Source organism: Planomonospora sp. ID91781, from assembly GCF_015711595.1.
GTDB lineage: Bacteria > Actinomycetota > Actinomycetes > Streptosporangiales > Streptosporangiaceae > Planomonospora > Planomonospora parontospora.
Genome location: NZ_JABTEY010000002.1, coordinates 1,272,501 through 1,329,531, shown reverse-complemented (window position 1 = coordinate 1,329,531; position 57,031 = coordinate 1,272,501). Strand labels below are relative to the sequence as shown.

The 57,031-nt window shown below is 72.2% G+C and carries 52 protein-coding genes (1 of these 52 running past the window's edge); 44 read left to right on the top strand and 8 right to left on the bottom strand.

From position 1 onward, the window contains the following. The 15 genes from HS048_RS25260 to HS048_RS25190 all read left to right on the top strand — a co-directional run. Positions 1-64, top strand: the 3' end of a protein-coding gene (locus HS048_RS25260; protein WP_068895412.1) for a hypothetical protein. The gene continues 476 nt to the left of window position 1, outside the view; only the last 64 of its 540 coding nucleotides appear in the window; its start codon lies off the left edge, out of view; its stop codon occupies positions 62-64. A 141-nt stretch (positions 65-205) separates the two neighbouring features. Next, positions 206-1,225, top strand: coding sequence for a DUF3048 domain-containing protein (locus HS048_RS25255; RefSeq protein WP_374058793.1), 1,020 nt, complete (start codon positions 206-208; stop codon positions 1,223-1,225). Between the two features lie 186 nt (positions 1,226-1,411). Continuing rightward, entirely contained in the window at positions 1,412-2,326 is a 915-nt protein-coding gene (pdxS, locus tag HS048_RS25250; RefSeq protein WP_189239364.1) for a pyridoxal 5'-phosphate synthase lyase subunit PdxS, read from the top strand. Positions 2,327-2,468: 142 nt separating this feature from the next. Beyond that, a complete protein-coding gene (locus HS048_RS25245; protein ID WP_196468860.1) occupies positions 2,469-4,148 on the top strand; it encodes an alkaline phosphatase in 1,680 nt (559 codons plus the stop codon). A 185-nt stretch (positions 4,149-4,333) separates the two neighbouring features. Further along, complete coding sequence (pdxT, locus tag HS048_RS25240) at positions 4,334-4,921, top strand: pyridoxal 5'-phosphate synthase glutaminase subunit PdxT (RefSeq protein ID WP_068895407.1); 588 nt, start codon at positions 4,334-4,336, stop codon at positions 4,919-4,921. A 3-nt stretch (positions 4,922-4,924) separates the two neighbouring features. Continuing rightward, entirely contained in the window at positions 4,925-5,677 is a 753-nt protein-coding gene (locus HS048_RS25235; protein WP_068895406.1) for a YebC/PmpR family DNA-binding transcriptional regulator, read from the top strand. A gap of 57 nt (positions 5,678-5,734) precedes the next feature. Beyond that, positions 5,735-7,063 carry a cation:proton antiporter gene (locus tag HS048_RS25230; protein ID WP_307832625.1) on the top strand — a complete coding sequence of 443 codons (1,329 nt, stop codon included), beginning with the start codon at positions 5,735-5,737 and terminating at the stop codon, positions 7,061-7,063. Between the two features lie 203 nt (positions 7,064-7,266). Further along, complete coding sequence (gene ruvC, locus HS048_RS25225; protein WP_068896094.1) at positions 7,267-7,854, top strand: crossover junction endodeoxyribonuclease RuvC; 588 nt, start codon at positions 7,267-7,269, stop codon at positions 7,852-7,854. Further along, on the top strand, positions 7,851-8,471 hold the full coding sequence (gene ruvA / locus HS048_RS25220) for a Holliday junction branch migration protein RuvA (protein ID WP_068895404.1): 621 nt from the start codon (positions 7,851-7,853) through the stop codon (positions 8,469-8,471). The genes ruvC and ruvA overlap by 4 nt, the downstream gene beginning before the upstream one ends. A gap of 16 nt (positions 8,472-8,487) precedes the next feature. Beyond that, complete coding sequence (gene ruvB, locus HS048_RS25215) at positions 8,488-9,507, top strand: Holliday junction branch migration DNA helicase RuvB (protein ID WP_068895403.1); 1,020 nt, start codon at positions 8,488-8,490, stop codon at positions 9,505-9,507. Between the two features lie 353 nt (positions 9,508-9,860). Then, positions 9,861-10,229, top strand: coding sequence for a preprotein translocase subunit YajC (yajC, locus tag HS048_RS25210; protein ID WP_068895402.1), 369 nt, complete (start codon positions 9,861-9,863; stop codon positions 10,227-10,229). A gap of 87 nt (positions 10,230-10,316) precedes the next feature. Continuing rightward, positions 10,317-12,077 (top strand): protein translocase subunit SecD, encoded by a 1,761-nt coding sequence (gene secD / locus HS048_RS25205; protein WP_196468858.1) that lies wholly within the window; start codon positions 10,317-10,319, stop codon positions 12,075-12,077. Further along, a complete protein-coding gene (gene secF / locus HS048_RS25200) occupies positions 12,077-13,105 on the top strand; it encodes a protein translocase subunit SecF (protein WP_068895399.1) in 1,029 nt (342 codons plus the stop codon). Before secD ends, secF begins: the two co-directional genes overlap by 1 nt. Positions 13,106-13,227: 122 nt before the next feature. Beyond that, positions 13,228-13,746, top strand: coding sequence for an adenine phosphoribosyltransferase (locus HS048_RS25195; RefSeq protein WP_068895397.1), 519 nt, complete (start codon positions 13,228-13,230; stop codon positions 13,744-13,746). Positions 13,747-13,983: 237 nt separating this feature from the next. Continuing rightward, a complete protein-coding gene (locus tag HS048_RS25190) occupies positions 13,984-16,182 on the top strand; it encodes a bifunctional (p)ppGpp synthetase/guanosine-3',5'-bis(diphosphate) 3'-pyrophosphohydrolase (protein ID WP_191897659.1) in 2,199 nt (732 codons plus the stop codon). A 183-nt stretch (positions 16,183-16,365) separates the two neighbouring features. Here the strand turns inward: HS048_RS25190 and HS048_RS25185 are convergent, their stop codons facing one another. Continuing rightward, entirely contained in the window at positions 16,366-17,616 is a 1,251-nt protein-coding gene (locus HS048_RS25185; protein ID WP_196468857.1) for a DUF349 domain-containing protein, read from the bottom strand. A gap of 48 nt (positions 17,617-17,664) precedes the next feature. Further along, on the bottom strand, positions 17,665-18,510 hold the full coding sequence (locus HS048_RS25180; RefSeq protein ID WP_196468856.1) for a peptidylprolyl isomerase: 846 nt from the start codon (positions 18,508-18,510) through the stop codon (positions 17,665-17,667). A 148-nt stretch (positions 18,511-18,658) separates the two neighbouring features. On the opposite strand from HS048_RS25180, the gene HS048_RS25175 reads away from it, so the two are divergent. From HS048_RS25175 to aspS, 3 genes are read left to right on the top strand one after another with little or no spacing between them, the layout of a single operon-like run. Beyond that, the gene (locus HS048_RS25175; RefSeq protein ID WP_068895393.1) at positions 18,659-19,354 is read left to right on the top strand and encodes an MBL fold metallo-hydrolase; all 696 of its coding nucleotides are present in this window, start codon (positions 18,659-18,661) and stop codon (positions 19,352-19,354) included. A gap of 5 nt (positions 19,355-19,359) precedes the next feature. After that, positions 19,360-20,622 carry a histidine--tRNA ligase gene (hisS, locus tag HS048_RS25170; protein ID WP_068895391.1) on the top strand — a complete coding sequence of 421 codons (1,263 nt, stop codon included), beginning with the start codon at positions 19,360-19,362 and terminating at the stop codon, positions 20,620-20,622. After that, complete coding sequence (gene aspS / locus HS048_RS25165) at positions 20,619-22,376, top strand: aspartate--tRNA ligase (RefSeq protein WP_068895389.1); 1,758 nt, start codon at positions 20,619-20,621, stop codon at positions 22,374-22,376. The genes hisS and aspS overlap by 4 nt, the downstream gene beginning before the upstream one ends. Before the next feature lie 148 nt (positions 22,377-22,524). Here the strand turns inward: aspS and HS048_RS25160 are convergent, their stop codons facing one another. Next, complete coding sequence (locus HS048_RS25160; RefSeq protein WP_196468855.1) at positions 22,525-23,745, bottom strand: cytochrome P450; 1,221 nt, start codon at positions 23,743-23,745, stop codon at positions 22,525-22,527. A gap of 181 nt (positions 23,746-23,926) precedes the next feature. Continuing rightward, a complete protein-coding gene (locus HS048_RS25155; RefSeq protein WP_230881872.1) occupies positions 23,927-24,835 on the bottom strand; it encodes a peptidylprolyl isomerase in 909 nt (302 codons plus the stop codon). 128 nt (positions 24,836-24,963) lie between these two features. Here HS048_RS25155 and HS048_RS25150 point away from each other — a divergent pair, with 128 nt between their 5' ends. The 8 genes from HS048_RS25150 (at position 24,964) to HS048_RS25115 (ending at position 33,228) form a co-directional block, all read left to right on the top strand. After that, on the top strand, positions 24,964-25,482 hold the full coding sequence (locus HS048_RS25150) for a DUF2231 domain-containing protein (protein WP_153054119.1): 519 nt from the start codon (positions 24,964-24,966) through the stop codon (positions 25,480-25,482). Positions 25,483-25,510: 28 nt separating this feature from the next. Continuing rightward, on the top strand, positions 25,511-26,830 hold the full coding sequence (locus HS048_RS25145; protein WP_068895383.1) for a replication-associated recombination protein A: 1,320 nt from the start codon (positions 25,511-25,513) through the stop codon (positions 26,828-26,830). 94 nt (positions 26,831-26,924) lie between these two features. Continuing rightward, positions 26,925-27,317 carry a DUF948 domain-containing protein gene (locus tag HS048_RS25140; protein ID WP_068895381.1) on the top strand — a complete coding sequence of 131 codons (393 nt, stop codon included), beginning with the start codon at positions 26,925-26,927 and terminating at the stop codon, positions 27,315-27,317. Continuing rightward, on the top strand, positions 27,314-27,568 hold the full coding sequence (locus HS048_RS25135; protein WP_068895379.1) for a hypothetical protein: 255 nt from the start codon (positions 27,314-27,316) through the stop codon (positions 27,566-27,568). Before HS048_RS25140 ends, HS048_RS25135 begins: the two co-directional genes overlap by 4 nt. 1 nt (position 27,569) lies before the next feature. Then, positions 27,570-30,242, top strand: coding sequence for an alanine--tRNA ligase (alaS, locus tag HS048_RS25130; RefSeq protein ID WP_068895377.1), 2,673 nt, complete (start codon positions 27,570-27,572; stop codon positions 30,240-30,242). A 78-nt stretch (positions 30,243-30,320) separates the two neighbouring features. After that, entirely contained in the window at positions 30,321-30,818 is a 498-nt protein-coding gene (gene ruvX / locus HS048_RS25125) for a Holliday junction resolvase RuvX (protein WP_068895375.1), read from the top strand. A 392-nt stretch (positions 30,819-31,210) separates the two neighbouring features. After that, complete coding sequence (gene mltG, locus HS048_RS25120) at positions 31,211-32,377, top strand: endolytic transglycosylase MltG (protein ID WP_196468854.1); 1,167 nt, start codon at positions 31,211-31,213, stop codon at positions 32,375-32,377. Further along, positions 32,377-33,228, top strand: coding sequence for a shikimate dehydrogenase (locus HS048_RS25115; protein WP_196468853.1), 852 nt, complete (start codon positions 32,377-32,379; stop codon positions 33,226-33,228). Before mltG ends, HS048_RS25115 begins: the two co-directional genes overlap by 1 nt. Here the strand turns inward: HS048_RS25115 and HS048_RS25110 are convergent. Further along, positions 33,203-34,153, bottom strand: coding sequence for a hypothetical protein (locus HS048_RS25110; protein WP_196468852.1), 951 nt, complete (start codon positions 34,151-34,153; stop codon positions 33,203-33,205). The two genes, HS048_RS25115 and HS048_RS25110, sit on opposite strands and share 26 nt — an antisense overlap. Beyond that, on the bottom strand, positions 34,150-34,563 hold the full coding sequence (locus HS048_RS25105) for a PadR family transcriptional regulator (RefSeq protein WP_068895370.1): 414 nt from the start codon (positions 34,561-34,563) through the stop codon (positions 34,150-34,152). Before HS048_RS25105 ends, HS048_RS25110 begins: the two co-directional genes overlap by 4 nt. Before the next feature lie 368 nt (positions 34,564-34,931). Here HS048_RS25105 and infC point away from each other — a divergent pair, with 368 nt between their 5' ends. The 8 genes from infC to HS048_RS25065 all read left to right on the top strand — a co-directional run bounded on the left by infC (position 34,932) and on the right by HS048_RS25065 (position 42,644). After that, a complete protein-coding gene (infC, locus tag HS048_RS25100; RefSeq protein ID WP_305791167.1) occupies positions 34,932-35,549 on the top strand; it encodes a translation initiation factor IF-3 in 618 nt (205 codons plus the stop codon). Between the two features lie 130 nt (positions 35,550-35,679). Continuing rightward, entirely contained in the window at positions 35,680-35,874 is a 195-nt protein-coding gene (gene rpmI / locus HS048_RS25095; protein ID WP_068895367.1) for a 50S ribosomal protein L35, read from the top strand. A 23-nt stretch (positions 35,875-35,897) separates the two neighbouring features. Continuing rightward, positions 35,898-36,278, top strand: a complete 381-nt coding sequence (rplT, locus tag HS048_RS25090) for a 50S ribosomal protein L20 (protein WP_068895365.1) — start codon at positions 35,898-35,900, stop codon at positions 36,276-36,278. A gap of 109 nt (positions 36,279-36,387) precedes the next feature. Then, positions 36,388-37,221 carry an RNA methyltransferase gene (locus tag HS048_RS25085; protein WP_068895364.1) on the top strand — a complete coding sequence of 278 codons (834 nt, stop codon included), beginning with the start codon at positions 36,388-36,390 and terminating at the stop codon, positions 37,219-37,221. A 50-nt stretch (positions 37,222-37,271) separates the two neighbouring features. Then, on the top strand, positions 37,272-38,354 hold the full coding sequence (locus tag HS048_RS25080) for an ATP-binding protein (RefSeq protein ID WP_068895362.1): 1,083 nt from the start codon (positions 37,272-37,274) through the stop codon (positions 38,352-38,354). A gap of 312 nt (positions 38,355-38,666) precedes the next feature. Then, on the top strand, positions 38,667-39,716 hold the full coding sequence (pheS, locus tag HS048_RS25075; RefSeq protein WP_068896085.1) for a phenylalanine--tRNA ligase subunit alpha: 1,050 nt from the start codon (positions 38,667-38,669) through the stop codon (positions 39,714-39,716). Next, positions 39,716-42,247 carry a phenylalanine--tRNA ligase subunit beta gene (gene pheT, locus HS048_RS25070; protein WP_196468851.1) on the top strand — a complete coding sequence of 844 codons (2,532 nt, stop codon included), beginning with the start codon at positions 39,716-39,718 and terminating at the stop codon, positions 42,245-42,247. The genes pheS and pheT overlap by 1 nt, the downstream gene beginning before the upstream one ends. Positions 42,248-42,398: 151 nt before the next feature. Further along, positions 42,399-42,644 carry a hypothetical protein gene (locus tag HS048_RS25065; protein ID WP_068895359.1) on the top strand — a complete coding sequence of 82 codons (246 nt, stop codon included), beginning with the start codon at positions 42,399-42,401 and terminating at the stop codon, positions 42,642-42,644. Between the two features lie 110 nt (positions 42,645-42,754). Here the strand turns inward: HS048_RS25065 and HS048_RS25060 are convergent, their stop codons facing one another. Together HS048_RS25060 and HS048_RS25055 are read right to left on the bottom strand one after the other, a co-directional pair. Beyond that, positions 42,755-44,068 carry an MFS transporter gene (locus HS048_RS25060; RefSeq protein ID WP_231647208.1) on the bottom strand — a complete coding sequence of 438 codons (1,314 nt, stop codon included), beginning with the start codon at positions 44,066-44,068 and terminating at the stop codon, positions 42,755-42,757. A 164-nt stretch (positions 44,069-44,232) separates the two neighbouring features. After that, entirely contained in the window at positions 44,233-45,894 is a 1,662-nt protein-coding gene (locus HS048_RS25055) for a class I adenylate-forming enzyme family protein (RefSeq protein WP_196468850.1), read from the bottom strand. 250 nt (positions 45,895-46,144) lie between these two features. On the opposite strand from HS048_RS25055, the gene argC reads away from it, so the two are divergent. From argC to tyrS, 10 genes are all read left to right on the top strand, one after another. Continuing rightward, complete coding sequence (gene argC / locus HS048_RS25050) at positions 46,145-47,188, top strand: N-acetyl-gamma-glutamyl-phosphate reductase (RefSeq protein ID WP_374058804.1); 1,044 nt, start codon at positions 46,145-46,147, stop codon at positions 47,186-47,188. Further along, positions 47,185-48,339: a bifunctional glutamate N-acetyltransferase/amino-acid acetyltransferase ArgJ gene (gene argJ, locus HS048_RS25045; protein ID WP_191897678.1), complete on the top strand. Its 1,155-nt coding sequence runs from the start codon at positions 47,185-47,187 to the stop codon at positions 48,337-48,339. The genes argC and argJ overlap by 4 nt, the downstream gene beginning before the upstream one ends. Beyond that, positions 48,336-49,289, top strand: coding sequence for an acetylglutamate kinase (gene argB, locus HS048_RS25040; protein ID WP_068895350.1), 954 nt, complete (start codon positions 48,336-48,338; stop codon positions 49,287-49,289). The genes argJ and argB overlap by 4 nt, the downstream gene beginning before the upstream one ends. Next, positions 49,286-50,464, top strand: a complete 1,179-nt coding sequence (locus HS048_RS25035; RefSeq protein ID WP_196468849.1) for an acetylornithine transaminase — start codon at positions 49,286-49,288, stop codon at positions 50,462-50,464. The genes argB and HS048_RS25035 overlap by 4 nt, the downstream gene beginning before the upstream one ends. After that, positions 50,461-51,396 (top strand): ornithine carbamoyltransferase, encoded by a 936-nt coding sequence (argF, locus tag HS048_RS25030; RefSeq protein ID WP_196468848.1) that lies wholly within the window; start codon positions 50,461-50,463, stop codon positions 51,394-51,396. Before HS048_RS25035 ends, argF begins: the two co-directional genes overlap by 4 nt. Then, positions 51,393-51,902, top strand: coding sequence for an arginine repressor (locus HS048_RS25025; protein ID WP_068895345.1), 510 nt, complete (start codon positions 51,393-51,395; stop codon positions 51,900-51,902). The genes argF and HS048_RS25025 overlap by 4 nt, the downstream gene beginning before the upstream one ends. A 66-nt stretch (positions 51,903-51,968) precedes the next feature. After that, positions 51,969-53,168, top strand: coding sequence for an argininosuccinate synthase (locus HS048_RS25020; protein ID WP_196468847.1), 1,200 nt, complete (start codon positions 51,969-51,971; stop codon positions 53,166-53,168). A gap of 62 nt (positions 53,169-53,230) precedes the next feature. Next, positions 53,231-54,628 carry an argininosuccinate lyase gene (argH, locus tag HS048_RS25015; RefSeq protein WP_153054137.1) on the top strand — a complete coding sequence of 466 codons (1,398 nt, stop codon included), beginning with the start codon at positions 53,231-53,233 and terminating at the stop codon, positions 54,626-54,628. Beyond that, entirely contained in the window at positions 54,610-55,425 is an 816-nt protein-coding gene (locus HS048_RS25010) for a DNA-3-methyladenine glycosylase (RefSeq protein WP_084008083.1), read from the top strand. Before argH ends, HS048_RS25010 begins: the two co-directional genes overlap by 19 nt. Before the next feature lie 137 nt (positions 55,426-55,562). Further along, positions 55,563-56,822: a tyrosine--tRNA ligase gene (gene tyrS, locus HS048_RS25005; RefSeq protein ID WP_068895337.1), complete on the top strand. Its 1,260-nt coding sequence runs from the start codon at positions 55,563-55,565 to the stop codon at positions 56,820-56,822. The last annotated feature ends 209 nt before the right edge of the window (positions 56,823-57,031 follow it).

Below are 57,031 nucleotides of genomic sequence, written 5' to 3'. Positions count from 1 at the left end.
CACCGCCTACCCGGACTTCTTCGAGATCGACGACGCCCCGCCGCCGGTCCTGGCGGCGGAGTGAGCGGCTCCCGGGGCGGCTTCCAGGGCCGGTTCCCGCCGCCGGGGACTCCCAGGCTGCCTACATGAAATCGCTATATGAAGCGGAACACCCGACAAGTCGGGCGCCGGTAAGCTCTTGGGGATTTCTGGCCCAGTTGAGGAGATGACCGTGCGGCTACCCCGGATGATCGCCGTCGCCCTGGCCGGAGCGGCCGTCGTGGCGCCGGCCGCGGCCTGCTCGTCCGACGAGCCCGCTCCGGGCAGGAACCCCCAGGCGGCCGTCGCCTCTCCGACCCCGACCCCGACCCCGGAGCCGACCCACCCCTTCACCGGGCTGCCCGGCGCGGCCCGCAGGCCGGTCCTCACCGCGAAGATCGAGAACACCTCGGCGGGCAAGCCCCAGCTCGGCCTCAAGAGCGCCGACATCGTCTACGTCACCCAGGTCGAGGCCGGGCTGACCCGGCTGATCGCGGTCTTCTCCTCGAAGATCCCCGCCAAGATCGGCCCCGTGCGCAGCGCCCGGATCTCCGACCTGCACCTCGCCCCGCAGTTCGGCAGGCCCGCCTTCGCCTATTCCGGCGCGCAGACCAAGATGCTCCCGTTCATCGCCGAGGCCTCGCTGTTCGACGTCTCCGACAGCCGCGCCCCGGGGGCCTACTTCCGCCAGCCCGGCCGCTACGCCCCCTACAACCTGTTCGCCGACACCAGGAAGCTGCTGGCCGCGGCGCCCAAGGCGAGCAGGGCCTCCGACATCGGCCTCACCTTCGGCGACGCCCCGGCCGAGGGCGGGACGCCCCGCAAGACCTACAGCGTGAGATACCCCGCCGCCCGGTTCACCTTCGGCTGGTCGGAGAAGGCCGGCAAGTGGCTGATCTGGCAGGACGGCGAGAAGGACATGGCGGCCGAGGGCGGCCAGCTCGGCGCCCCCACGATCGTCGTGCAGTACACCAGGACCGAGCGCTCGCAGTTCCACGACAAGAACCAGAGCTACACCCCCCTGGTCCACACCACCGGCAAGGGCAGGGCGGTCGTCCTGCGCGACGGCAAGGCGTTCAAGGCGCGGTGGAGCCGGGCGAAGGAGGAGGACGGCACGGTCTTCACCACCGAGAGCGGCGAGCCGATGAACTTCGCCCCCGGCCAGGTCTGGATCGTCCTCGCCGCGCCCAGGCCGGTCACCCCCTGACGCGCCCGGCGGCGCCCGTCCGCGCCCGTCGGCGGGGCGAGCCGTACAGGGTGTCCAAGCCGGGCGCCGGAGTGCGACAGGGTGGTGTGGGAGAACACGCGGGCCAGCGCCTACGATGAAGCGTGTGGTGGCCGCCCGCGGGCGGCCCGTGTCCGCAGCAACCCCAGTCGTCGTGAGGTAGAGACCGTGTCCAGCAGCACGCCCGAAGTCACCGAGACCGCCATCACCGGAACCGCCCGGGTGAAGCGCGGCATGGCCGAGATGCTCAAGGGCGGCGTCATCATGGACGTCGTCAACGCCGAGCAGGCCAAGATCGCCGAGGACGCGGGCGCCGTCGCCGTCATGGCGCTGGAGCGCGTCCCCGCCGACATCCGCGCGCAGGGCGGCGTCTCCCGGATGAGCGACCCCGACATGATCGACGGCATCATCGAGGCCGTCTCGATCCCCGTCATGGCCAAGGCCCGCATCGGCCACTTCGTCGAGGCCCAGGTCCTGCAGTCGCTGGGCGTCGACTACATCGACGAGTCCGAGGTGCTCACCCCCGCCGACTACGCCAACCACATCGACAAGTGGCAGTTCACCGTGCCCTTCGTCTGCGGCGCGACCAACCTCGGCGAGGCGCTGCGCCGCATCACCGAGGGCGCGGCCATGATCCGCTCCAAGGGCGAGGCCGGCACCGGCGACGTCTCCAACGCCGTCACCCACATGCGCACGATCCGCGGCGAGCTCAGGCGGCTCTCCTCCCTGCCCGAGGACGAGCTCTACGTCGCGGCCAAGGAGCTGCAGGCTCCTTACGAACTGGTGGCCGAGGTCGCCAGGACCGGCAAGCTGCCCGTCGTGCTGTTCACCGCGGGCGGCATCGCCACCCCCGCCGACGCCGCGATGATGATGCAGCTCGGCGCCGAGGGCGTGTTCGTCGGCTCGGGCATCTTCAAGTCCGGCAACCCGGCCCAGCGCGCCGCCGCCATCGTCAAGGCCACCACGTTCCACGACGACCCGGACGTCGTCGCCAAGGTCTCCCGCGGCCTGGGCGAGGCCATGGTCGGCATCAACGTCGACGACATCCCGGTCCCGCACCGCCTGGCCGAGCGCGGCTGGTAGTCCGTTCCGGCAAAAGGCTCCGTCAAGGGCGGCATCCGTGAAGGGTGCCGCCTTTTTCGTGATCTGAGGAGTTCCCCCTTTTGCCGTGGTCCTCCGCGAGGCGGCCCGGGCCCGCGCCCGCCCGTCCCGGCAGGATCCCCCCATGTCCCAGTTGAGCCGACGATCCTTCCTCGTCACGGGCCTCGCCGCCGGCGCCTCGGCCGGCCTGCGAGCCGCCGCGCACGCCGGTCCGGGGCCGGGCCCCGCCGGGGCGTCCGCGGGCTCGAGGGAGCTGCGCTCCGACCCCTTCACCCTCGGGGTGGCCTCGGGGGACCCCGACTCCGGGGGCTTCGTGATCTGGACGCGGCTGGCGCCGCGGCCGCTGGCCGAGGACGGCGCGGGCGGCATGCCCGCCCGGCCCTTCACCGTGCACTGGCAGGTCTACGGCGACGAGGCGGGCCGCCGGCTCCTGCGGCACGGGGTGGCCACGGCGCGCCCCGAACTGGGCCACAGCGTGCACGTCGAACTCGACCGGCTGGCCCCGGGCCGCGACTACTGGTACCGCTTCAGGACCGGCTCCCACCTCTCGCCGACGGGCCGGGCCAGGACCGCCCCGCACCCGCTGTCGTACGGCCCGGGCCTGGCGATGGCCTTCGCCTCCTGCGCGCAGTACGAGCACGGCCACTTCACCGCCTACCGGCGCCTGGCCGAGGACCGCCCCGACCTCGTCCTGCACCTGGGTGACTACCTGTACGAGTACCGGCGCGACACCTACACCGCCCCGGGCGGCAACGTCCGCCACCACGAGGGGCCGGAGACCGAGACCCTGGCGGGCTACCGGCAGCGGCACGCCCAGTACAAGACCGACCCCGACCTGCAGGCGGCGCACGCCGCGGCGCCCTGGCTGGTCGTCTGGGACGACCACGAGCTGGACAACAACTGGGCCGGCGAGGTGCCGGAGAAACCGGAGGTCCCGCAACCGGGCTTCCCCGCCCGCCGGGAGGCCGCCTTCCGGGCCTACTACGAGAACATGCCGCTGCGCCGCCGGTCGGTCCCGCGCGGCGTCGACATGCAGCTCTACCGGCGGATCCGCTGGGGGCGGCTGGCCGTCTTCCACCTGCTCGACACCCGGCAGTACCGCAGCGACCAGGGGTGCGGCGACGGCTACCGCGACTGCCCGGAGGCCGCCGACCCGGCCCGCTCGATCACCGGGGACGAGCAGGAGCGCTGGCTGCTGGAGGGCTTCCGCCGGTCGCGGGCGCGGTGGGACGTCATCGGCCAGCAGGTCTTCTTCGCCCAGCGCGACAGCGACGCCGGACCCGCGAAGATCACCAACCAGGACGCCTGGGACGGCTACGTGGCCTCCCGGCGGCGGATCACCCAAGGGTGGGTGGACGCCGGGGTGCGCAACCCGGTCGTGCTCACCGGGGACGTGCACGCCCACTGGGCGAGCGACCTCAAACTCGACTACGACGACCCGGCGGCCCGCACGGTCGGCTCCGAGCTGGCCGTCTCCTCGATCAGCTCGGGTGGCGACGGCCGGGACGCCGACCCGGCCGCCCACCCGTTCCTGTCGATCAACCCCCATCTGAGGTTCCACAACGACCAGCGCGGCTACGTGCTCACCCGGATCGAGCGGGAGTCGCTCACCGCGGACTTCAAGGTCGTGCCCCGCGTCACCCGGGCGGGCGCGGCGGTGCACACCAGGGCGACGTTCGTGATCGAGGACGGTATCCCGGGGCTCCGGCGGACCTACCTGCGCCCGCTCGACCCCTCGGCGGCCAGGACGCCGGAGACCGATCTGATCCGGGAGACCGTGGACCGGGAGACCCTGCGCCCCTGACGCCCGCCCGGCCCCCGCACCGGGAACCGCGCCGCCGGACCCGGCCGGGCGGGCCCGGCGGCGCATCGCACGGGCGCGCCCGTGCGGGCGGGCGCATCACGCGGCACATCGGACGGCGCATCGGACGGCACATCGGACGGCAGCGGTTACGCTCGTAGAGCGAACCAGACGAGCCGGACGAAAGGATGCCTGTGCCCACGATCGGTGTGCTCGCCCTCCAAGGAGACGTGCGCGAGCACGTGCACGCGCTGGAGGAGGCGGGTGCGAAGGCGGTGACCGTACGGCGCCCCGGTGAGCTGGAGACCGTCGACGCGCTGGTCGTCCCCGGGGGAGAGTCCACGACCATGTGGAAGCTCGCGGTCACGTTCGACATGCTCGAGCCCGTCCGGGCGCGCATCGCGGGCGGCATGCCCGTCTACGGGTCCTGCGCCGGGATGATCATGCTGGCCGACCGGATCGAGGACGGCGCCGCAGGCCAGCAGACCTTCGGCGGCATCGACATGACCGTCCGCCGCAACGCCTTCGGCCGCCAGGTCGACTCCTTCGAGGCCGACCTCGACTTCGCCGGCCGCGGCCCGCTGCGCGCGGTGTTCATCCGCGCGCCCTGGGTCGAATCCGTCGGTTCCTCGGTGGAGGTGCTGGCCCGGGCCGAACCTGGGGATAGGATCGTCGCGGTCCGCCAGGGGCCGCTGCTCGCCACGTCCTTCCATCCGGAGCTGACCGGGGACGCCGGCGTGCATTCGTACTTTGCTGAAATGGTGAGGGAGTTCTAGGCGATGTCCGGCCACTCCAAATGGGCGACGACGAAGCACAAGAAGGCCGCGCTTGACTCCAAGCGGGGCAAGCTGTTCGCCAAGCTCATCAAGAACATCGAGGTCGCCGCCCGGACCGGTGGTCCCGACCCGGACGGCAACCCGACGCTGTACGACGCCATCACCAAGGCGCGCAAGAGCTCCGTCCCGATCGACAACATCGAGCGCGCGCGCAAGCGCGGCGGCGGCCTGGAGGCGGGCGGCGCCGACTGGCAGACCATCATGTACGAGGGCTACGCCCCCGGCGGCGTCGCGGTGCTGATCGAGTGCCTCACCGACAACCGCAACCGCGCCGCCTCCGAGGTCAGGGTCGCGCTGACCCGCAACGGCGGCTCCCTGGCCGACCCCGGCTCGGTGTCCTACATGTTCAACCGCAAGGGCGTCGTGATCGTCCCCAAGGGCGGGCTGTCGGAGGACGACGTGCTGACGGCGGTCCTCGACGCGGGCGCCGAGGAGGTCAACGACCTGGGCGACAGCTACGAGGTCGTCTCCGAGGCCGGTGACCTCGTCCCGGTGCGCAAGGCCCTGCAGGACGCCGGGATCGACTACGACTCGGCGGAGTCGAGCTTCATGCCGACGATGAACGTCGCGCTGGACGAGGAGGGCGCGCGCAAGGTCTTCCGGCTGATCGACGCGCTCGAGGACAGCGACGACGTGCAGAACGTGTGGGCCAACTTCGACGTCTCCGACGAGGTCATGGAGAAACTCGAGGCCTGACCGCCCGGCGCCCCTCCGCTCTCCGGAGGGGCGCTCTCCGTTTCCGACGCTCTTCCTGTGTTCTGCGAGGTTTGCCCCCGGCTGTACGGGTACTCCGGCTGGACCATGGTGAACTCGGATCTGGTCTTCGCACTGGCGGGCGTCGGCGCCCTGCTGGCGGCCGTGCTTCCGCGCGTGCTCCGGCGGCGTCCCTTCTCGCTGCCGCTGGCGTGCCTGGTGGGCGGGGTGCTCCTCTACCTCCTCCCGCTCGACCTGCCCGACCCCGATCCGGTGGCGCACCGGGCCTTCGTCGAGCACACCACCGAGACCTGCGTGATCATCTCGCTGATGGGCGCGGGGCTGGCGATCAACCGGCCCTTCGGGTGGCGCAGGTGGGGGTCCACCTGGCGGCTGCTGGCCTGGACGATGCCGCTGAGCGTGGCGGCGGTCGCGCTGGTCCTGCACGGGCTGCTGGACTGGCCGTGGGCCGCGGCCCTCCTGCTCGGCGCGGTGCTCTCGCCGACCGACCCGGTGCTCGCCTCCGACGTGCAGGTCGGCGAGCCGGTCGACTCGGAGAAGGCCGACGACGAGGTGCGCTTCACCCTCACCTCCGAGGCCGGCCTCAACGACGGGCTGGCCTTCCCGTTCGTCTACGCCGCGATCTCCCTGGCCCTCGCCGGGGGAGGCGCCGGGTGGGCCGGCGAGTGGGTCCTGGTCGACGTGCTCTACAAGGGCGCGGTGGGCGCGGCGGGCGGTCTGGCGGCCGGCACGCTGCTCGGCCGCCTGTTCTTCCGCGCCAAGGTGTCGGACCTGCGGCTGGCCGAGCACCGGGACGGCTTCGTCGCGCTGGCCGCGACGTTCCTGGCGTACGGCGTCACCGAACTGGCGGGCGGGTACGGCTTCATCGCGGTGTTCGTGACCGCCTGCACGATCAGGGCCGCCGAGCGCACCCACGGTTACAACGGCGTCCTGCACGGGTTCATCGAGCAGGTCGAGCGGCTGCTCACCGCCTGGCTGATCCTGCTGCTCGGCGGGTTCGTCGCGACCGGGGGCCTGTCCGCGCTCACCTGGCAGGGGGCGGTGGCCGGGCTGGCGCTGCTGCTGGTGGTCCGGCCGCTGACCGGCTGGCTGGCCGGGCTGCGGGGCCGGGCGGGGCCGCGCGAGGGCGGCGTGATCGCTTTCTTCGGCATCCGGGGCATCGGCTCGCTGTACTACCTCGCCTACGCGCTCGGGCACGCCGACTTCGGCGTGCCCGCAGAGGAGCTGTGGGCGGTGGTGGCCTTCACCGTGCTGGTCTCGCTGGTGCTGCACGGCGTCACGGCGACGCCGGTGATGGCCCGGCTGGACCGGCTGCGGGAGAGGGCGGCCGAGGGCGACGAGAAGGAGGCCGCGGCCCAGCACCTGTGAGCGGTCCTGCGCCGGGTCCCCGCAGACCGGTAACGGAGTGGTGACCGGCCCGGGAACGGGGCGGCGGCCGGTCCCGGCCCGCGGATCCCCGATGGGGCGGGGCCCTTACCACGGGCTCCGTGCGCGGGGCGCGGCCAGGCGGTAGAGTCGGGCACCGAACAGGTGTTCGGCGGGTGGGAGGAGTGTCGGTGCGTCTGCCCGAGCTGCGGGTGATGGGGGTCGATCCGGGACTGACCCGGTGCGGGCTCGGGGCCGTGGAGGGGCGTCCCGGCGCGCCGCTGAACCTGGTGAAGGTCGGGGTCGTGCGCACGGCGGCCGACGAGGAGATCGGCGCCCGCCTGGTGGCCGTCGAGGCCGGCATCGAGCAGTGGCTCGACGAGCTGGAGCCGGACGCCGTGGCCGTGGAGCGGGTCTTCGCCCAGCACAACCTCCGGACCGTGATGGGCACGGCGCAGGCCTCGGCCGTCGCGATCCTGTGCGCCTCGCGGCGGGGCATCCCCGTGGCGCTGCACACCCCGTCGGAGGTCAAGGCCGCCATCACCGGCAGCGGCACGGCCGGCAAGCAGCAGGTCGGCACCATGGTGACCAGGCTGCTGCGGCTCGACGCGATGCCCAAGCCCGCCGACGCCGCCGACGCCCTCGCCCTCGCCATCTGCCACGTCTGGCGGGGCGGCGCGCAGAGCCGCCTGGCCGAGGCGCTGGCCAGGACGCAGACCGGCCCCGGCACGACCGCGGCGGCCTATTTCCGCGGCCGGGGCCGCGCCGGACACTCGAGAGGAACCGCGAAGTGATCGCCTCGGTGCGGGGCCGGGTGGCCTCGCTCGCGCATGACAGGGCCGTGGTCGAGGTCGGCGGCGTGGGCGTGCTGGTGCACTGCACCCCGGGCACGCTCGCGACGCTGCGGGTGGGGGAGGAGGCCGCCCTGGCCACCTCGCTGGTGGTCCGCGAGGACTCCCTCACGCTGTTCGGCTTCGCCGACGACGACGAGCGCGGCGTCTTCGAGATGCTGCAGGCCGCGAGCGGCGTCGGCCCCAAGGTGGCGCTGGCCATGCTGGCGGTGCACACGCCCAACGCGCTCAGGGTGGCCGTGGCCGCGGCCGACGTCAAGGCGCTGACCCGGGTGCCGGGCGTGGGCCCCAAGGGCGCCCAGCGGATCATCGTCGACCTCAAGGACAAGCTGGGCACCCCGGAGGAGGCCGTCAGCGCCGCCCTCAACGGCCACGCCGCCGCGCCGGCCTGGCGCGACCAGGTCCACTCGGGGCTGATCGGGCTGGGATACTCCGCCAAGGACGCCGACGAGGCGGTCGCCGTGGTGAGCCCGCAGGCCGACGCCGACGTGGCCGCGGGCCGCGTCCCCCAGGTCGCGGCGTTGCTGAAGGCGGCGCTGCGCGCCCTGAGTGTGCGATGAGCGAGGGTGGTCCGACGTGAGTTCCGACCGGGATCTGGTGTCGCCGGAGGCCGAGGGCGACGAGCGGCTGATCGAGGCCGCGCTGCGGCCCAAGCGGCTGGACGAGTTCATCGGCCAGGCGCGGGTGCGCGAGCAGCTCTCGCTGGTGCTGCACAGTGCGCTGCGCCGCGGGCGGGCGCCCGACCACGTGCTGATGAGCGGCTCGCCGGGGCTCGGCAAGACGACCCTCTCGATGATCATCGCGACCGAGCTGGGGGTGCCGCTCCGCATCACCTCCGGACCGGCGCTGGAGCGGGCGGGCGACCTGGCGGCGATCCTCTCGACGCTGTCGGAGGGCGAGGTCCTGTTCATCGACGAGATCCACCGGATGGCCCGCCCGGCGGAGGAGATGCTCTACCTCGCGATGGAGGACTTCCGGGTCGACATCGTGGTGGGCAAGGGGCCGGGCGCCACCGCGATCCCGCTGGAGATCGCGCCCTTCACCCTGGTCGGGGCCACCACCCGGGCCGGGCTGCTGCCCGCGCCGCTGCGCGACCGGTTCGGCTTCGTCGCGCACATGGACTTCTACGAGGCCGCAGAGCTGGAGCAGGTGCTGCACCGCTCGTCGCGGCTGCTCGGACTGGAGCTGCCGGAGGACGCGGCGCGCGAGATCGCGGGGCGTTCGCGGGGCACGCCCCGCATCGCCAACCGGCTGCTGCGCCGGGTGCGCGACTTCGCCGAGGTCCGCGCCGAAGGAGTGATCACCCGGGAGGTCGCCGCGGCCGCGCTGAACCTCTACGAGGTCGACGCCGAAGGACTCGACCGGCTGGACCGGGCGGTGCTGGACGTGCTGCTGCGCAGGTTCGGCGGGGGCCCGGTCGGGCTGTCCACCCTGGCGGTCGCGGTGGGGGAGGAGCCGGAGACGGTCGAGGTGGTCGCCGAGCCGTTCCTGGTACGGCAGGGCCTGCTGGCCCGCACCCCCCGCGGCCGGGTGGCGACGGCCGCGGCCTGGCACCACCTGGGGCTGATCCCGCCGCCGGACGCGTTCGGAGCCTGAGCCGCCTGCCGCGCGGGCGGGCCGTGCCGTCCGCGCGGGACGCGGCGCGGCCGCTCCCGGCCGCGCCGGATGCGGAGCCCGCGGAAGAGCAGGCGGAGCCGCGGCGTTGTTCTCCAGTGGCGAGGTCGTCCGCTCCCGGTGATGGAGCCGTACGGAGTTGATCACGGATCGATGACAAGGGTCTCGAAACGGGAACTTCCCCGTGTACCGGATCGTGACCTCGTTGCCGCGCTTCTAACAGCTCGCCTAAACTCCGTGGCTTGGCTGGCTGTGTAGGCTGACGTGCTGAGCGGCGTGGCCGTATACGGACGTCCGGCGCCAGGCCGGTCATTCTCAAGTGGAGGAGCGGCCCCATGGGCGACTACTCAAGCCTCATCATGATCGCTCTGATGGTCGTGGTGTTCTACTTCCTGCTCATCCGCCCGCAGCGCAAGCGGCAGCAGGAGCAGGTCCAGATGCAGAACTCCCTGACGCCGGGGACGCGGGTCATGACCACGACCGGTCTGTTCGCGACCGTCGTGGGCATCGACGCGGACGACGTGATCCTGGAGATCGCGCCCGGCGTCGAGACCCGCTGGGTCAAGGCCGCCATCGGACGTGTGCTGACCCCGGTGGACGACGCCGAGGGCGTCAAGGACGACGTCGCGGTCGACGACGGCGACGTGGTGGAGACCGCCGAGCAGCAGGGTGACAACCAGGACTCGACCCCCAAGAAGTCCTGAGCAGAGCTCACCGCCAACATCCCCTATAGCCGAAAGAACTGACGACCAGTGGCCCGACCGACCAGCGGCCAGAGCAGACCGGGACGCATGCTCCTGCTGCTTCTGGCGATCATTCTCGCCATGGGCGGGGTGATGTTCCTCAACAGGGCGTACACCCCCGAATACGGCCTCGACCTCGCCGGCGGCACGACAGTGACGCTGTCGCCCATCACGCCGAACGGCGGCGCTCCCTCCGAGGAGAGCCTGAATCTGGCCGTGAACATCATCCGCGACCGGGTGAACGGCAGCGGCATCTCCGACGCCGAGGTGGCCAGCGCCGGCGACAACATCGTCATCTCCGTTCCGGGCGCAGGCCAGGAGGAGGTCGTCAAGCTGGTCGGCACGACCGCCGAGCTGAGGTTCCGCCAGGTGCTGGCGATCGCGGCCGGGTCGCCCCAGCCCCCGGGTGAGATGTCCACCCAGGCGCCGACGCCGACCCCGGCCCCGTCGGGCTCGCCCACGGCCACGGGCAAGAGCACGCCGAAGCCGTCGGTGACCGCCGAGCCGAGCCCGAGCGGCTCCCCCGCGGGGCGCGGCCTGTCGGAGGCGCTGACCAACCCGAGCCCGGCCGCCACCCCCGCCGCCTCGGCCGCGCCGGAGAAGGCCGAGCCGACCGGCAAGGCGACCGGCTCCGCGAAGGGCGAGGCGACCCCGTCGGCCGCCCCGTCGGCCGCGCCGAGCGGGAGCGCCGCTCCCGAGGACCCGCTGGCGGGCGTCGACACCGCCGGCATCGACCCGGCGGTGCTCAAGCAGTTCCAGGAGCTCGACTGCTCCAAGAAGGACAAGGGCCAGGGCGCCCAGGACGACCCGAACAAGCAGTTCGTCGCCTGCGACCAGGACGGCAGCGCCAAGTACGTGCTGGAGAAGGCGGCCGTGACCGGCACCGCCATCGACAGCGCCACCTCGGGCGTGGAGCCGAGCACCGGCGAGTGGCTCGTCCAGCTCTCCTTCAAGGGCTCGGGGCCGGACCAGTGGTCCAAGGTCACCACCACCGCCTTCAACTCCGAGGCCCCGCGCAACCAGGTCGCCATGGTCCTGGACGGCGTGGTCATCTCCGCGCCGGTCATCCAGGAGCCCATCACCGGCGGCCGCGCGCAGATCTCCGGCAGCTTCACCCAGGTGACCGCCACCGAGCTGGCCAACCAGCTCAAGTACGGCGCGCTGCCGCTGAAGTTCGAGAAGAGCTCGATCGAGGAGGTCTCCTCCACCCTCGGCGCCGACCAGCTGCGCGGCGGCCTCATCGCCGGCGCGATCGGCCTCGGCCTCGTGGTGGTCTACTCGATGATCTACTACCGCGGACTGGGCGCCGTCTCGGTGCTGAGCCTCGTGGTCGCGTCGGTGCTGACCTACCAGTCGGTGGTGCTGCTCGGCCACTTCGCGGGCTTCCGCCTCTCGCTCCCGCACATCATCGGCCTGATCGTCTCGATCGGCATCACCGCGGACTCGTTCATCGTCTACTTCGAACGGATCCGCGACGAGATGAAGGAGGGCCGGCGCAGCCTGCGCTCGGCCGTCGAGGTCGCCTGGGTCCGCGCCCGGCGCACGATCCTGATCGCCGACGCCGTCATGTTCATCGCCGCCGTGGTGCTGTACTTCCTGGCGGTCGGCGGCGTGGCCGGGTTCGCGTTCGCGATGGGCCTGACCACCCTCATCGACATCGTCGTGGTGTTCATGTTCACCAAGCCGTTCGTCGCCATGCTGGCGCGCCTCAAGTTCTTCGCCAAGGGCCACCCGCTCTCCGGCCTGGACGCCGAGCGCATGAGCATCGGACCGTCCGCCGGCTCCACCACCGTTCCGCAGGAGGCATGATGGCCGGCCTCGTAAGCCGCCTGTACCGGGGCGAGATCAACGTCGACTTCGTCGGCAAGCAGAAGCTCTGGTACGGCCTGTCCGCCGTCCTGCTGATCATCTCCATCGCCGGCCTGGTCATCAACGGCCTGAAACTGGGCGTGGAGTTCAAGGGCGGGTCGGTGTTCTCCTTCAAGGCGCCGACGGCGAGCATCGAACAGGTCCGCGAGACCTTCGGCGACGCCGGGGTGCACCCCATCGTCCAGCAGACCAACAGCGGCTGGCGGGTCACCACCGAGAGCCTCCCCGCCGAGCAGGTGACCGAGCTCCAGAAGACCGTCGCCGGTGACTTCGGTCTCAGCCAGAACGACGTCACCCTCCAGGTGATCGGCGCCACGTGGGGCGGCCAGGTCGCCGACAAGGCCGTCATCGGCCTGATCGTCTTCATGCTGGCGATCATCCTGTACCTGACGATGGCCTTCGAGTGGAAGATGGCGCTGGCCGCCATCGTGGCGCTGCTCCACGACCTGGTGATCACTGCGGGCGTCTACGCGTGGTCCCAGTTCGAGGTCACCCCGGCGACCCTGCTGGGCTTCCTGACGATCCTCGGCTACTCGCTCTACGACGCGGTCGTCGTGTTCGACATGATCAAGGAGGTCACCGCCAAGCTCGGCACGACCTCGAAGGTCACCTACACGCAGGCCGCCAACGACGCGCTGAACCACACGCTGATCCGCTCGCTGAACACCACCCTGGTGGCGATCCTGCCGGTGGCGGCCATCCTGTTCATCGGCACCACGCTGTTCGGCGCGGGCACGCTCAAGGACCTGTCGCTGGCGCTGTTCGTCGGCATGATCGTCGGCACCTACTCCTCGCTGTGCGTGGCGACGCCGCTGCTGGTGACGCTCAAGGAGCGCGAGCCGCGCTACCAGGCGATCGCCCGCAGGCTCGCCGCCACGGGCGCGGGGGCCGGCGCCAAGGCCGCGCGCCAGCCGGTGCCGGCCGGAGCCGCCACCGGCTCCGGCGGCGAGAAGCGCAAGAAGAAGTAGACCGGTACGAGACCGCGCCTCCGCCCCCCGTCCGCGGGGGGCGGAGGCGTTTTCTCCCCGTTTTCTCCTCGTTCTCGCCGGCGTCCCTTTCGCCGGCGGCGTCTTTCCCGCAGGGGTGGATCATGAGTGACCTGAGCCGGCTGATCCTGGACCGGATCCGCGACGTGCCCGACTACCCGCAGCCCGGGGTGATGTTCAAGGACATCACCCCGCTGCTCGCCGACCCCGGGGCGTTCGCCGCGGTGACGGACGAGCTGGCGGGGCTGCACGAGGTGGACAAGATCGTCGGAATCGAGGCGCGGGGCTTCATCCTGGGCGCCCCGGCGGCCTACAAGGCCCGAGCCGGGTTCGTTCCGGTGCGCAAGAAGGGCAAACTGCCCGCCGAGACCTTCGAGGCGTCCTACGATCTGGAGTACGGCTCCGCGGTCGTCGAGGTCCACCGGGACGCGTTCGCCCCGGGCGACCGGGTCCTCATCGTCGACGACGTGCTCGCCACCGGGGGCACGGCGCGCGCGACGGTGGAACTGGTCCGCAGGACGGGAGCCGAGGTCGTGGCCGTCGCCGTACTGATGGAACTGGCCTTCCTCAAGGGGCGGGAGCGGCTCGACGGGGTGGAAGTGCACCCCCTCGTGGTCGTCTGATCCACCCCGCCGGGGGAAGTACCCGTGCAGGTCTGGATACACTGAGGGATCTGGACTCGAACGTGAGGAGTCTGAGTGCCCCGTGATGTGGTCGTGCCCGACGTGACCGCCGACGAAGGCGGTTCCGAGATGGCCGTCCCGGCAGTCGATGCCGGCTCCGCCATGTCCGGAGCCACCGAGGAGAAACCGGCGGTGCGGCGGAGGCTCGCCCGCTTTGGGGGGCAATGGGGTGGCGCCATGAACCCGGTTCTTGAACCGCTGTTCCGGACGGTCCGCGCGACCCATCCGAAGGCGGACCTGCGGCTGATCGAGCGGGCCTACGACGTGGCCGCCTACCACCACCGCGATCAGAAGCGCAAGAGCGGCGATCCGTACATCACCCACCCGCTGGCCGTGGCGACGATCCTGGCCGAGCTGGGCACCGACGACGAGACGCTCTGCGCGGCGCTGCTGCACGACACCGTCGAGGACACCGCCTACAGCCTGGACGAGCTCCGCACCGACTTCGGCGACAACATCGCGCTGCTGGTCGACGGCGTGACCAAGCTCGACAAGGTCAAGTTCGGTGACGCCGCCCAGGCCGAGACCGTGCGCAAGATGGTCGTCGCGATGTCCCGCGACATCCGGGTGCTGATCATCAAGCTCGCCGACCGGCTGCACAACATGCGCACCATGCGCTACCTGCCGGAGCACAAGCGGCAGCAGAAGTCCCGCGAGACACTGGAGATCTTCGCGCCGCTCGCCCACCGGCTGGGGATGAACACCATCAAGTGGGAGCTGGAGGACCTCGCGTTCGCCATGCTCTACCCCAAGCGCTACGACGAGATCGCCCGGATGGTGTCGGAGCGGGCCCCGCGCAGGGACCTGTTCCTGCAGGAGGTCATCGAGAAGGTCTTCGCCGACCTGCGGGAGGCGAAGATCCGCGCGGTGGTCAAGGGCCGGCCCAAGCACTACTACTCGGTCTACCAGAAGATGATCGCGCGCGACGTCGCCTTCGACGACATCTACGACCTGGTCGGCATCCGGGTGCTGGTGGACACGGTCCGCGACTGCTATGCCGCCCTCGGAACGATCCACGCGCGGTGGAACCCGGTGCCCGGCCGGTTCAAGGACTACATCGCGATGCCCAAGTTCAACATGTACCAGTCGCTGCACACCACGGTGATCGGTCCCGAGGGCAAGCCGGTGGAGCTGCAGATCCGCACGCACGCCATGCACCACCGCTCCGAGTACGGCGTCGCCGCGCACTGGAAGTACAAGGAGGAGATGAACTCCTCCGGGCCCGCGGGGGCGAAGCTGAAGAGCGCCGGCGACATGGCCTGGCTCCGCCAGCTCCTGGACTGGCAGAAGGAGACCGCCGACCCGGGCGAGTTCCTGGAGTCGCTCCGCTTCGACCTGTCGGTCTCCGAGGTCTACGTCTTCACCCCCCGGGGCCAGGTCATGGCCCTGCCGGAGGGCGCGACGCCGGTCGACTTCGCCTACGCCGTGCACACCGAGGTCGGCCACCGCTGCATCGGCGCCCGGGTCAACGGCCGGCTGGTGCCGCTGGAGTCCCGGCTGAGCAACGGCGACACCGTCGAGATCTTCACCTCCAAGTCGCCCGACGCGGGCCCGTCCCGCGACTGGCTGAAGTTCGTCAAGTCCGGCCGGGCCCGCAACAAGATCCGCCAGTGGTTCTCCAAGGAGCGCCGCGAGACCGCGATCGAGGCGGGCAAGGAGGCCATCGGCCGCGCCATGCGCAAGCAGGGGCTGCCGCTGCAGCGCCTGATGTCCGGAGAGTCCCTGCTGACGCTCGCCAGGGAGCTGCGCTACCCGGACGTCTCCTCGCTCTACGCGGCCGTCGGAGAGGGCCACACGGCCGCCCAGACGGTCGTGCAGAAGCTGGTGCAGTCCATCGGGGGAGTGGAGGGCGCCGAGGAGGACATCGCCGAGGCGGCGGTCCCGACGAAGCTGCGCGGCCGCCCCCGGGCCGGCGGCGGCGGCGCGGGCGTGGTGGTGGCCGGCGACTCCGACGTGTGGGTACGGCTCTCGCGCTGCTGCACCCCGGTCCCCGGGGACGAGATCGTCGGCTTCGTCACCCGCGGGCACGGCGTCTCGGTGCACCGCAGCAACTGCCCCAACGTGGAGCAGCTCAGGTCCGAGCCGGACCGGCTGGTGCAGGTCGCCTGGTCGCCCGGGGACGACTCGGTCTTCCTCGTCGCCATCCAGGTGGAGGCGCTGGACCGGCCCCGCCTGCTGTCGGACGTCACCCGGACCCTGTCCGACCAGCACGTGAACATCCTGTCGGCGTCGGTGACGACCTCCCGCGACCGGGTCGCGATCAGCAAGTTCACCTTCGAGATGGGTGACCCCAAGCACCTGGGCCACGTCCTGAAGGCCGTCCGCAACATCCAGGGCGTCTACGACGTCTACCGGGTGAGCGGCGCCGGTTCCTGACGGGCGGCTCCTGCCGAGGGCCGGGCCGCGACGGACGGCTCCGCAGGGGGGCCGGGTCCCGGCGAGCGGTTCGCCGGGAGCGGAGAGGGCCGGGCCCTTCCCATCCTGGTCCTTCCGGGCCGGAAGCAGCCGGACCGGGGGCGCGTCCTGCCGCAGGACGCGCCCCCGGTCGGGTTCAGCCGGTCAGGAGAACTCGGCGAGCGTCCGCTCGGCCTCCTCCAGCCAGGAGCGGCGGGCGGTCAGCGCCTCCTCCGCGTCCTTGACGTCCTTGTCCCTGCCCGCGGCCGAGGCCTTGGCCAGGCGGGCCTCCAGCTGCTCGATGGACTTGCGGAGCTGGTCCACCGTGTTCTGGGCGCGGGCGCGGGCCTCGGGGTTGGAGCGCTTCCACTCCGCCTCCTCGGCCTTGCGGACCGCGTCGTCGACCTTGCGCAACCCGCCCTCCAGCCGGTCGCGCTGTTCGCGCGGGACGGGACCGGCCTCCTCCCAGCGCTCCAGGATTCCGCGCAGGGCGGCCCGGGCGGCGCGGGCGTCGGTGACCGGGAGGATCCGCTCGGCCTCGGTCAGGAGCCGCTCCTTGACCTCGGCGTTGGCCGCGAACGAGGCGTCCCGCTCGGCGAAGACCGCGGAGCGGGCCTGGAAGAACTGGTCCTGGGCGGCCTTGAACCGGTTCCAGAGCTCGTCCTCGACCTCGCGGGAGGCCCGGCCCGCCGTCTTCCACTGCCGCATCAGCTCGCGGTAGGCCGACGCGGTGGCGCCCCAGTCGGTGGAGGAGGCCAGGGCCTCCGCCTCGGCGACGATCCGCTCCTTGGTGGAGCGGATGCCCTCGCGCTGCTCGTCCAGCCCCGCGAAGTAGACCTTGCGGCGCTTGGCGAAGGCCGTACGGGCGGCCGACAGGCGCTTCCACAGCGCCGCCTCGGTGACCCGGTCGATCCGCTCGGCGGCCTTCCACTCCTCCACCAGCTGACGCAGGCGCTCGCCGCCCGTCTTCCAGTGGGTGGTGGACTCCGCCACGCTCTCCGCCTCGGCGACGATCCGCTCCTTGACGGCCTTGGCCTCGGCGCGGGCCACCTCACGGGCGGCCTTGACCTCCTCCCGGCGCTGCCCCACCAGTTCGGTGAGGGCGTCCAGCCGCTTCAGCAGCGAGTCCAGGTCACCGACGGCATGGGCGTCGGTGATGGACTCGCGGAGCTTCGCGACCGTCGCCTCGGCCTGGGCGGGGGCCAGGTCCGTGCCGCGGACCCGCTGCTCCAGCAGCGTGACCTGCCCGGCCAGCTCGTCGAACTTGCGGCGGAAGTAGGCGAGCGCCTCCTCCGGTTCGCCGGCCTGCCAGGACCCGACGGCCCGCTCTCCCTCAGCCGTACGCACGTAGACGGTGCCGTCGTCGTCTACCCGGCCCCACGGGTCGGTGCTCACCGTGTCCTCCCGCACTTTCATCAGCCCTCCCAGGACCGTCGGCCCCGGATTCTGTTTGGTTGTATTACGTCAGCTCTTGGATGACATTGTCACGTCTTTGATCTCAACGGTTTCCTTCGGGGCTCCGGTGCCGTCGGCTCCCGGAGTGATGACGCCGCCCTTGTTGACCTTGTCGACGATCTCCAGGCCCTTGGTAACCGTACCGAACGGCGTGTAGTTCGGGCCCAGCTCGGCGTCGCCGTACACGATGAAGAACTGGCTGCCGTTGGTGTCGGGGCCGCTGTTGGCCATGGCGACCACGCCGCGGGTGTACTTGGCGCCGGTGAGGTTCTCGTCCACGAAGCGGTATCCGGGGCCGCCCTGGCCGTCGGTGGGGTTCTTGCCGTCGGCCTTGGCCAGCGGGTCGCCGCACTGCAGGACCGGGAACTGCGCGGAGCCCAGGCGGTGGCACCTGGTCCCGTCGAAGTAGCCCTTCTCCGCGAGGAAGGCGAAGGAGCCGACCGTGCAGGGGGTCTTCGCGGCGTCCAGCTCGATGACGATGTCGCCCCGGTTGGTGGCGAGGGTCATCGTCTTGGGGGAGGTGTCCACCTTGGCCGGGGGAGTGCCGACGTCCTTGACCGTGCCGCCCGGGGAGGCGACGTAGCCGCAGGTGCCGGTGGCCGGGTCGAAGGCCTTGGGCTCGGCGGCGGCCGCGCTCGCCGACGCGGAGGGCTCCGCGCTCGCCGAGGTGGTGGCGGGGTCCTCGCCCCCGAGCAGGACGGTCGCGGCGACGACGGCGCCCACGACCACCACGGTGGCCACGCTGCTCCCGATGATCGTCATTCGCTTGGCCCTGGCCTCGCGCTCCGCACGTCGCTGCATCTGCCGCTCGTAGTGCTCGCGAGCCAGTTGCTTCTGGCGGTCCTTGCCGCTCACCGCTTCGCCCTCCCGGGTGCCGGAGTGTTCAGATATCGAGGTGGGCGAATCGTATCGGCCGGAGGGTCATGATTCGCAGCCCGCAGACCCTCACCGGTACCCTTCGGTTACATTCCCATCCGCATTCTTGACGAGACAGCTGAGGCAGATGCTCATCGCCGGCTTTCCCGCAGGGTCCTTCCAGACCAACTGCTACGTCGTCGCTCCCGCCGCCGGCGAGGAGTGCGTCATCGTCGATCCGGGGCAGAACGCGGTCGGCGACCTGGACGACGTGCTGCGCGAGCACCGCCTCAAGCCGGTCGCCGTGCTGGTCACCCACGGTCACCTCGACCACATGTGGTCGGTCGCCCCGGTCTGCGGCGCGCGCGACGTCCCGGCGTGGATCCACCCCGAGGACCGCGAGCTGCTCTCGGATCCGGGCAAGGGGCTGTCGCTGGCGACGCGCCAGCAGCTGTTCGGCGGGCTGACCTTCACCGAGCCGGACGACGTGCGCGAGCTCGCCGACGGCGAGGTGCTCCGCCTGGCCGGCCTGGAGCTCACCGTCGACCACACGCCCGGCCATACCAGGGGGTCGGTGACGTTCAGGCTGCCCCGCACGGACGAGATCCCGGACGTGATGTTCTCGGGCGACCTGCTGTTCGCCGGCTCCATTGGCCGCACCGACCTTCCGGGCGGTGACTACCCGACCATCCTGCGCAGCCTGGCGGCCAAGTGCCTGCCGCTGCCGGACGACACGGCGGTCCTGCCCGGCCACGGACCACAGACCACGATCGGCACCGAGCGCGCCACCAACCCGTATCTCGCGGAGGCCGCCCCGTTCGCCGGTCCCACCAGGGGAATCTAGAGACCATGACCTTCCAGGCGCCCAAGGGCACCTTCGACTGGCTGCCGCCGCGTTCCGAGCGGGTCCTCGCCGTGCGCGAGGCGCTCGTCGCCCCGGTCCGCCGCGCGGGCTACGGCTACATCGAGACGCCGACCTTCGAGGACACCGCGCTGTTCGTCCGCGGTGTCGGGGAGTCGACCGACGTCGTCTCCAAGGAGATGTACACCTTCACCGACAAGGGCGGGCGCTCCATCACGCTGCGCCCGGAGGGCACCGCGCCGGTCGTGCGGGCCGTCCTCCAGCACGGCCTGCACAACGGGCAGCTCCCGGTCAAGCTCTGGTACTCCGGGAGCCAGTTCCGCTACGAGCGGGCGCAGAAGGGCCGCTACCGGCACTTCTCGCAGGTCGGCGCCGAGGCCCTCGGGGCCGAGGACCCGGCGCTGGACGCCGAGCTGATCCTGCTGGCCGCGGACGGCTTCGCCGCCCTGGGCCTGACCGGGGTGCGGCTGCTGCTCAACACGCTGGGCTGCAAGGAGTGCCGCCCCGCCTACCGCGCCGCGCTCCAGGAGTTCCTGCGCGCCCTCGACCTGGACGAGCCCACCCGGGCCCGGATCGAGATCAACCCGTTGCGCGTGCTCGACGACAAACGGCCCGAGGTGCAGGCGCAGCTCGCCGGCGCGCCCCTGGTCGTCGACCACCTGTGCGAGGCGTGCAAGGCCTACCACGAGGAGGTCCGCGCCCTGCTGGCCGCCGCGGGCCTGGCCTACACCGACGACCCGCGGCTGGTCCGCGGCCTCGACTACTACACGCGCACCACCTTCGAGTTCGTCCACGACGGCCTGGGCTCGCAGTCGGCGGTCGGCGGCGGCGGCCGCTACGACGGGCTGAGCGAGATGATCGGCGGCCCGGCGCTGCCGAGCGTCGGCTGGGCCCTCGGCGTGGACCGGACGATCCTGGCCATGGAGGCCGAGGGACTGCTGGAGGAGGACGGCGCGCACCAGCGGGTACAGGTGTACGGTGTGCCGCTGGGGGAGGAGGCGCGCCGCCGGATGTTCCAGCTCGTCGCCGAGCTGCGACGGGCCGGTCTGGCCGCCGACATGGCGTTCGGCGGTAAGGGCGTCAAGGGGGCCATGAAGGGCGCCGACCGCTCCGGGGCCCGCTACGCGCTGATCCTGGGCGGCCGCGACATCGAGGCGCAGGCCGTACAGCTGAAGGACCTGACCACCGCAGAGCAGACCGAGGTGCCGTTGGCCGAGGTCGTCGACATCCTGAAGGGGAAGTTTTCGTGATTCGCACGCACACCGCGGGATCGCTGCGCGAGCAGCACGCGGGGGAGCAGGTGACGCTGGCCGGATGGGTGGCGCGCCGCCGTGACCACGGCGGTGTGGTCTTCATCGACCTGCGGGACGCCTCGGGCTCGGCACAGGTGGTCTTCCGCGAGGAGGACGACGCGCACGGCCTGCGTGCCGAATACTGCGTGAAGGTCGTCGGGGAGGTGCGGATCCGCCCCGAGGGCAACGAGAACCCCGACCTGCCGACCGGTGCGATCGAGGTCGTCGCCTCCGAGGTGGAGGTGCTGAGCGAGTCCGCGCCGCTGCCGTTCCCCATCGAGGGCAACGCGGGCGTCTCCGAGGAGGCGCGGCTGAAGTACCGCTACCTCGACATCCGCCGCCAGCAGGTCGCCCAGGCCATGCGGATCCGCTCCAAGGCCACCTACCTGGCCAACGAGGTGATGAACGAGCACGGGTTCGTCTACGTCGAGACCCCGACGCTCACCCGCTCCACGCCCGAGGGCGCCCGCGACTTCCTGGTCCCGGTCCGCCTGCAGCCGGGCAGCTGGTACGCGCTGCCGCAGTCGCCGCAGCTGTTCAAGCAGCTGCTGCAGGTCGCCGGCCTGGAGCGCTACTACCAGCTCGCCAAGTGCTACCGCGACGAGGACCTGCGCGCCGACCGGCAGCCGGAGTTCACCCAGATCGACATCGAGATGTCCTTCGTGGACCAGGACGACGTCATCGCCCTGGGCGAGGCGCTGATCGGCCGCATCTGGAAGGAGACGATCGGCTACGAGCTGCCGACGCCGCTGCCCCGGATGACCTACGCCGAGGCCATGGCCCGCTACGGCTCGGACAAGCCGGACCTGCGGTTCGGCTGCGAGCTGGTCGAGATGACGGAGTTCTTCGCCGGGACGTCCTTCCGGGTCTTCCAGGCGCCGTACGTCGGCGCCGTGGTCATGCCCGGCGGCGCCTCCCAGACCCGCAAGGAGCTGGACGGCTGGCAGGAGTGGGCCAAGTCGCGCGGCGCCCGGGGCCTGGCCTACGTGCTGGTCGGCGAGGACGGCACGCTCGGCGGCCCGGTCGCCAAGAACCTGTCGGAGACCGAGACCGCGGGCCTGGCCGCGAAGGTGGGCGCCAAGCCCGGCGACGCGGTCTTCTTCGCGGCCGGCAAGCCCGCCGACTCCCGCGACCTGCTCGGCGCGGCCCGCCTGGAGATCGGCCGCCGCTGCGGCCTGATCGACGAGTCGGCGTGGAACTTCCTGTGGGTCGTCGACGCGCCCATGTTCGAGCCCGTCTACGACGACGTCGGCCGCCAGTCCGGCTGGACCGCGGTGCACCACCCGTTCACCGGCCCCAAGCCCGAGTGGGCCGACACCTTCCAGGACAACCCGGGCGAGGCCCTCGCCTACGCCTACGACATGGTCTGCAACGGCATGGAGATCGGCGGCGGCTCGATCCGGATCCACCGCGCCGAGATGCAGCAGCGCGTCTTCGACGTGCTCGGCATCTCCAAGGAGGAGGCCGAGAGCAAGTTCGGCTTCCTGCTGGAGGCGTTCAAGTACGGCCCGCCGCCGCACGGCGGCATCGCCTACGGCTGGGACCGGATCTGCATGCTGCTGGCGGGCGGCGACTCGATCCGCGACGTCATCGCCTTCCCGAAGACGGCCTCCGGCTTCGACCCGCTGACCGGCGCGCCCACCCCGATCACGGGTGAGCAGCGCAAGGAAGCGGGCGTCGACGCCAAGCCCAAGGCGGCGGCCGAGGCCTGACCTGCGGGCATGTCGCCGGAGCCCCGGCGGGCGGACGACGCCCGCCGGGGCTCCGGCACGTCCGGGGACCCGGACCGGGGAGCCGCCCCCGCACGTCCGGAGCCGGGCCGGCGTCCCTGCGGGACCGACGCCGGGCGCGCCGGTGCTTTCAGAACCGGACGGGCAGCGCCTGCAGGCCGCGGATGAGCGAGCCGTTCAGGCGCCAGGCCACGTCCTCGGCGGGGCAGGCGAGTCTGATGCCGGGCAGGCGGCTCAGCAGCGTCTCGAAGGCGATCCGGGCCTCCAGCCGGGCCAGCGGGGCGCCCAGGCAGAAGTGGATGCCGTGGCCGAAGGCCAGGTGGTGGTTGCCGGTGCGGGTGACGTCCAGCGTGTCGGGGTCGTCGAACGCCGCCGGGTCGCGGCCCGCCGCACCGAGTGAGACGTGCACCACGCCGCCCTTGGGCACGGGGACGCCCGCGATCTCCATGTCCTCGGTGGCGAAGCGGAACGTGGCCCGCTCCACCGGTCCCTCGTAGCGGAGGAACTCCTCGATCGCGCCCGGCAGCAGCTCGGGCCGCTCCCGCAGGAGCCCGAGCTGGGCGGGATGGGTCAGCAGGGCCAGCATGCCGTTGCCGATGAGGTTGACCGTGGTCTCGTGCCCGGCGATGAGCAGCAGCGTGAGCGTGGCGAGCAGCTCCTGCTCGCTCAGCAGCCCTTCCTCGTCGCGGGCGGTGACCAGCGCACTGATCATGTCGTCCCGGGGGGCCCGCCGCCGCTCGTCGATCAGCCCGGCGAAGTAGGCGCGGACGGCGGCGTTCACCGCGTCACGCTGCCGGGCCGCCTCCTCGGTGAACGCGGGTGTGATCAGGCTGGCCGACCATTCGCGGAAGTCGGCGCGGTCGGCGGAGGGCACGCCCAGCAGCTCGCAGATCACGGTGATCGGCAGCGGGAAGGCGAAGTCGTCGAGGAGGTCGGCCTCGCCCGCGGCCTCCATCGTGTCGACCAGCCGATCGGTGATCTCCTGGATCCGGGGGGCCAGGCTCGCGGTCCGCCGCGCGGTGAAGGCCCCGGCGACCAGGCGGCGCAGGCGGGTGTGGTCGGGCGGGTCGCTGTTGAGCATGTTCCTGGCGAGCGCCGGGTTGCCCCGCACGACGGCGTCCTGGAAGAAGCCCGGCGCGTGGCCGAGCCCCTTGGCCAGCCGCGGATCGGTCAGCGCCTGGCGGCCGTGCTCGTGGTCGATCACCACGAACGCCGGCACCCCGCGCGGGAAGTCGATCGCGTGGACCGGCCCCCGCTCGCGCAGCCTGCCGTACTCGGTGTACGGGTCGCGCCCGAACTCCGGGCTGAGCATGAACTCGAACGGCAGTCTCTCCGTCGTCGGCTCCGGCATGGGCGCTCCTCGGTCACGGCTCGACGTCCCCTGCCTCCAGCTTGGACCAGGGGCGGGGAGAAGCGGGTCGATGTGACGGGGATCACAGCCGTCCGGGGCCGGGACCGCGTTCCGGCTGGAGGTGGAACGCGGACGCCCCGGCGGTGGAGGACCCACCGCCGGGGCGTCCGCGCACACGGGCTCAGGAGAGCTCGACGTCCTTGATGAGCACCGGGATCTTGGGGGCGTGGGAGCCGCCGTCGCCGGTGATGTCGGCCTCGTTGGTGATCCACCCGCCGGCGACGATCTTGTCGATGATCTCCATGCCCTTGGAGACGGTGCCGAACGGGGTGTAGGCCGGGCCGGAGTCCAGCTGGGCGGTCTCGTCACTGTAGGAGATCCAGAACTGGCTGCCGTTCTGGTTGGCGGCGTCGGGGGCCTGCGCCAGGGCGACGGTGCCCCTGCCGTACGACAGGCCGCCCAGGTTCTCGTCGTTGAAGACGTAACCCGAGCTGCCCTGGCCGTCGGTGGAGTTCTTGCCGTCGGCCTTGGCCTGCGGGTCACCGCACTGCAGCAGGCCCAGGCCGGAGTTCTCCGGGGTGGCCAGCCGGTGGCACTTGGTGCCGTCGTAGAAGTTCTTCTTCGCCAGGAACGCCAGCGAGTTGACGGTGCAGGGAGTCGCCGGGGTCAGCAGGTCGATCACGATGTCACCGTGGTTGGTGGTGATCGTCATCGTCTTCAGCTTCAGGTTCGGCTTCTTGGGCGGGTAGCCCACGAACTTGGTGGGGCTGCCGGTGGTGTCCTTGCGGTACTCGCAGGTGGCGGCGCCCGGCTTGGCCGAGGGGGTGAGGTCGGGCGCCGCCGGGGTGGAGGCGCTCTCCGACGGGACCGGCGTCTGGGCGGCCACCGGCTCCTTCTCGCCGCCCATCAGGGTCGAGGCGGCGATCACGCCTCCGGCCACGACCACCACCGCGGCGCCGGCTCCGATGAAGGTGTTCCGCTTGGCCTTGCTCGCCTGCTCGGCACGTCGGGCCTGCCGCTCCTTGTGCTCCCGAGCCAGCTGGCTCTGGCGGTCTTCGCCGCTCACCGCTATGTCCTCCAGGATCACCATCTGTACGACTGTTGACTCCGCGAAAGCGTACCGGCCCCGGAGTGTGGTGGATGTAAGCGGCGTAAAGCGCAGGACGGGGCAGGAGGGAAGATCCCGGAGGTCTTTACACGTTCCAGATCCCCGTCGTGATGGGATTCCGGTCTGGCGACGACCACGCCAGCCGCCCGCACGACCGGAGTCACCTCATGCTCGACGAGATCCTGGGCCTCCCGGCCCACCCCCTGATCATCCACGCGACCGTGGTGCTGACGCCGCTGCTCGCGGTGGCGGCGGCCGTCTACGCACTGGCCCCGCGCACGCGCGCCGCCCTGGGCTGGGCGGTCCTCGGGCTCGCGGTGGCCGCTCCCCCCGCGGCCTTCGCGGCCAGGCAGAGCGGCGCCGAGCTGAAGGACGGCCGGTTCTCCTCCGCCGGAGGGCGGCTGGGCGAGCGCATCGCCGAGCACGAGAGCTTCGGCACGCCGCTGGTGCTGGCCGTCCTCGCCCTCGGACTGGTCTCGCTGGGCATGCTGCACGTCCTGCGCGCCGCCCGGTACGGCCGGCCGGTGGAGATCGCCGTCTCCGGACTCACCGTGCTCCTGGCGGCGGTGGCGGTCTACTACGTGGTCCGCGCCGGCCACAGCGGGGCCGTGGCCGTCTGGGGAAGCTGATCCCCCGCGGCGGCGGTACTGTCGGGGCGTGGACAGCCTGTTCGATTCGGCGGCGGAGGAGGCGCACCGCGGCCAGGAGCCCCTCGCGGTGCGGATGCGCCCGCGCGGCCTGGACGAGGTCGTCGGCCAGCGCCACCTGCTGGGCCCGGGCACCCCGCTGCGCCGGCTGGTCGAGGCCGAGGCGCCGATGTCCCTGTTCCTCTGGGGGCCGCCCGGCACCGGCAAGACCACCCTCGCCTACGTCGTGGCGGGGGTGACCAAGCGCCGGTTCGTGGAGGTGTCCGCGGTGTCGGCCGGCGTCAAGGAGGTCCGCGCCGCCATCGAGCAGGCCCGCCGCGAGCTGGGCATGTCCGGGCGGCAGACCGTGCTGTTCGTCGACGAGGTGCACCGGTTCAACAAGGCCCAGCAGGACGCCCTGCTGCCCGCGGTGGAGAACCGCTGGGTCACCTTCATCGGCGCGACCACGGAGAACCCGTTCTTCTCCGTGATCTCCCCGCTGCTCTCCCGCTCCCTGCTGCTCACCCTGGAGCCCCTGTCCGGCGACGACGTCCGCACGGTGCTGGAGCGGGCGGTCGCCGACCCCCGGGGCCTGGACGGGCGGGTCCGGCTCGCTCCCGAGGCCGCCGACCACCTGGTACGGCTGGCGGGCGGGGACGCCCGCCGCTCGCTCACCTACCTGGAGGCCGCCGCGCTGATCGCCGACGGAGAGATCACCGTGGGGACGGTGGAGCGCGCGGTGGACAAGGCGGCCGTCCGCTACGACCGGCAGGGCGACCAGCACTACGACGTGGTCAGCGGCTTCATCAAGAGCATGCGCGGCTCCGACGCCGACGCGGCCCTGCACTACCTGGCCCGCATGGTGGAGGCGGGGGAGGACCCCCGGTTCATCGCCCGCCGTATCGTGATCTTCGCCTCCGAGGACGTCGGCATGGCCGACCCCACCTGCCTGCAGACGGCGGTGGCCGCGGCCCAGGCGGTGGAGTTCATCGGGCTGCCGGAGGGGCGGCTCAACCTCGCCCAGGCGGTGATCCACTGCGCGCTGGCGCCCAAGTCCAACGCGGTGATCACCGCCGTCGACGCGGCCGCGGCGGACGTGCGCCGCGGAGACATCGGCCAGGTCCCCGGCCACCTGCGCGACGCCCACTACCCGGGAGCCGCGAAGCTCGGCCACGGGCAGGGCTACCGCTACCCGCACGACTTCGAGCACGGCCTGGTCCGCCAGGACTACCTGCCCGAGCCGCTGCGCGGACGCCGCTACTACCAGCCCACCCGGCACGGCGCCGAGGCGGGCTTCGCGGACCGCTGGGCCAGGATCCGCGCCTTCCTCCGGGGCGGCCGGGCGGATTAGGGATCCCCCTCCGTGACGCGGCATGCCGGGGGAACGGGGCGGGACGCGATAGGGTCTTGCCGTTCCAGCCGGGTGAGACAGGGAGATTCGGCGCATGCTTACCGCAGGAGAGGTCGCCGGCCTGATCGTGGCCGTGGCCTGGGTGGTCCTGGTCTGCTTCCTGGCCGTGGTCCTGCTCAAGCTGTCCCGGCTGCTCACCGAGACCACCAAGATGGTCTCCGAGCTGAGCGACCGGGCGGTGCCGCTGCTGGAGGACGCGGCCGTCACCGTCAACGAGACGAACCGCCAGCTCGTCGCCGTCGAGGCCATCGTCCGCGACGTCAAGCAGGTCAGCGGGCATGCGGCCCGGGTCAGCGGCGTCGCCCAGGTCCTGGTGACCGGCCCTATGATCAAGGCGGTGGCGCTCGGCCACGGCCTCCGGCGGGCCATCGGCGCCCGCGGGCGGTCCGCGTCCGGCGCCCGGGCGCTGGAGAGGCGGCGGCGATGATCCGGAGACTGTTCTACATGTCCCTGGGCGCGTTCGGTGCGCTGTGGGTCAGGCGTAGGCTGGCCGAACTGCACCCGAACCACCTGGCGCGGCGCGCGGCCCGGGGCGCCTCCGGCCTCCTGGACCAGGCCCGCGACGTGGCCGCGGACGCGCTGGACGGCGCGGCCCGGAAGGAAACCGAGTTGCGGTCCAGATTCGGGCTCGACAGTGTGGAAAACACCTATCACTACGACGTAAAGGATGGCCGCTGACATGGAGTCGGCAGAGATCGCCCGCCGCTTCCTGCGCTTCTTCGAGGAGCGTGGGCACACCGTCGTGCCCTCGGCCAGCCTGATCGCCGAGGACCCGACGCTGCTTCTGGTCCCCGCGGGCATGGTCCCCTTCAAGCCCTACTTCCTGGGCCAGCGCACGCCCCCCTACAAGCGGGCGGCGAGCGTGCAGAAGTGCGTGCGCACCCCGGACATCGACGAGGTCGGCAAGACCACCCGGCACGCCACCTTCTTCCAGATGCTCGGCAACTTCTCCTTCGGCGACTACTTCAAGGACGACGCGATCCCGTTCGCCTGGGAGCTGCTGACCCGCTCCGAGGCCGACGGCGGGTTCGGCTTCCCCGAGGACCGGCTCTGGGTCACCGTCTACCACGACGACGACGAGGCCGCCGAGCTCTGGAACAAGAAGGTGGGCGTGCCCGCCGAGCGCATCCAGCGCCGGGGCATGGCCGACAACTTCTGGTCGATGGGCGTGCCCGGCCCCTGCGGCCCCTGCACCGAGATCTACTACGACCGCGGCCCGGAGTACGGCCGCGAGGGCGGCCCGATCGCCGACGAGAACCGCTACCTCGAGGTGTGGAACAACGTCTTCATGCAGTTCGAGCGCGGCGCGGGCGGCGGCAAGGAGGACTTCCCGATCCTCGGCGACCTGCCCGCCAAGAGCGTCGACACCGGCATGGGCCTGGAGCGCATGGCCGCGATCCTGCAGGGCGTCGACAACATCTACGAGATCGACACCACCTACAAGATCCTCGACCGCGCCGCCGAGCTCACCAAGACCCGCTACGGCCGCGACGAGCGCGCCGACATCAGCCTGCGCGTGGTCGCCGACCACGTCCGCACCGGCACCATGCTGGTCGCCGACGGCGTGCTGCCCGGCAACGAGGGCCGGGGCTACGTGCTCCGCCGCATCCTGCGCCGCTCGATCCGCAACCTGCGCCTGCTCGGCTCCGGCGAGGAGCGCTACATGCACGAGCTCACCGCCGTCGCGGTCGACGTGATGGGCGAGCTGTACCCCGAGCTCAAGGCCGACGCCCCGCAGATCCACGGTGTCATCGACGCCGAGGAGGCCTCCTTCCTCGGCACCCTCCGCACCGGCACCGCGATCTTCGACGCGGCCGTGGAGGAGACCAAGCGCAAGTCGGCGACGGTGCTCTCCGGCGACCAGGCCTTCCAGCTCCACGACACCTACGGCTTCCCGATCGACCTGACCCTGGAGATGGCCTCCGAGCAGGGCCTCAAGGTCGACGAGGAGGGCTTCCGCCGGCTGATGAAGGAGCAGCGCGACCGCGCCAAGGCCGACGCCGCGGCCAAGAAGACCGGCAACGCCGACATCTCGGTGTTCGGGCAGATCCTGGAGAAGGCCGGCAAGGTCGAGTTCCTCGGCTACGACCAGGTGAGCGCCGAGTCCGAGGTCGTCGGCCTGCTCGTCGACGGGGCCTCCGTCCCCGCGGCCGGCGCGGGCACCACGGTCGAGGTCGTGCTGGGCCGCACGCCGTTCTACGCCGAGGGCGGCGGCCAGCTCGCCGACCAGGGCGTCATCCGCGCCGACGGCGCCGAGGTCGAGGTCGTGGACGTGCAGTCGCCGGTCGCGGGCCTCGTCGTGCACCGCGGCAAGGTCCGCGGCGGCGAGATCCGGGTGGGCGACCAGGTCCAGGCCGAGATCGACGTCGAGCGTCGCCGGGCCATCTCCCGCAGCCACACCGCCACCCACATGGTGCACCGCGGCTTCCGCAACGCGCTGGGCGAGACGGCGGCACAGGCCGGTTCGGAGAACTCCCCCGGCCGCTTCCGCTTCGACTTCACCGCCGCCGGAGCCGTACCGCCCAGCGTGCTGCGCGACGTCGAGGACGAGGTCAACGCCATCCTCATCAACGACCTGCAGGTCAACGCCTTCCACACCTCCCAGGCCGAGGCCCGGGCGATGGGCGCGCTGGCGCTGTTCGGCGAGAAATACGGCGAGACCGTCCGCATCGTCGAGGTCGGCGACTACTCCCGCGAGCTCTGCGGCGGCACCCACGTCGCCAGCTCCGGCCAGCTCGGCCTGGTCAAGGTGCTGGGCGAGTCCTCGATCGGCGCCGGGGTGCGCCGGGTGGAGGCGCTGGTCGGCCTGGACGCCTTCCGCTTCCTGGCCCGCGAGAGCGTGCTGGTGGCCCAGCTGTCGGAGCAGCTCAAGGCGCGCCGCGAGGAGCTGCCCGAGCGCATCGAGGGCATCGTCACGCGGCTGCGCACCGCCGAGAAGGACCTGGAGCGGCTCCGCTCGGCCCAGGTGCTGGCCGTGGCCGGGGAGCTGGCCGCGGGAGCCCGCGACGTGCACGGGGTGTCCGTCGTGACGCACCGCGCGCCCGACGGCACCTCCGCCGACGACCTGCGCAAGCTCGCCCTGGACGTGCGGGGCCGCTTCCCGGCCGACCGCGCCGCGGTCGTCGTGGTCGCGGGCGTGCCCGGCGACCGGCCGGTCGCCGTCGCGGCGGTCAACGAGGCCGGGCGCGGGCGCGGGCTGAAGGCGGGGGCGCTCGTCGGCGTCGCCGCCAAGGCGCTCGGCGGCGGCGGCGGCGGAAAGGACGACGTCGCCCAGGGCGGCGGAGCCCGCCCCGAGTCGATCGGCGACGCGCTCGGCGCCGTCGAGCAGGCGATCGCGCAGACGCTCGCCTGACATCCGGCCCCTGACGCGCCCGATGACGGACGGCGCCCGCGAACCGGACCCCGGTTCGCGGGCGCAGGAAAGAACGGCATGAGAAACGGCACACGGCTGGGCGTCGACGTCGGCTCGGTGCGCATCGGGGTGGCCCGCAGCGACCCCTCGGGCCTGCTGGCCACCCCGGTGGAGACCGTACGGCGCGGCAGAGGCGACCTGGAGCGGCTCGCGGAGCTCGCGGCCGAGTACGAGGTCGTCGAGGTCGTGGTGGGCCTGCCCACCTCGCTCTCCGGCCGCGAGGGGCAGGCGGCGGGGCTCGCCCGCGAGTTCGCGACCCGGATCGCCTCCCGGCTGGCCCCCGTCCCGGTGCGGCTGTTCGACGAGCGGCTCACCACCGTCACCGCCCAGCAGGGCCTGCGGGCCAGCGGCGTGAAGGCGAAGAACCAGCGCGGGGTGGTGGACCAGGCCGCGGCCGTCGTGCTGCTCCAGGCGGCCCTCGACGCCGAACGCGCCACCGGCAGGGCGCCGGGCGCTCCCGTGGCGGTGCCGGACGACCGGCCCGGCGAGCAGAGCGGCGGCCCGCTCGGCCGATGACCGCCCCGCTCGGCCGGTGACCGGCCCGGCCGAGCGGGGCGGCCGGCCGATGGCAGGATCCGCCGCGCGCAGGAGGACCGTGCCCTTTGGGAGGTTCACATCCAGATCAAGATGGTTGGCCGCAGTTTGTGGTTGTAGGTCCGGAGCATAGAATCACGAAATTCCTTGACGAAGAGAGTGAGTTGGCGGGATACCGGGAAGAGCTGAGCAGATACCTCGGGGCGTGCTGATGCCCGGAGGAGGATTCGCCGTTCCCCGCAGCCGGGCGGCGCGCATCGGGACATCAGGGGCAGAAGCCCGGAGGACCTGGATGTTCAGCTCGGTGAAGCTCCACGGTTCGGAAGATTCACTTGACGCCGGACCGTCCGTGCCGGGAGATTGGCCAGCGAATCATGAACGACCTTGACATGGACTTCCTGGTCGGCGCCGAGGACGACGATGGTCGGTCGCGGCGCCGGTCGCGCGCGTCCTCGGGACGCGACGGCGGGAGGCGGGGCCGCCGCCGCAAGCGGCGCCGTAACAAGGGCGGCTTCCTGGCCCCCATGCTCGCGCTCCTCATCCTGGTGGGCGGCATCGGCGCCGGCGGCTACTACGGCTACACGTGGCTGAGCGACGTGATGACCCCCGACGACTACACCGGCCAGGGCACCGGCGAGGTCACCGTGGAGATCACGACGGGGCAGAGCGCCACCGACGTCGCCCGGACGCTGGAGGAGCAGGGCGTGGTCAAGAGCGCCAAGGCCTTCACCAACGCCATCGCGGCGGCCGGCAAGAGCTCCTCCCTGCAGCCGGGGACCTACACCCTGCGCAAGCAGATGTCCGCCGCCGCGGCGGTCGAGCTCCTCGACCCGAGCAAGCAGCTGATGGACCGGGTCACCCTCAAGGAGGGGCTGCGCCTGTCCGACACCCTCATCACCCTGGCCAAGGCGACGGGCCGGCCGCTGAAGGAGTTCCAGCAGGCGGCCAAGGACGCCGAGGCGCTGGGCCTGCCCGGCTACGCCAGGGGCAGGCTGGAGGGCTACGCGTTCCCCGCCACCTACGACGTCACGCCCAAGATGTCGGCGGCCGACATCCTGACCGCGATGGTCGAGCGCTTCAACGACACCGCCGACAAGGACAAACTGGTCGCCGGGGCCAAGGAGCTCGGCCACACGCCGCACGAGATCATGACGATCGCCAGCATCATCCAGGCCGAGGCCGGCCGGGTCAGCGACATGGGGAAGATGGCCCGGGTCATCTACAACCGCCTGGAGAAGGGGCGGAAGCTGGAGATGGACAGCACGGTGATGTACGGACTGAACAAGTACGGCATCGCCGCGACCAACGCCGATCTGCGCAGCACGTCCCCCTACAACACCTACGCCAGGACCGGGCTGCCGCCGGGGCCGATCAGCAACCCCGGCGACCACGCCATCCAGGCGGCGCTCAACCCGCCCGAGGGCGACTGGTTCTTCTTCGTGACCACCGACCCCGAGCGGCGGCTGACCGAGTTCGCCACCACCGAGGCGGAGTTCCTCCGGCTCAAGGCCAAGTTCGACAGGAAGCAGGCGGGCGGGTGATGCGGTCCGCGCCGGAGGCCGTGACGAGGGCCGCGGTCCTGGGCTCGCCGATCGCCCACTCGCTCTCGCCCTACCTGCACCGGGCCGCCTACGAGGCGCTCGGCCTGGACGGCTGGAGCTACCAGGCGATCGAGTGCGACGAGGCGGCGCTGCCCGCCCTGCTCGACGGCCTCGGCCCAGGGTGGACCGGACTCTCGCTGACCATGCCGCTCAAGCGGGCCGTGCTCCCGCTGCTCGACACCGTCTCCGACCTCGCCGTCGAGGTGGGCGGGGCCAACACCGTGGTCCTGTCCGGGGGCGCCCGGTACGGCGACAACACCGACGTGTACGGCATCGTGCGGGCACTGTCCGAGGCCGGGGTGGCCCCTCCCCGGTCCGCGGTGATCCTGGGCGGAGGGGCCACGGCCGCCTCCACCCTGGCCGCCCTGCGCGAGCTGGGCCTGGGCGAGGCCACGCTGGTGGTCCGCGACCCGGCCAGGGCGGGGGAGACCGCCGAGGTGGCCGAACGGCTGGGCACGGCCCTGACGGTGCAGACCTTCGACAAGCTCGACGCGGTCCTGGACGTGGACCTGGTGGTCTCCACCCTGCCGTCCGGCGCGGCGGACGGCTTCGCCGACCTGGTGGCCGCCCGCGCCCCCGCGGTCTTCGACGTGGTCTACGCCCCCTGGCCCACCCTTCTCGCGCAGGCCGTACGGCGGGCGGGCGGGACCGTGGTCGGCGGCTTCCCGATGCTGCTGCACCAGGCGGTCCGGCAGGTCGAGATGATGACCGGCCGCACGGACGTGCCGGTGGAGGCGATGCGCGCGGCCGGTGAGGCGGAGATCCTCAGACGAGCCGGTCGGGCGAGCTGACCGTCCCGGAGCCGTATGGCCGGAAGCCGCGCCGGGCGACGGTGAACAGCAGCGCGACGATCAGCACCTCGACCACGAGGGGGAACCAACCCCGCAGCTGCAGGTGCTGAGGGAACTGCTGGCCGTACGCCAGGGCGATCAGGGGCGACAGCAGCAGCAGGGCGCGACGGCCGACCGGGGTGCGGCTGCCGGCGCCGCAGGCCATGGCGAGCAGCGCCGGGACGAGCAGCTGTTCGATGAAGAAGTCGAGCATGAACCCGTACCAGAGGACGCCGACGGCCGCCAGCGCCAGCAGGGAGGCGGAGGCCCAGCGGAGCAGCGTCCGGCGGCCGATGAGCTCCGCACCCGCGGCGGGGTCCGGCGCGAAGGTCAGCAGGAGGGCGACGGCGACGGGGACCGCCGACTGGAGCGCGATGTTGGCGGGGGTGAACCACTCCGAGATGAAAGCGCCCTCCCCCTCCATGGCGATGATCGCGGCGGTGTAGAGGGCCAGGCCCAGGAGCGCCCACAGCCACGCCCAGGCGATCGCCGTCCGGCGCAGCCCCAGCAGTGCCAGTCCGAGGGTCAGCGCGTCCGGCAGGAGCGTCAGAGCCGAGATGGCGATCCGGTGGAGGGGCTGCATCCCGTTCATCAGTACGAGTACGGCCGGGACGGCGTGGGTGATCAGGAGGTAGAGCGGGGCGACGATCGCGGCCGCGTTCAGCGCGTCGCGCCACCGCGGCGCGGATCCCGGCCCCAGGAGGCGGTGCGCCCGGATCCGGATGGCCCCGTGGACGAGGTCGAAGGTCTCGCGCGGGCCGGGACGCCGCTGCCCCGGCTTCGCTCCGGCGAGCATCACGCCGATCATCTCTTCGCCGTGGCGGGCCCGGTGGTCGGCGGGGTACCAGGCGAGGAGCCTGCGGTAGCGCTCCTCCAGGCCGGTCACGCGGTGCCCCCGGCGAGCCCGCGGCCGGAGGGCGCGCCTCCGGTGAGATCGCGGAGGAGGGGCGCGCCCCCGGTGATCCCATGACGGAAGAGGGCGCCTCCGGCGAGGCGGGCGCGCAGCCGGGTGGAGGCGGCCTCTGCGTGCCGGCGGAGCCGTTCGGCCTCGGCCGCCAGGCGGGCGCCGCCGGAGTCGGTCAGCCGGTAGTAGCGGCGGACGCGGCCGTCCACGACCTCCTCCCGGTCGCCCTCGATGAGGCCCTCGGCCTGGAGCCGGTCGAGGGCGGCGTAGAGGGTCCCGGCGCGCAGGACGACCCGGCCGGCGGAGATCTCCCGCACGTCGGTGATCATCCCGTAGCCGTGCTGGGGCCCGGCGGCGAGGGCCGTGAGGATCAGGAACGTGGGTTCCTGCATCGGGCGATCATTCACATGATCTTTATATACCGATCGACTGTATATTGGCAAAGGGATGATTCGGCGGCTGCGCACGGTTGTGGTAACGTGACTACTCGATCGGTCCGGCATGCCTGCCGGACGCGCAAGCGGAGGTCTTCCTCCCACCTGGTCGGCCGCGAGGCCGGCAGGTCAAGGATCACTCCGGTTAACCCCGGAGGGCTTACGGCTTAGGGTTCGTGAGTCCATGTGGCCCCGCATGCGCGACGTGCGGGGCACTTTGCGTTCCGCGTCCTGTTGACCAGGGCGCGCACGCGTGACCTCCCGGCACGATCGAGCACGTGGCAGTCGCCCGCCAGAGGGCGGCGGATCGCAACCTAGGAGGCCCCATCAGCGCCGAGCCCCGCATCAACGACCGTATTCGTGTGCCCGAGGTGCGCCTCGTCGGCCCGAACGGCGAACAGGTGGGCATCGTCTCCATCGGCGATGCTCTGAAGCTGGCTCAGGAGTCCGACCTCGACCTCGTCGAGGTCGCGGCGACGGCTCGCCCGCCTGTGTGCAAGCTCATGGACTACGGCAAGTTCAAGTACGAGTCGGCCATGAAGGCACGTGAGGCGCGCCGCAACCAGGCGTACACGATCATCAAGGAGATCAAGCTCCGGCCGAAGATCGACCCGCACGACTACGAGACCAAGAAGGGTCACGTGGTGCGGTTCCTCAAGGCCGGGGACAAGGTCAAGGTCACGATCATGTTCCGCGGCCGGGAGCAGTCCCGGCCCGAGCTGGGCTTCCGGCTCCTGCAGCGGCTGGCGGAGGACGTCACGGAGCTCGGCTTCGTGGAGTCCCAGCCCAAGCAGGACGGCCGTAACATGATCATGGTGATCGGCCCGCACAAGAAGAAGGCCGAGGCCAAGGCCGAGAAGGCGGCGGCCAAGGCCCAGCGCGGCGAAGAGGCTGCGGGGACCGAGACGCCCGTCACCGACGAGGCGGCCGCTCCGCAGGAGTGACTCGCATAGCCTGAACGCTCAGGCAGCCGCGAGAAGAATCCGGGACCGGGTCCGGTCTCGCAGTCAGGCATGCCCTTGACTCGGGTCACCGGCCCGGGACATCGGCACGATCGAGGGAGATACGGCTGAGATGCCGAAGATGAAGACGCACAGCGGTGCGAAGAAGCGGTTCCGGCTCACCGGCTCGGGCAAGATCAAGCGCCGCCGCGCCAACCGCGCGCACTACAACGAGTGGAAGTCGTCCACCCTGACGCGCCGTCTCAAGCCCGAGGTCGTGCTCTCCGACGCCGACGCCAAGAAGATCAAGAAGCTGCTCGCTAAGTAACGATCCCGGGGAGATAGATACACATGGCACGCGTGAAGCGGGCGATCAACGCCAAGAAGAAGCGCAGGGTCGTTCTCGAGCGGGCGAGCGGTTACCGGGGCCAGCGGTCGCGTCTGTACCGCAAGGCCAAGGAGCAGATGCTCCACTCGATGACCTACGCCTACCGGGACCGCAAGGACCGCAAGGGCACCTTCCGCCGTCTCTGGATCCAGCGCATCAACGCCGCTGCCCGCCAGAACGGCATCACCTACAACCGGCTCATCCAGGGTCTGCGCCTGGCCTCCATCGAGGTCGACCGCAAGATCCTCGCCGACCTCGCGGTGAACGACGCCGCCACGTTCGCGACGCTGGTCGAGGCCGCCAAGAAGGCGCTCCCGGCCGACGTGAACGCGCCGGTCGCCTGAGGCCGGACACGGGTGGCCGGCCGGGTCCGGCTCCGTTGGAGAACGCGGTCCGCAGCGATCACGCTGCGGGCCGCGTTCGCATTCACGCGGGTTCTCTCGAGGGACGGGTATGGCGGGTTCTGAGCTGACGAACATCAAGTCGCCGCGGGTGAAGGCCGCGCGGCGGCTGACCAAGCGGGCCTTCCGAGACCGGGACCGGTCCTTCCTCGCCGAGGGGCCGCAGGCGGTCCGCGAGGCGCTGGCCCTGGACGACGTGGTGGTGGAGCTGTTCACCACGGCCGAGGCCGAACTGCGGCACGCCGAGATCGTCTTCGCGGCGCGGGCCGCCGGGATACCGGTCCTGCGGACCAGCGGGGAGGTCATGGCGGAGCTCGCCCAGACCGTCACCCCGCAGGGGCTGCTGGCGGTGTGCCGCTTCGTGCACGTGCCGCTGGAGCGCGCCGTCACCGCCGACGCCCGCCTGGTGGCCGTCCTCGCGCACGTCCGCGACCCCGGCAACGCCGGAACGGTGCTGCGCTCGGCCGACGCCGCCGGCGCCGACTCGGTGATCTTCACCGACGCCTCGGTCGACCCCTACAACGGCAAGTGCGTCCGGGCGAGCGCGGGCAGCCTGTTCCACCTCCCGGTCGCCACGGGGGCACCGGTGGCGCAGGCCGTGGCGAAGCTCAAGGAGTCCGGCCTGCGGGTGCTCGCCGCGGACGGCGCGGGCAAGCAGACCCTGGACGACGTGGACCTGTCCGGGCCGACCGCGTGGATCTTCGGCAACGAGGCCTGGGGGCTGCCCGAGGAGCTCCTGCGGCTGGCGGACGACGTCGTCCGGGTGCCGATCTACGGAAGGGCCGAGAGCCTCAACCTCGCCACCGCGGCCGCGGTGTGTCTGTATGCATCTGCCCGGTTCCAGCGCGCCGGTTCGCCCTCCGCCCCTGGGCCGAGGCTGCCGTAGGACGCGGGAAACCCGCTATTGTCGGCCTTGGAGTCCGAGGAGGCGGGGTCGTGCACGGCGAACACACCGACGAGCGGGGCGCTGACTCCCCATGTGTGATCGGCGTCGACGACCTTCCCGACGGCCTCGTGGTGACCGACCGCGACGGCCACGTGCTGACCGTCAACCGCGCCGCCGCCCGCCTGACCGGGATCACCCGGGAGCGGGCCGTCGGCCGCCACGTGCGGGACGTGCTCTCCCTGCAGGACCAGGACGGCCGCGACTGGTGGAAGTGGCTCGACCCGTACGGCGGGCTGCCCACCCGCACCCGCCAGCCCGAGCTCCCGCTGCGCACTCCGGGCGGCCAGGAGCTGCTCGTCGCCGCCCGGCTGGTGCGCAGGCCCGAGCGGGGAGGCGAGGTCGTCCGCGTGGTCGTCACGATGCGCGACGCCGGAGCCCGCGCCCGCCTGGAGCGCAGCCGCGCCGACCTGGTCTCCACCGTCGCCCACGAGCTGCGCTCCCCGCTGACCAGCGTCAAGGGGTTCACCGCCACGCTCCTGGCCAAGTGGTCGCGCTTCACCGACGACCAGAAGCTGGTCATGCTGGAGACGGTCAACGCCGACGCCGACCGGGTGACGCGCCTGATCACCGAACTGCTCGACGTGTCCCGCATCGAGTCGGGACGGCTGGAGATCCACCGGCAGGTGGTCGACCTGCCGGCCAGGGCGCGCCGGCTGATCGCCGGGCGGGTCGCGGCGGGGGAGCCGGAGGACCGCTTCCGGCTCGAGGTGGACGGCGAACTGCCCGAGACCTGGCTCGACCAGGACAAGATCGACCAGGTCCTGGCCAACCTGCTGGAAAACGCGGTGCGCCACGGCCGGGGTACGGTGACAATAGCCATGGAACCGAGCGAATGGGGAGTCACCGTGTCCGTCCGTGACCAGGGGGAGGGCATCCCGCCCGAGCTGGCCACGCGCGTGTTCCGGCAGTTCTGGCGGGGCAACGCCCGCCGCCGGGGCGGCACCGGGCTCGGCCTGTTCATCGTCAAGGGCCTGATCGAGGCCCACGGCGGCACCGTGTCCGTGCGGCGGGGCCCCGAAGGCGGGGCCGAGTTCCGATTTACCGTGCCCACCGGCACCCCCGACTTCGCCTGAACGGCGGACCCGAGGCCCGGTGGGCCGACTCCACGCAGCCGAGTGCTTCCCGGCGATCTCTAGCCGCTTCAGCGACTAGACTCGTGACTCCTCCGCTCCCCGAAGGGAGCGGTTTCTCGCCCGTCTCCTTCGAAGCGGGCGACGGCCAAGCCCTGACCGTTCGGAACGCGAGGATCGTAGCAGGGCGGCAACGCCCCGCTGGGTAAACTCGGCAGCCTTACGAGAGAATGATGGCCGCTCAAGCCCTGGATTCGGAGCTCTCTCTTGTCTAACTACGACCCGGTCGAGGTGACGCCGCTGCACGCCGATGAGATGGCGCGCATGCAGGCCGAAGCGCTCGAAGCCGTCAAGGCTGCGCGCGACCTCGACGAACTCAAGCAGGTGCGGCTCGCCCACGCCGGTGACCGCTCACCGATCGCCCTGGCCAACCGCGAGATCGGCGCGCTGCCCCCGGCGGCCCGCGCCGAGGCGGGCAAGCGCGTGGGCGGCGCCCGCAAGGCCATCGCCGACGCCCTCGCCGAACGCCAGGCCCAGCTGGAGGCCGAGCGGGACGAACGGGTCCTCGTCGAGGAGACCGTCGACGTCACGCTCCCGTGGGACCGCCTCCCGCGGGGCGCCCGCCACCCGCTGACCACGCTGCAGGAGCGCATCGCCGACGCGTTCGTCGCGATGGGCTACGAGGTGGCGGAGGGGCCCGAGCTGGAAGGCGAGTGGTTCAACTTCGACGCGCTGAACATCTCACCCGACCACCCGGCGCGCTCGGAGCACGACACCTTCTTCGTGGAGTCGGTCGACTCGGGCAAGGTGCTGCGCACGCAGACCTCGCCGGTGCAGATCCGGGCGCTGCTCAGCCGGGAGCTGCCGGTCTACGTGATCTCGCCGGGCAAGGTGTTCCGCACCGACGAGCTCGACGCCACCCACACCCCGGTCTTCCACCAGATCGAGGGGCTGGCGGTCGACGAGGGCCTGACGATGGCCCATCTCAAGGGCACCCTGGACCGCTTCGCCGAGGTCATGTTCGGCAAGGGCATCACCACCCGGTTCCGGCCCAACTACTTCCCGTTCACCGAGCCGTCGGCTGAGATGGACCTGAAGTGCTTCGTCTGCCGCGGAGCCTCCGCGGTCCCGGGCAACCCGCCCTGCCGCACCTGCAAGTCCGAGGGCTGGATCGAGTGGGGCGGCTGCGGCATGGTCAACCCCCGGGTGCTCATCGCCTGCGGTGTCGACCCCGACCGCTACAGCGGCTTCGCGTTCGGCATGGGCGTCGAGCGCACCCTGATGTTCCGCCACAACGCCGAGGACATGCGCGACATGGTCGAGGGCGACGCCCGCTTCACGCTCCCGTTCGGGATGGAGGTCTGATGAAGGTCCCGCTTTCATGGCTGCGGGAGTATGTCGATCTCCCCGCCGTCACCGCCCACGAGGTCGCCGACAAGCTCACCGCGGCCGGGCTCAAGCTGGAGGCGATCACCTCCCACGGGCACGACGTCAAGAACGTCGTCGTCGGCGAGGTGCTCTCCATCGAGGAGCTCGAGGGCTTCAAGAAGCCCATCCGCCACTGCCAGGTCGAGGTGGGGGAGGCCGCGCCGCGCCAGATCGTGTGCGGCGCGACCAACTTCACCGCCGGCGACCGGGTGCCGGTCGTGCTGCCCGGCGGGGTGCTGCCCGGCGGGTTCGAGGTCGGTGCCCGCAAGACCTACGGGCGCATGTCCGAGGGCATGATCTGCTCCGAGCGCGAGCTGGGCCTGGGCGACGACCACGGCGGCATCATGCTGCTGCCCGCCGACACCCCCATCGGCGCCGACGTGGTCGAGCTGCTCGGCCTGCGCGAGGACGTCATCGAGCTGGAGATCACCCCGGACATCGGCTACGCGCTGTCCGTCCGGGGGGTGGCCCGCGAGGTCGCCACCGCCTTCGGCGTCGCCTTCCGCGACCCGGCCGACCTCTCCCCGCCCGCGGAGACCGGCCCGTCCCACCCGGCCTCGATCGCCGACCCGACCGCGTGCGACCGCTTCGTGCTGCGCGCGATCCGCGGCTTCGACCCGCACGCCCCGAGCCCGTTCTGGATGCGGGCCCGGCTGACGCGCGCGGGCATGCGGCCGGTCTCGCTCGCCGTGGACGTCACCAACTACGTGATGCTCGAGCTCGGCCAGCCGCTGCACGCCTTCGACGCGACGAAGCTCAGCGGTGAGATCGTGGTGCGCCGGGCGGAGCCGGGGGAGACCCTGGAGACGCTCGACCACGTCGTGCGCGCGCTCCACCCCGAGGACGTCCTGATCACCGACTCCTCGGGCGCCATCTCGATGGCCGGCACGATGGGCGGGCTGCACACCGAGATCTCCGACGACTCCACCGACATCGTCATCGAGGCCGCGCACTTCGCCCCCAGCGGGGTCGCGCGCATGTCCCGCCGCCACAACCTGGTCAGCGAGGCGTCCAAGCGCTTCGAGCGGGGCGTGGACCGGGAGCTGCCGCTGTACGCCTCCTGGAGGGCGGTGCGGCTCCTGGCGGAGCTGGGCGGCGGCACGATCCAGCCGGGCGTGACCTGCGCCGAGGTCGAGACCGAGCCGGTCCGGATCTCCATCCCGAGCGGCCACCCCGGCAGGGTCGCCGGGATGCGGTACGACCGCGGGACCGTGATCCGCCGCCTGGAGCAGGTCGGCTGCACGGTCACCGAGGGAGCCGACGCCGCCGAGGGAGCCGAGGCCGCCGACGGCCTGGCGGCCAGGCTCGCGGTGACCGGGGACGACATGCTGACGGTCGTCCCGCCCTCCTGGCGGCCCGACCTGACCGACCCCAACGACCTGGCGGAGGAGGTCATCCGGCTCGAGGGCTACGAGAACCTCCCCTCGGTCCTGCCCGCCGCCCCGGCGGGGGCCGGTCTCACCGAGGGTCAGCGGCTGCGCCGCCGGGTCGGCCGGGCGCTGGCGTCGGCCGGCTACGTCGAGGTCCTCGCCTACCCGTTCATGGGGGAGCGCGACCTCGACAACCTGCAGCTGCCCGCGGGCGACGCGCGCCGCCGCGCCGTACGGCTGGCCAACCCGCTGAGCGAGGACGAGCCGCTGATGCGGACCACGCTGCTGCCGGGCCTGCTGAAGACCCTGGTCCGCAACGTGGGCCGGGGTGCGGGCGACGTCGCGCTGTTCGAGACGGGCCTGGTCTACCGGCCCGCCGCGGACGCGCCGACGACCGCGCCCGTGCTGGGCGTGGAGCGCCGGCCGACCGACGACGAGCTGGCCTCGATCGAGGCGGCGCTGCCCGCGCAGCCGAGGCGGGTCGCGGTCGTGTTGGCCGGGGAGTTCGAGCGTTCCGGCTGGTGGGGCAAGGGCACCCCGGCCACCTGGGCGGACGCCGTGGAGGCCGCCCGCACGGTGGCCCGCGAGGCCGGGGTCTCGCTGGAGGTCCGCGCCGACCGGCACGAGCCCTGGCACCCGGGTCGCTGCGCCGCGCTGTACGCCGGGGAGACGCTCGTCGGGCACGCGGGCGAGCTGCACCCCCGCGTCGTCGAGGCGTACGGCCTGCCGCCGCGGACCTGCGCGATGGAGCTGGAGCTGACCGGGCTGGAGGCGTCGCTCTCCGGGCCGGTGGAGACCCCCGCGATCTCCGCCTACCCGGTCGCCACCCAGGACGTGGCGCTGATCGTCGACGCGGCCGTCCCGGTCGCCGAGGTCGAGGCGGCGCTGCGCGAGGGGGCCGGCGCGCTCCTGGAGGCGATCCGGCTGTTCGACGTCTACGCCGGTGCGCAGGTCGGCGAGGGCAACAAGTCCCTGGCCTACTCGCTGCGCTTCCGCGCGCCGGACCGGACGCTGACCGTCGAGGAGACCACCGCGGCCCGGGACGCGGCCGTGGCCCTCGCGGGTGAGCGCACCGGGGCGCGGCTCCGCGGCGCCTGATCGGAGAGCGGTCGGCGAAGGCCCCGGCGGGCGGTGTCCGCCGGGGTCTTCGCATGGGCGGGCACGGCGGTCATGATTTGCAGGGCGGCACGTCGCGCGGCCGCCCCGGTATCCGCCCCGCCGGACGGCGGGGCCGAGAGAGGGAAACGAGATGAGGCACCTGCTGGTGTTCGCCGACCGCGACGACGCCGAGGAGGTCGCGGAGACCGTGGCGGAGGAGTTCCCCGCCCTGGACCTTCCCGCTGTCGTGCGGGAGACCCTGGCGGGGGAGGACGACGCCGAGGACGCGCAGTGGCTGGCGGTGGTCGAGGACCCCGACGAGACGCTGTCCCCGGCCGACCTGGCCCGCCTGACCGAGCTGGCCGAGGAGTACGGCGGCTGGCGCGAGGCGGAGTGACCCCGGAACCGGTGGGGGGCGGCGCGGACGGGACGAAGAGGCCCCGGGCCTGCCGGTGAGTCGTCAGGTCCGGTATCGGAGTCCCCGGGCGCCGGAGCAGGCGGCAGCGGTCACGGCTTGGCGGTCCGGGCGAGCTCCTCACGGCGGGTGCGCTCGCGGACGGCGTGCTCGTCGGTGCGGGCGTCGTAGTCGCGGAACTTCGGCAGCAGCCCGGCCAGGGCCGCGACGGCTCCCACGCAGAGCAGCCCGCCGGCGCCGAGGGAGAAGCGGGTGCCGCCGAGGTGGTCCATCAGGCCGGCACGGGCGTTGCCGAGCATCGGTCCGCTGGTGTAGGAGAGCAGCTCGATCCCGGCCAGGCGGCCCCGGTAGGAGTCGGGGATGGTCTGGTTCCAGATGGTGGCCCGGAAGACGCCGCTGATCATGTCGGCGGCCCCGGCCACGGCGAAGAAGGCCAGGATGCCCCACATGTTCGGCATGACGGCGGCCAGTGCCACCGCGGCGCCCCACACGAGGGCGGCGACGATCACGCCCAGGCCGTGCCGGTGGACGTGGTTGGTCCAGCCGGAGGTGACCGAGGCGATCAGCGAGCCGACGGCGGCGGCGGAGTAGAACAGGCCGAGCGCCTCGGGGCTGCCGACCTGGTCGGCGAGGAACGGGTAGAGCGCGGTGGAGAAGGCGAAGACCATCGCGGCGACGTCCACCAGGTAGGTGCCCATCAGGTCGGGGCGTCCCACGGCGTAGCGCACGCCCTCGACCATCGACCTGATCGAGGCGGCGGGCGCGTCCTCGGCCCGCGACGGCGCGTTCACCAGCCAGAGCAGCGCCAGCGAGACCAGGAAGGTGCCCAGGTTGATCGCGTAGGCGGCGGCGACGCCGTACGAGGCGGCGATCAGGCCGCTGAGGCCGGGGGCGATGATGGCGCCCAGGTTCCAGCGGAAGCTGCTCAGCGCGGCGGCGGCGGTCAGCTGGTCGTGCCGGACCACGCGCGGCATCAGCGACTCGAGGCTGGGGCGCTGCAGACTGCCGAAGCCCGCTGACATGGCGCCGACCACGTACAGCACCCAGACCTGGGGCTCCGGCAGCAGGGCGTTGACCAGCAGGACCAGGATCGTCAGGCAGAGCCCGGCCTCGGTGTAGAGGATGATCTTCCGGCGGTCCAGGGCGTCCGCGATCGCCCCGCCCCACAGGCCGCACACGACCATGGGCAGGAACTCGGCCGCGCTGACCAGGCCGACCGCCAGGGGCGAGCCGGTGAGCTCCTTCATCTGCAGCGGGACCGCGACGAGGGTGAGGAAGGTGCCGAACATCGTGACCACCCCCGACCCGAAGAGCAGCCGGAAGTCGCGGGAGTCGCGCAGGGGGCTCAGGTCCATCCGCAGGTGGCGGAGGAAGGCGAGAAGCGAGCGATCAGGATTTTCGGGCACGAACAGCTAGTTTCGGTGCCGGGCCGCCCGAAGGCAAACCGATTTCGGCCGGTCCGGCGGCCGGGGGGCGCCGGGTGGGCGGTCCGGCGCCGGGCGGACGCGGTGGGACCGCCCGGCGCCCGCGACGCGGCGGTACCGTCCTGCGCCCGCCCGGAACGGCCGGCTCAGGAGCCCAGGACCTCCTTGCGGAGGTGGGTCTTGAGGATCTTGCCGCCGGGGTTGCGGGGCAGCTCGGCCTCGCGGATCCAGAAGCGCACCGGGACCTTGAACGCCGCGATCCGCTCGCGCAGGAACGCCTGGAGCTCCTCGGGGGCGACGGGGGACTTCAGCCGCACCACCGCGCCGACCTCCTCGCCGAGCTCGTCGTGCGGGATGCCGATCACCGCGGCGTCGTCCACCGCCGGGTGCTCGAACAGCGCGGCCTCCACCTCGGCGCAGTAGACGTTCTCCCCGCCGCGGATGACCATGTCCTTGGCCCGGTCCACGATGTAGACGAACCCGTCGGAGTCCACCCGGGCCAGGTCGCCGGTGTGCAGCCAGCCGCCCACGAAGGTCTCCGCGGTGGCCTCGGGCCGGTTCCAGTAGCCCAGGATGACGTTCGGGCCGCGCAGGCAGAGCTCGCCGACCTCGCCGGTGGGCACCTCGTCGCCGAGCGGATCGGCGATCTTGACCTCGACCACGGGCATCGGCAGGCCGATGCTGTCGGGTCTGGCCGCGTAGTCCTGGCCGCTGTTGTTGATCGCCAGGGCGGTGGTCTCGGTCATGCCGTAGCCGTTGGACGGGGCCCGGCTGGGCAGCTGCTCGGTGATGCGCTCCAGCAGCTTGGGCGGGGCGGGCGCGCCGCCGTACCCGAGGGAGTTGAGGCTGGAGACGTCGTACTTGCCGAGCTCGGGGTGGGAGAGCAGCTGCCAGACGTTGGTGGGCACGCCGCTGAAGACGGTGACCTTCTCGCGCTCGATCAGCTCCAGCGCCCGCCCGGCGTCCCACTTGTACATCAGCACCAGGCCGCCGCCGCTGAACATCGTGGTGGTCATCACCGCGAAGCAGCCGGTGACGTGGAAGAGCGGCACGGTCAGCAGGGTGACGCGGCGCTGCCCGGCGGACTCGGCCGGGTCCTTGCCCGCCCTGACCACGGTGCGCAGCAGGCTGTAGGCCACCGTCAGCGGGGACTGGCCGACGTTGCGGTGGCTGCCGAGCGCGCCCTTGGGGACGCCGGTGGTGCCGGAGGTGTAGAAGATCGTGGCCGGATCCTCCGGGGAGAGCTCGACCGCGGGCAGGGTCGCGTCCGCCCCGGCCGCGCCCAGCACGTCCGCGAACGACCGGGCGCCCGCGGGGACCTCGCCGCGCGTCACGATCAGGGGCACGGCCGTCCCGGCCAGCTTCCCGGCGCGCTCGCCGTCGGCGATCAGCACCTTGGCGCCGGAGTCCGACAGCCCGAACTCCAGCTCCTGCGTGGTCCACCAGGCGTTGAGCGGTACGGCGATGGCCCCGGCGGCCAGTACGGCGGAGAAGGAGACGACCCATTCGGGGTAGTTGCGCATGGCGATGGCGACCCGGTCGCCCTTGGCGACGCCGTACTCCTCCACCAGGCGTCGCGCCAGCGTGGCGGCCCGCCGGAAGTGCTCCTCGTAGGTGATGCGCTCGTCCTCGTAGACGAGGAAGACCTTGTCACCGTGGAACCTGCTCATCTCGAGGAGCGCCCGGAAGTGGCCGGGGGCGTGCTTCCAGGTCCTGACCGTGCCGCCGTGGCCGGGGACCTCTTCCATCTCGAAGAGCTGTCCGGGGCCGGTGAGCTGGGCCTGGACCTGGTCGTGGGTGACAGTCATGCGTAACTACTCCCGGAATGTGGAAGGGCCGGAGACGTCACGATACCGACCGGTAGGTACGGGCAACAGTGCTGAAATCGCACCGGTCATCGCGTACGCATGTTCATGCACAGGTACCGGCGGCGTCACCCGCCCCCCGTACCATCCTGACCGGTGGGTCGAACCCGAGAGGGCCGCTCGGCCCACTTGCATGGAAATCCTGGAAGATGCATACTCTTCCTAGCAAGCTTATGAGTGACATTGCATGACCATGCAGAGAGCGGGGAGCGGGATGAGAGCGGCGATCGCCGGTGCCAGTGGCTATGCCGGAGGCGAGCTCCTGCGCCTGCTGCTCGCCCACCCCGAGATCGAGATCGGCGCGCTGACCGCCGGGTCCAACGCCGGCACCGCGCTCGGCGCGCACCAGCCCCACCTGGCCCCGCTGGCCGACCGGGTCCTGCTGGACACCACCGCCGAGACCCTCGCCGGCCACGACCTCGTCTTCCTCGCCCTCCCGCACGGCCAGTCCGCCGCCATCGCCGGGCGGCTCGGCGACGACACCCTGGTCGTCGACTGCGGCGCCGACTTCCGCCTCGCCGACCCCGCCGCCTGGGCGCACTTCTACGGCGGCGCCCACGCCGGCACCTGGCCGTACGGCCTGCCCGAGCTGCCCGGCCAGCGCGAGCGGCTCCGGGGAGCGCGCAGGATCGCCGTCCCCGGCTGCTACCCCACGGCCGTCACCCTGGCGATGTTCCCCGCCCTGGCCGCCGGCCTGGCCGAGCCCGACGTGGTCGTGGTCGCCGCCACCGGCACCAGCGGAGCGGGCAAGTCGCTCAAGCCGAACCTGCTGGGCAGCGAGGTCATGGGCTCGGTCAGCGCCTACGGCGTCGGCGGCGTCCACCGGCACACCCCCGAGATGGAGCAGAACCTCGGCGCCGTCGCGGGTCGGCCGGTGACGGTCTCCTTCACCCCCATGCTGGCCCCGATGAGCCGCGGCATCCTCGCCACCTGCACGGCCCCCGCCGCACCCGGCCTGTCCGCGCCGGCCCTGCGCGAGGCCTACGAGGCCGCCGCCAAGGACGAGCCCTTCCTGCGGCTGCTGCCCGAGGGGCAGTGGCCCGCCACCTCGATGACCCTCGGCGCCAACACCGCCGCCCTCCAGGTCGCCCTGGACGAGCGCGCCGGACGCGTCGTCGCCGTCATCGCCATCGACAACCTGACCAAGGGCACGGCGGGAGGCGCCATCCAGAGCGCCAACCTCGCGCTCGGCCTGTCCGAAGAGCTCGGCCTTCCCCTCAACGGAGTCGCCCCATGAGTGTGACCGCCCCCCTCGGCTTCCGGGCCGCGGGCATCGCCGCCGGCATCAAGTCCGGCGGAGCCCGCGACCTGGCCCTGATCGTCAACGACGGCCCCTCCCGCGCGGCGGCCGGCGTCTTCACCGCCAACCGGGTGAAGGCCGCCCCCGTGCTCTGGTCGGCGCAGGTCCTGTCCGGGGGCCGCGTGCACGCGGTCGTCCTCAACTCCGGCGGCGCCAACGCCTGCACCGGACCTCTCGGCTTCCAGGACACCCACGCCACCGCGGAGAAGGTCGCCGCGGCGCTGGACGACTCCGCCGGAGAGGTCGCCGTCTGCTCCACCGGCCTGATCGGCGAGCGGCTCCCGATGGACGCGCTGCTCGGCGGCGTGGACACCGCCGTCACCCAGCTCAGCCGGGACGGCGGCCTGGCCGCCGCCGACGCCATCCGCACCACCGACACCGTCTCCAAGATCTCCTTCCGGCGGTCCGACGGCGGCTACACGGTCGGCGGCATGGCCAAGGGCGCCGGCATGCTCGCCCCGGGCCTGGCCACCATGCTCTGCGTGATCACCACCGACGCCGAGGTCGCCGCCGAGCAGCTCGACGCGGTGCTCCGCGAGGCGACCCGGGTCACCTTCGACCGGCTCGACACCGACGGCTGCATGTCCACCAACGACACCGTGCTGCTGCTGGCCAGCGGCGCCTCCGGCATCGCCCCCGACCCCGCCGAGTTCGCCGAGCTGGTCCGCGCCGTCTGCGCCGACCTCGCCCGCCAGCTCCTGGTGGACGCCGAGGGCGCCACCAAGGCCATCGCCATCGAGGTCGTCGGCGCCGCCTCCGAGGACGACGCGGTCAAGGTCGGCCGGGCCGTCGCCCGTTCGAACCTCTTCAAGTGCGCCATCCACGGCGAGGACCCCAACTGGGGCCGGGTGCTCTCGGCGGTCGGCACCACCGACGCGGTCTTCGAGACCGAGCGGCTCAACGTCGCCATCAACGGCATCTGGATCTGCCGGGGCGGCGCCGCCGGAGACGACCGCTCCAAGGTGGACCTGCGACCCCGCGACGTGACGATCACCGTCGACCTGTCGGCAGGGCCGCACTCGGCGACCGTGCACACCACGGACCTGACCGCCGCCTACGTCCACGAGAACTCGGCGTACTCCTCATGAGGACCTCCGAAGCCCTCTCCAAGGCCACCACGCTGATCGAGGCGCTGCCCTGGCTGGCCCGCTTCCACGGCGCGACCGTCGTCATCAAGTACGGCGGCAACGCGATGACCGAGGAGCACCTGCGGGAGAAGTTCGCCGACGACGTCGTCTTCCTGCGCTACGCCGGGCTCAAGCCCGTCATCGTGCACGGCGGCGGCCCCCAGATCAACGCCCACCTCGACCGGCTGGGCATCGAGTCCACCTTCACCGCCGGGCTCCGGGTCACCACCCCCGAGGCCATGCAGGTCGTCCGCATGGTCCTGGTCGGTCAGGTCAACCGCGACGTGGTCGGCCTGATCAACCGGCACGGCCCGTTCGCCATCGGCATGTCCGGCGAGGACGCCCACCTGTTCACCGCCGTGCGCAAGCACGCCGTCGTCGACGGCGAGCCGGTGGACATCGGCCAGGTCGGCGACATCGTCAAGGTCGAGGCCGGAGCCGTGCAGGCGCTGCTGGACGACGGCCGCATCCCCGTCGTCTCCTCGGTCGCCCGCGGAGAGGACGGCACCGTCTACAACGTCAACGCCGACACCGCCGCCGCCGCGCTCGCCGTGGCGCTGCAGGCCTCCAAACTGGTCGTCCTCACCGACGTCGAGGGCCTCTACCGCAACTGGCCCGAGAGCGACGAGGTGATCGACCGGCTCACCGCCAAGGAACTCGACGAGCTCCTGCCGAGCCTGTCCAGCGGCATGGTGCCCAAGATGGAGGCCTGCCTGGCCGCCGTCCAGGGCGGCGTGCCCCAGGCCCACGTGCTCGACGGGCGGGTGCCCCACTCGGTCCTGCTGGAGATCTTCACCGACCAGGGCGTCGGGACGATGGTGGTGCCCGACACCGCCGGGGCGGTGGCCGTGCCGAACCTGGTCAAGCGCAGGCTGACCGCCACCATCAGACTGAACGGGAGCGACACATGAGCCTGCGCGAGCGGTTCGAAGCGGCGTTCATGCCCAACTACGGCGTGCCCCCCGTGGCGCTGGCGCGCGGCGAGGGCTGCACGGTGTGGGACGCCGACGGCAACGCCTACCTGGACCTGATCGGCGGCATCGCGGTCAGCTCCCTCGGCCACGCCCACCCCGCGCTGGTCGAGGCCGTCTCCAGGCAGGTCGCCACGATCGCGCACACCAGCAACCTGTTCCTGCACGAGCCCGAGGTGCTGCTCGCCGAGCGGCTGATCGGCCTGCTCGGCGGTCAGGGCCGGGTGTTCTTCGCCAACTCCGGCACCGAGGCCAACGAGTGCGCCTTCAAGCTGGCCCTCAAGCACGGCAAGGCGAACGGCCGGACCTACTTCGTGGCCGCCGAGAACGGCTTCCACGGCCGGACCATCGGCGCCCTCTCGCTGACCGGCAAGGCCGCCATCCGCGACCAGTTCGGCCCGTTCCCGGTCGACGTGCGCTTCGTCCCGTACGGCGACGCCGACGCGCTGAAGAACGCCGTCACCGACGAGTGCGCGGCCGTCTTCCTGGAGCCCACCCAGGGCGAGGCCGGGGTCGTGCCCCCGCCGGACGGCTACTTCGCCGCCGCCAGGGAGATCTGCACCGCGGCGGGGGCCCTGCTGGTCGCCGACGAGATCCAGTCCGCGATCGGCCGGACCGGGCACTGGTTCGCCCACCAGCACGAGGGCGTCCTGCCCGACGTCCTCACCCTGGCCAAGGGCCTCGGCGGCGGCCTGCCGATCGGCGCCTGCATCGGCTTCGGCCCGGCCGCCACGATCTTCGCCAAGGGCGACCACGGCTCCACCTTCGGCGGCAACCCCGTCTCCGCCGCCGCCGCGCTCGCCGTACTCGACACGATCGAGGCCGACGGCCTGCTGGAGCACGTCCGCACGGTCGGCGCCGAGTTCGCCGCCGGCCTCGCCGCGGTCGGCCACCCGCTGCTCGGCGGCGTGCGCGGCCGGGGCCTGTGGCTGGCGCTCGTGCTCACCGCCGACCGCTCCGCCCAGGTCCAGCAGGCCGCGCAGCGCGCCGGCTTCCTGGTCAACGCCCTCCAGCCCGACGCGGTACGGCTCGCGCCCCCGCTGATCATCACGTCCGAGCAGGCCGCGGCCTTCACCGCCGCGCTTCCCGCGATCCTTGACGAGGCCTCCGCATGACCAGGCACTTCCTCCGCGACGACGACCTCCTCCCCGCCGAGCAGGCCGAGATCCTCGACCTGGCCGAGGCGATGAAGAAGGACCCGTACGGCTACCGCCCCTTCGCGGGCCCGCAGACCGTCGCCGTCCTGTTCGACAAGCACTCCACCCGGACCCGCGTCTCCTTCGCCGTCGGCATCGGCGAGCTGGGCGGCCTGCCCCTGGTGATCGACGCCGGCTCCTCCCAGATGGGCCGCGGCGAGTCGATCGAGGACACCGCCAAGGTGCTGGAGCGCCAGGTCGGCGCGATCGTGTGGCGGACCTTCGGGCAGGAGAGGATCGAGGCCATGGCCTCCGCCTCCTCCGTCCCGGTGGTGAACGCGCTCACCGACGAGTTCCACCCCTGCCAGATCCTCGCCGACCTGCAGACCGTCCGGGAGGAGTTCGGCCGCACCGCCGGCCTCAGCCTGGCCTACTACGGCGACGGCGCCAACAACATGGCCCACTCCTACCTGCTCGGCGGGGCCACGGCAGGGATGGACGTGCGGATCTGCGCGCCCGAGGGCCACCGGCCCGACCCGGCGGTGCTCGCGCGGGCCGCCGAGATCGGCGAGGCGACCGGCGCCCGGGTCTCCGTGACGGCCGACCCGCTGGAGGCCGCCGCCGGAGCCCACGTGGTCGCCACCGACACCTGGGTCTCCATGGGCCAGGAGGAGGACAAGGACGAGCGGATCGCCGCGCTCATGCCGTACCAGGTCGGCGCCGAGGTGATGGCCGCCGCCGCGGACGACGCGATCGTGCTGCACTGCCTGCCCGCCTACCGGGGCCTGGAGATCGCGGCGGAGGTCCTCGACGGGCCCCGCAGCCGCGTGTGGGACCAGGCGGAGAACCGCAAGCACGCGCAGAAGGCCGTCCTGCACTGGCTGGCCGAGCAGAGCAGGCGACCCGCATGACCATCCCCATGACCAAGGTGGCCCGCCAGGCGCGCATCACCGAGCTGCTCCAGCGGCGGGCGGTGCGGTCCCAGCCGGAGCTCGCCAGGCTCCTGGCCGAGAGCGGGGTCGAGGTCACCCAGGCCACCCTCTCCCGCGACCTGGACGAGCTCGGCGCGCTGAAGCTGCGCGCCGAGGACGGCTCCCTGGTCTACGCCCTGCCGGGCGAGGGCGGCGGCCGGATTCCGCCGCACCGGCTGGGCAACGGCGGCGAGTCCCCGGCGGCCAGGCTCGGCCGCCTCGCCGAGGAGCTCCTCGTAGCCGCCGACGCGTCCGCCAACCTGGTGATCGCCCGCACCCCGCCGGGCGCCGCGCAGTTCCTCGCCTCCGCCATCGACCACGCCGGCTGGGAGTCCATCCTCGGCACCGTGGCCGGGGACGACACGATCCTCGTGATCAGCCGCGACCCGATGGGCGGGGCGGCGGTCGCCGAGGCCCTGCTGCGCCTCGCCGACCGGCGCGGTTAGCCCGCCTCCGGCGGGCCGCTCCGGTCACCCGAACCACCCCGCAGACTTTCCCGAAAGAGAGCAACCATGACTGACCGGGTCGTACTCGCCTTCTCCGGCGGCCTCGACACCTCCGTCGCCATCCCGTTCCTCGCCGAGAAGACCGGCGCCGAGGTCATCGCCGTGGCCGTCGACGTCGGCCAGGGCGGCGAGGACATGGAGGTCGTCCGCAAGCGGGCCATCGACTGCGGGGCCGTCGAGTCCGTCGTCGTCGACGCCCGCGAGGAGTTCGCCGCCGACTTCTGCGTGCCCGCCCTGCAGGCCAACGCCCTCTACATGGACCGCTACCCGCTGGTCTCCGCGCTCTCCCGGCCCCTGATCGTCAAGCACCTGGCCGCCGCGGCCAAGGAGTTCGGCGGCACGCACGTCTCGCACGGCTGCACCGGCAAGGGCAACGACCAGGTCCGCTTCGAGGCCGGCCTGGCCGCGCTCTTCCCCGAGCTGAAGGTCATCGCCCCCGCCCGCGACTACGCGTGGACCCGCGACAAGGCGATCGCCTATGCCGAGCAGAAGAACCTCCCGATCGAGACCACGAAGAAGAACCCGTACTCGATCGACCAGAACATCTGGGGCCGCGCCGTCGAGACCGGCTTCCTGGAGGACATCTGGAACGGCCCGACCGAGGACGTCTACTCCTACACCGCGGACCCCGCCGAGCCGCGCGAGGCCGACGAAGTGATCATCAGCTTCGTCGAGGGCATCCCGGTGGCGCTCGACGGGCGGCACCTGACCCCGTTCCAGATCATCGCCGAGCTCAACCGGCGGGCGGGTGCCCAGGGCGTCGGCCGGCTCGACATGGTCGAGGACCGGCTCGTCGGCATCAAGTCCCGCGAGGTCTACGAGGCGCCCGGCGCGATCACCCTGATCACCGCGCACATGGAGCTGGAGAACGTCACCGTCGAGCGGGACCTGGCCCGGTTCAAGCGCTCGGTGGACCAGCGCTGGGGCGAGCTCGTCTACGACGGCCTGTGGTTCTCCCCGCTCAAGAAGGCCCTCGACACCTTCATCGCCGAGGCCCAGCGGCACGTCACCGGCGAGGTCCGGGTGACCCTGCACGGCGGCCGGGCCACCGTCACCGGGCGGCGCTCCGAGACCTCGCTGTACGACTTCAACCTCGCCACCTACGACACCGGCGACACCTTCGACCAGTCCCTCGCCAAGGGATTCGTCGAGTTGTGGAGCCTTCCTTCGAAGATCGCGGCCGCTAGGGACGCCCGCCAGGTCTGATTGGGCTATGGTCGCGGATTGAACTGGGAGGGAGAAGAACGGTGACTGATGGTGGCAAGCCGATGCGGCTCTGGGGCGGCCGGTTCGAGGGGGGTCCGGCCGACGCGCTGACCAGGCTCTCGGTGAGCGTGCACTTCGACTGGCGGCTGGTGCCGTACGACCTGCTCGCCTCGCGGGCGCACGCACGGGTGCTGCACCGCGCGGGGCTGCTCACCGAGGAGGAACTGGAGCGCATGATCGGCGCTCTGGACGACCTGGAGCGGGCCTGCAAGGCCGGTGAGTTCCGGCCGACCGTGGCCGACGAGGACGTGCACACCGCGCTGGAGCGCGGACTGCTGGAGCGCCTCGGCACGCTCGGCGGCAAGCTGCGCGCCGGGCGCAGCCGCAACGACCAGGTCGCCACCGACCTCCGGCTCTACCTCCGCGACCACGTCCGGCACATCGTCTCGCGCCTGGTCGAGCTGGAGACCGCGCTGATGAGCCAGGCCGAGGAGCACGCCGAGACGGCGGCGCCCGGCATGACCCACCTGCAGCACGCGCAGCCGGTCTCCTTCGGCCACCAGCTGCTCGCGCACGTCCACGCCTTCGCCCGCGACATCGACCGGCTGCGTGACTGGGACCGCCGCGCGGCCGTCTCCCCGCTCGGCTCCGGCGCGCTGGCGGGCTCGTCGCTCCCGCTCGACCCGCAGGCGGTCGCCGCCGAGCTGGGCTTCGACTCGGCCGCGCCGAACTCGATGGACGCGGTCGCCGACCGCGACTTCGCCGCGGAGTTCCTGTTCTGCGCGGCGATGATCGGCACGCACCTCTCGCGGCTGGGCGAGGAGATCGTCCTGTGGGCCTCGCAGGAGTTCCGCTGGATCGAGATGGACGACGCCTACTCCACCGGCTCGTCGATCATGCCCCAGAAGAAGAACCCGGACGTCGCCGAGCTCGCCCGGGGCAAGAGCGGCCGCCTCATCGGCAACCTGATGTCGATGCTGACGACGCTCAAGGGCCTGCCGCTGACCTACAACCGGGACCTGCAGGAGGACAAGGAGCCGGTGTTCGACTCCGTCGACACCCTGCTGCTCGTCCTGCCCGCCATGGCCGGGCTGGTCGCCACCATGCGGGTCAACACCGCCAAGCTGGAGGCCTCGGCGCCCGACGGGTTCGCCCTCGCCACCGACCTGGCCGAACTGCTGGTCCGCAGGGGCGTGCCGTTCCGCGAGGCGCACGAGGCGGTCGGCCACCTGGTCGTCTGGTGCCAGGTGAACGACAAGGACCTCGACGAGCTCACCGACGAGGAGCTCGCCAAGGTCTCGCCGCACTTCACGCCCGACTCGCGCGAGGTCCTGTCGGTGCCGGGCGCGCTGGCGGCCCGCAAGGCCCACGGCGGCACCGCCCCCGACCGGGTCCGCGACCAGCTCATCGCCCTGCGCGAGGCCGTCGACGCCCAGGCAGCATGGGCGATCGGAGACTGACCGCCCCCGGCGGGGCCGACGGGTCCGGCGATCACCCGCTCGCCGGGAGCGCCGCCGGCCGCACCGACGGGCCGGGCGGGCCGGACGGCTCCGGTGCGCCCGCGTCCGATGCGCCCGGAGGGCATCCGCTCGCCCGGACCGCGCCGCTGGGCCGGGACTTCTTCGACCGGCCCGCGCACGAGGTCGCGCCCGACCTGCTGGGCCGGGTGCTCGTGCACGGGCCGGTCGCGCTGCGGCTGACCGAGGTGGAGGCGTACGGCCTGCCGGGACAGGACCCGGCCGCCCACACCTACCGCGGCCTGACCCCGCGCAACGCGGTGATGTTCGGCCCGCCCGGCCACCTGTACGTCTACTTCACGTACGGCATGCACTTCTGCGCCAATCTCGTCTGCCTCCCCGAGGGCATGGGATCGGGCGTGCTGCTGCGGGCCGGCGAGGTGATCGACGGGACCGGGGAGGCGCTCGCCCGCCGGGGCGCGGGCCGGGCCGTCTCCGGACGCGACCTCGCCCGGGGGCCCGCCCGGCTGGCGGTGGCGCTCGGCTTCGGCCGCGAGCACAACGGGCTCGACGCCTGCTCCGCGGGGCCGCCGGGCCCCTCCGGGAGGCTCGCCGTACTCGAGGGAGACCCGCCCGGACCCGGCCTGGTCCGGTCGGGGCCGCGCACCGGGGTGTCGTCGGGCAAGGAGACGCCCTGGCGCTTCTGGATCGACGGGGACGCGACCGTCTCCCCGTACCGGGTGCACGTCCCGCGCCGCCCGCGGGGCACCGCCGACCCGGCGGGGAACGGGCCCCGGTGAGCCGTCCGTGCCCTCCGTGCCGTCCTGCCGTTCCGAAGCCGCGGTGACGCGGCGGTTCCGAGTGGCGCAACGGTGCCGGGATCGGGCAGGCTGTAGGCGAAGCCGTGAATGACCCAACGAGCATGAAAGCAAGGATCGTGACCGACATTCTGGATGACCTCGCCTGGCGCGGCCTGATCGCGCAGTCCACCGACATCGACGCCCTGAGGGCGGCGATGGCCGAGGGTCCGATCACGGTCTATTGCGGCTTCGACCCGACCGCGCCCTCGCTCCACGTCGGCAACCTGGTCCCGCTGCTGACCCTGGCCCGGCTGCAGAAGGCGGGCCACCGGGCCATCGGCCTGGTGGGCGGTGCGACGGGCCTGATCGGCGACCCGAGCGGGCGCAGCACGGAGCGCTCGCTCAACTCCTCCGACGTCGTCGCCGAGTGGGTGGCGCGCATCCGGGTCCAGGTGGAGAGGTTCCTCGACTTCTCCGACGAGTCGCGCGGGATCCTCGTCAGCAACCTCGACTGGACCGCGGGCATGTCCGCCATCGACTTCCTGCGCGACGTCGGCAAGCACTTCCCGGTGAACCGCATGCTCGCCCGGGAGTCGGTGTCCGCCCGGCTGGGCGGTGAGGGACTCAGCTACACCGAGTTCAGCTACCAGATCCTGCAGGCCAACGACTACCTGGAGCTGTACCGCCGGCACGGCTGCGCGCTGCAGATCGGCGGCAGCGACCAGTGGGGCAACATCACCGCGGGCACCGACCTCGTCCGCCGGGTGACCGGCGGTCACGTGCACGCGCTGACGGTGCCGCTGATCACCAAGGCGGACGGCACCAAGTTCGGCAAGACCGCCGGCGGCGCCGTCTGGCTCAACCCGGAGATGACTTCGCCGTACGCGTTCTACCAGTTCTGGCTGAACGCCGACGACCGCGACGTGGTGAAGTTCCTCAAGATCTACAGCTTCCGGTCCCGCGAGGAGATCGAGGAGCTGGAGAAGGCCGCGGCCGAGCGACCGGCGGCCCGGGAGGCGCAGCGCGCGCTCGCCGAGGAGCTGACCACGCTGCTGCACGGCGCGGACGAGTGCGCCGCGGTGATCGCGGCGTCGGCGGCGCTGTTCGGCAGGGGCTCGCTGGACGAGCTGCCGGCGCACACGCTGGGAGCCGCCCTGGCGGAGGTGCCCCGTATGGAGGTGTCCGCGCTCGGGGTCCCGTTCGTCGACCTCCTGGCGGGGAGCGGGCTGGTGGAGTCCAAGTCCGCCGCCCGCCGTGCCGTCAAGGAGGGCGGTGCGTACCTCAACAACGTGAAGGTCGTCGACGAGGCCTACGTGCCGGCCTCCTCGGACCTGCTGCACGGGCGCTACCTCGTCCTGCGCCGCGGTAAGAGGTTCGGCGCCGTCGAGGTCGTCTGACCCTCCGGCTCGTACGGTGAACGCCCCGGCTCCGGCCGGGGCGTTCGTCGTCCGGAGGGTAACGTTCCGGTAGCGATGAGGGAAGGGTTCTCCCATGTGCCCTCCTGACCTGCGGATTCAGCGTATCCCGTGGATTTGACGATGCTCCGGAGGCGACCTAAGGTTCTCAATGCCCCGAGAGCGGGCCGGACGCCGGATCGGCGGACGGG

What these genes read in the sequence shown, in the direction of transcription:
- HS048_RS25020 (WP_196468847.1), top strand. Translation starts at nt 51,969, where the DNA reads ATGACTGACCGGGTCGTACTCGCCTTCTCCGGCGGCCTCGACACCTCC.
- HS048_RS25195 (WP_068895397.1), top strand. Translation starts at nt 13,228, where the DNA reads ATGAGTGACCTGAGCCGGCTGATCCTGGACCGGATCCGCGACGTGCCC.
- ruvX (WP_068895375.1), top strand. Translation starts at nt 30,321, where the DNA reads ATGAGAAACGGCACACGGCTGGGCGTCGACGTCGGCTCGGTGCGCATC.
- pheS (WP_068896085.1), top strand. Translation starts at nt 38,667, where the DNA reads ATGGCGCGCATGCAGGCCGAAGCGCTCGAAGCCGTCAAGGCTGCGCGC.
- HS048_RS25010 (WP_084008083.1), top strand. Translation starts at nt 54,610, where the DNA reads ATGGGCGATCGGAGACTGACCGCCCCCGGCGGGGCCGACGGGTCCGGC.
- HS048_RS25160 (WP_196468855.1), bottom strand. Translation starts at nt 23,745, where the DNA reads ATGCCGGAGCCGACGACGGAGAGACTGCCGTTCGAGTTCATGCTCAGC.
- alaS (WP_068895377.1), top strand. Translation starts at nt 27,570, where the DNA reads ATGGAGTCGGCAGAGATCGCCCGCCGCTTCCTGCGCTTCTTCGAGGAG.
- HS048_RS25055 (WP_196468850.1), bottom strand. Translation starts at nt 45,894, where the DNA reads ATGACTGTCACCCACGACCAGGTCCAGGCCCAGCTCACCGGCCCCGGA.
- argB (WP_068895350.1), top strand. Translation starts at nt 48,336, where the DNA reads ATGAGGACCTCCGAAGCCCTCTCCAAGGCCACCACGCTGATCGAGGCG.
- secF (WP_068895399.1), top strand. Translation starts at nt 12,077, where the DNA reads ATGGCCGGCCTCGTAAGCCGCCTGTACCGGGGCGAGATCAACGTCGAC.
- hisS (WP_068895391.1), top strand. Translation starts at nt 19,360, where the DNA reads ATGACCTTCCAGGCGCCCAAGGGCACCTTCGACTGGCTGCCGCCGCGT.
- HS048_RS25105 (WP_068895370.1), bottom strand. Translation starts at nt 34,563, where the DNA reads ATGCAGGAACCCACGTTCCTGATCCTCACGGCCCTCGCCGCCGGGCCC.
- argC (WP_374058804.1), top strand. Translation starts at nt 46,145, where the DNA reads ATGCAGAGAGCGGGGAGCGGGATGAGAGCGGCGATCGCCGGTGCCAGT.
- rplT (WP_068895365.1), top strand. Translation starts at nt 35,898, where the DNA reads ATGGCACGCGTGAAGCGGGCGATCAACGCCAAGAAGAAGCGCAGGGTC.
- HS048_RS25115 (WP_196468853.1), top strand. Translation starts at nt 32,377, where the DNA reads ATGCGGTCCGCGCCGGAGGCCGTGACGAGGGCCGCGGTCCTGGGCTCG.
- HS048_RS25150 (WP_153054119.1), top strand. Translation starts at nt 24,964, where the DNA reads ATGGGATTCCGGTCTGGCGACGACCACGCCAGCCGCCCGCACGACCGG.
- HS048_RS25065 (WP_068895359.1), top strand. Translation starts at nt 42,399, where the DNA reads ATGAGGCACCTGCTGGTGTTCGCCGACCGCGACGACGCCGAGGAGGTC.
- HS048_RS25025 (WP_068895345.1), top strand. Translation starts at nt 51,393, where the DNA reads ATGACCATCCCCATGACCAAGGTGGCCCGCCAGGCGCGCATCACCGAG.
- argF (WP_196468848.1), top strand. Translation starts at nt 50,461, where the DNA reads ATGACCAGGCACTTCCTCCGCGACGACGACCTCCTCCCCGCCGAGCAG.
- yajC (WP_068895402.1), top strand. Translation starts at nt 9,861, where the DNA reads ATGGGCGACTACTCAAGCCTCATCATGATCGCTCTGATGGTCGTGGTG.
- HS048_RS25155 (WP_230881872.1), bottom strand. Translation starts at nt 24,835, where the DNA reads ATGGTGATCCTGGAGGACATAGCGGTGAGCGGCGAAGACCGCCAGAGC.
- HS048_RS25175 (WP_068895393.1), top strand. Translation starts at nt 18,659, where the DNA reads ATGCTCATCGCCGGCTTTCCCGCAGGGTCCTTCCAGACCAACTGCTAC.
- HS048_RS25255 (WP_374058793.1), top strand. Translation starts at nt 206, where the DNA reads ATGACCGTGCGGCTACCCCGGATGATCGCCGTCGCCCTGGCCGGAGCG.
- argJ (WP_191897678.1), top strand. Translation starts at nt 47,185, where the DNA reads ATGAGTGTGACCGCCCCCCTCGGCTTCCGGGCCGCGGGCATCGCCGCC.
- mltG (WP_196468854.1), top strand. Translation starts at nt 31,211, where the DNA reads ATGAACGACCTTGACATGGACTTCCTGGTCGGCGCCGAGGACGACGAT.
- argH (WP_153054137.1), top strand. Translation starts at nt 53,231, where the DNA reads ATGCGGCTCTGGGGCGGCCGGTTCGAGGGGGGTCCGGCCGACGCGCTG.
- rpmI (WP_068895367.1), top strand. Translation starts at nt 35,680, where the DNA reads ATGCCGAAGATGAAGACGCACAGCGGTGCGAAGAAGCGGTTCCGGCTC.
- HS048_RS25140 (WP_068895381.1), top strand. Translation starts at nt 26,925, where the DNA reads ATGCTTACCGCAGGAGAGGTCGCCGGCCTGATCGTGGCCGTGGCCTGG.
- HS048_RS25235 (WP_068895406.1), top strand. Translation starts at nt 4,925, where the DNA reads ATGTCCGGCCACTCCAAATGGGCGACGACGAAGCACAAGAAGGCCGCG.
- HS048_RS25245 (WP_196468860.1), top strand. Translation starts at nt 2,469, where the DNA reads ATGTCCCAGTTGAGCCGACGATCCTTCCTCGTCACGGGCCTCGCCGCC.
- HS048_RS25085 (WP_068895364.1), top strand. Translation starts at nt 36,388, where the DNA reads ATGGCGGGTTCTGAGCTGACGAACATCAAGTCGCCGCGGGTGAAGGCC.
- HS048_RS25135 (WP_068895379.1), top strand. Translation starts at nt 27,314, where the DNA reads ATGATCCGGAGACTGTTCTACATGTCCCTGGGCGCGTTCGGTGCGCTG.
- pdxT (WP_068895407.1), top strand. Translation starts at nt 4,334, where the DNA reads ATGCCTGTGCCCACGATCGGTGTGCTCGCCCTCCAAGGAGACGTGCGC.
- HS048_RS25035 (WP_196468849.1), top strand. Translation starts at nt 49,286, where the DNA reads ATGAGCCTGCGCGAGCGGTTCGAAGCGGCGTTCATGCCCAACTACGGC.
- pheT (WP_196468851.1), top strand. Translation starts at nt 39,716, where the DNA reads ATGAAGGTCCCGCTTTCATGGCTGCGGGAGTATGTCGATCTCCCCGCC.
- HS048_RS25190 (WP_191897659.1), top strand. Translation starts at nt 13,984, where the DNA reads ATGAACCCGGTTCTTGAACCGCTGTTCCGGACGGTCCGCGCGACCCAT.
- secD (WP_196468858.1), top strand. Translation starts at nt 10,317, where the DNA reads ATGCTCCTGCTGCTTCTGGCGATCATTCTCGCCATGGGCGGGGTGATG.
- HS048_RS25185 (WP_196468857.1), bottom strand. Translation starts at nt 17,616, where the DNA reads ATGAAAGTGCGGGAGGACACGGTGAGCACCGACCCGTGGGGCCGGGTA.